The 54,434-nt window shown below is 53.1% G+C and carries 69 protein-coding genes, 3 pseudogenes and 1 other annotated feature (1 of these 73 running past the window's edge); of the genes and pseudogenes, 3 read left to right on the forward strand and 69 right to left on the reverse strand.

Going from position 1 to position 54,434, the window contains the following annotated elements; genetic code table 11:
* Positions 1 to 195 (forward strand): hypothetical protein (locus PT964_RS20315; RefSeq protein WP_274365187.1); only part of this gene is annotated, 195 nt, incomplete at its 5' end.
* Between the two features lie 81 nt (positions 196 to 276).
* On the opposite strand, the gene PT964_RS20320 is transcribed toward PT964_RS20315, so the two are convergent.
* Both PT964_RS20320 and PT964_RS20325 read right to left on the reverse strand, forming a co-directional pair.
* Complete coding sequence (locus PT964_RS20320) at positions 277 to 495, reverse strand: hypothetical protein (RefSeq protein ID WP_274365188.1); 219 nt, start codon at positions 493 to 495, stop codon at positions 277 to 279.
* Between the two features lie 188 nt (positions 496 to 683).
* Positions 684 to 1,298: a stage II sporulation protein M gene (locus tag PT964_RS20325; protein ID WP_274365189.1), complete on the reverse strand. Its 615-nt coding sequence runs from the start codon at positions 1,296 to 1,298 to the stop codon at positions 684 to 686.
* Between the two features lie 157 nt (positions 1,299 to 1,455).
* Between PT964_RS20325 and pdaB the strand changes: the two genes are divergently transcribed.
* A complete protein-coding gene (gene pdaB / locus PT964_RS20330; RefSeq protein ID WP_274365190.1) occupies positions 1,456 to 2,256 on the forward strand; it encodes a polysaccharide deacetylase family sporulation protein PdaB in 801 nt (266 codons plus the stop codon).
* Between the two features lie 64 nt (positions 2,257 to 2,320).
* Here pdaB and PT964_RS20335 read toward each other — a convergent pair whose 3' ends face one another.
* Positions 2,321 to 2,932, reverse strand: coding sequence for a KinB-signaling pathway activation protein (locus PT964_RS20335; protein ID WP_274365191.1), 612 nt, complete (start codon positions 2,930 to 2,932; stop codon positions 2,321 to 2,323).
* A gap of 165 nt (positions 2,933 to 3,097) precedes the next feature.
* Between PT964_RS20335 and gerD the strand changes: the two genes are divergently transcribed.
* Positions 3,098 to 3,715, forward strand: a complete 618-nt coding sequence (gene gerD / locus PT964_RS20340) for a spore germination lipoprotein GerD (RefSeq protein ID WP_274365192.1) — start codon at positions 3,098 to 3,100, stop codon at positions 3,713 to 3,715.
* A 71-nt stretch (positions 3,716 to 3,786) separates the two neighbouring features.
* Here the strand turns inward: gerD and PT964_RS20345 are convergent, their stop codons facing one another.
* From PT964_RS20345 to pssA, 66 genes and pseudogenes are all read right to left on the reverse strand, one after another.
* Positions 3,787 to 4,860: an Mrp/NBP35 family ATP-binding protein gene (locus PT964_RS20345; RefSeq protein ID WP_274365193.1), complete on the reverse strand. Its 1,074-nt coding sequence runs from the start codon at positions 4,858 to 4,860 to the stop codon at positions 3,787 to 3,789.
* Between the two features lie 82 nt (positions 4,861 to 4,942).
* On the reverse strand, positions 4,943 to 5,797 hold the full coding sequence (cwlD, locus tag PT964_RS20350) for an N-acetylmuramoyl-L-alanine amidase CwlD (RefSeq protein ID WP_274365194.1): 855 nt from the start codon (positions 5,795 to 5,797) through the stop codon (positions 4,943 to 4,945).
* Positions 5,798 to 5,860: 63 nt separating this feature from the next.
* The gene (gene sat / locus PT964_RS20355) at positions 5,861 to 7,042 is read right to left on the reverse strand and encodes a sulfate adenylyltransferase (RefSeq protein ID WP_274365195.1); all 1,182 of its coding nucleotides are present in this window, start codon (positions 7,040 to 7,042) and stop codon (positions 5,861 to 5,863) included.
* Between the two features lie 32 nt (positions 7,043 to 7,074).
* On the reverse strand, positions 7,075 to 7,767 hold the full coding sequence (locus PT964_RS20360; protein WP_274365254.1) for a phosphoadenylyl-sulfate reductase: 693 nt from the start codon (positions 7,765 to 7,767) through the stop codon (positions 7,075 to 7,077).
* Positions 7,768 to 8,263: 496 nt separating this feature from the next.
* Positions 8,264 to 8,656 carry a 30S ribosomal protein S9 gene (gene rpsI / locus PT964_RS20365; protein WP_274365196.1) on the reverse strand — a complete coding sequence of 131 codons (393 nt, stop codon included), beginning with the start codon at positions 8,654 to 8,656 and terminating at the stop codon, positions 8,264 to 8,266.
* A gap of 20 nt (positions 8,657 to 8,676) precedes the next feature.
* The gene (gene rplM, locus PT964_RS20370) at positions 8,677 to 9,114 is read right to left on the reverse strand and encodes a 50S ribosomal protein L13 (RefSeq protein ID WP_274365197.1); all 438 of its coding nucleotides are present in this window, start codon (positions 9,112 to 9,114) and stop codon (positions 8,677 to 8,679) included.
* Positions 9,115 to 9,330: 216 nt separating this feature from the next.
* Positions 9,331 to 10,101 carry a tRNA pseudouridine(38-40) synthase TruA gene (gene truA / locus PT964_RS20375; protein WP_274365255.1) on the reverse strand — a complete coding sequence of 257 codons (771 nt, stop codon included), beginning with the start codon at positions 10,099 to 10,101 and terminating at the stop codon, positions 9,331 to 9,333.
* Positions 10,102 to 10,302: 201 nt separating this feature from the next.
* Positions 10,303 to 10,677: a 50S ribosomal protein L17 gene (rplQ, locus tag PT964_RS20380; RefSeq protein ID WP_274365198.1), complete on the reverse strand. Its 375-nt coding sequence runs from the start codon at positions 10,675 to 10,677 to the stop codon at positions 10,303 to 10,305.
* A gap of 69 nt (positions 10,678 to 10,746) precedes the next feature.
* On the reverse strand, positions 10,747 to 11,691 hold the full coding sequence (locus tag PT964_RS20385; RefSeq protein ID WP_274365199.1) for a DNA-directed RNA polymerase subunit alpha: 945 nt from the start codon (positions 11,689 to 11,691) through the stop codon (positions 10,747 to 10,749).
* A 124-nt stretch (positions 11,692 to 11,815) separates the two neighbouring features.
* On the reverse strand, positions 11,816 to 12,214 hold the full coding sequence (gene rpsK / locus PT964_RS20390) for a 30S ribosomal protein S11 (RefSeq protein ID WP_274365200.1): 399 nt from the start codon (positions 12,212 to 12,214) through the stop codon (positions 11,816 to 11,818).
* A 19-nt stretch (positions 12,215 to 12,233) separates the two neighbouring features.
* Entirely contained in the window at positions 12,234 to 12,602 is a 369-nt protein-coding gene (gene rpsM / locus PT964_RS20395; RefSeq protein WP_274365201.1) for a 30S ribosomal protein S13, read from the reverse strand.
* Between the two features lie 19 nt (positions 12,603 to 12,621).
* Positions 12,622 to 12,735: a 50S ribosomal protein L36 gene (gene rpmJ, locus PT964_RS20400; protein ID WP_003333770.1), complete on the reverse strand. Its 114-nt coding sequence runs from the start codon at positions 12,733 to 12,735 to the stop codon at positions 12,622 to 12,624.
* A gap of 37 nt (positions 12,736 to 12,772) precedes the next feature.
* Positions 12,773 to 12,988, reverse strand: a complete 216-nt coding sequence (gene infA / locus PT964_RS20405; protein ID WP_015253312.1) for a translation initiation factor IF-1 — start codon at positions 12,986 to 12,988, stop codon at positions 12,773 to 12,775.
* Positions 12,981 to 13,286, reverse strand: coding sequence for a KOW domain-containing RNA-binding protein (locus PT964_RS20410; protein WP_274365202.1), 306 nt, complete (start codon positions 13,284 to 13,286; stop codon positions 12,981 to 12,983). The genes infA and PT964_RS20410 overlap by 8 nt, the downstream gene beginning before the upstream one ends.
* A 55-nt stretch (positions 13,287 to 13,341) precedes the next feature.
* A pseudogene (locus tag PT964_RS20415) lies at positions 13,342 to 13,596 on the reverse strand (type I methionyl aminopeptidase); the annotation flags it as partial.
* The gene (locus tag PT964_RS20420; RefSeq protein WP_274365203.1) at positions 13,597 to 14,247 is read right to left on the reverse strand and encodes an adenylate kinase; all 651 of its coding nucleotides are present in this window, start codon (positions 14,245 to 14,247) and stop codon (positions 13,597 to 13,599) included.
* 32 nt (positions 14,248 to 14,279) lie between these two features.
* Positions 14,280 to 15,584, reverse strand: a complete 1,305-nt coding sequence (gene secY, locus PT964_RS20425; protein ID WP_274365204.1) for a preprotein translocase subunit SecY — start codon at positions 15,582 to 15,584, stop codon at positions 14,280 to 14,282.
* Positions 15,584 to 16,027, reverse strand: a complete 444-nt coding sequence (rplO, locus tag PT964_RS20430) for a 50S ribosomal protein L15 (RefSeq protein WP_274365205.1) — start codon at positions 16,025 to 16,027, stop codon at positions 15,584 to 15,586. Before rplO ends, secY begins: the two co-directional genes overlap by 1 nt.
* Positions 16,028 to 16,074: 47 nt before the next feature.
* Entirely contained in the window at positions 16,075 to 16,257 is a 183-nt protein-coding gene (gene rpmD, locus PT964_RS20435) for a 50S ribosomal protein L30 (RefSeq protein ID WP_274365206.1), read from the reverse strand.
* A 16-nt stretch (positions 16,258 to 16,273) separates the two neighbouring features.
* Positions 16,274 to 16,774: a 30S ribosomal protein S5 gene (gene rpsE, locus PT964_RS20440; RefSeq protein ID WP_274365207.1), complete on the reverse strand. Its 501-nt coding sequence runs from the start codon at positions 16,772 to 16,774 to the stop codon at positions 16,274 to 16,276.
* 25 nt (positions 16,775 to 16,799) lie between these two features.
* Positions 16,800 to 17,165 carry a 50S ribosomal protein L18 gene (gene rplR / locus PT964_RS20445; RefSeq protein WP_274365208.1) on the reverse strand — a complete coding sequence of 122 codons (366 nt, stop codon included), beginning with the start codon at positions 17,163 to 17,165 and terminating at the stop codon, positions 16,800 to 16,802.
* Between the two features lie 77 nt (positions 17,166 to 17,242).
* Positions 17,243 to 17,788: a 50S ribosomal protein L6 gene (rplF, locus tag PT964_RS20450; RefSeq protein ID WP_274365209.1), complete on the reverse strand. Its 546-nt coding sequence runs from the start codon at positions 17,786 to 17,788 to the stop codon at positions 17,243 to 17,245.
* Positions 17,789 to 17,822: 34 nt separating this feature from the next.
* Positions 17,823 to 18,221: a 30S ribosomal protein S8 gene (gene rpsH, locus PT964_RS20455; protein ID WP_274365210.1), complete on the reverse strand. Its 399-nt coding sequence runs from the start codon at positions 18,219 to 18,221 to the stop codon at positions 17,823 to 17,825.
* A 33-nt stretch (positions 18,222 to 18,254) separates the two neighbouring features.
* A complete protein-coding gene (locus tag PT964_RS20460) occupies positions 18,255 to 18,440 on the reverse strand; it encodes a type Z 30S ribosomal protein S14 (RefSeq protein WP_199616546.1) in 186 nt (61 codons plus the stop codon).
* A 153-nt stretch (positions 18,441 to 18,593) separates the two neighbouring features.
* The gene (gene rplE / locus PT964_RS20465; RefSeq protein ID WP_274365211.1) at positions 18,594 to 19,136 is read right to left on the reverse strand and encodes a 50S ribosomal protein L5; all 543 of its coding nucleotides are present in this window, start codon (positions 19,134 to 19,136) and stop codon (positions 18,594 to 18,596) included.
* A 29-nt stretch (positions 19,137 to 19,165) separates the two neighbouring features.
* Positions 19,166 to 19,522, reverse strand: coding sequence for a 50S ribosomal protein L24 (gene rplX / locus PT964_RS20470; RefSeq protein WP_274365212.1), 357 nt, complete (start codon positions 19,520 to 19,522; stop codon positions 19,166 to 19,168).
* A gap of 48 nt (positions 19,523 to 19,570) precedes the next feature.
* The gene (gene rplN / locus PT964_RS20475) at positions 19,571 to 19,939 is read right to left on the reverse strand and encodes a 50S ribosomal protein L14 (RefSeq protein ID WP_274365213.1); all 369 of its coding nucleotides are present in this window, start codon (positions 19,937 to 19,939) and stop codon (positions 19,571 to 19,573) included.
* 50 nt (positions 19,940 to 19,989) lie between these two features.
* A complete protein-coding gene (gene rpsQ / locus PT964_RS20480) occupies positions 19,990 to 20,253 on the reverse strand; it encodes a 30S ribosomal protein S17 (protein WP_274365214.1) in 264 nt (87 codons plus the stop codon).
* Positions 20,254 to 20,274: 21 nt separating this feature from the next.
* The gene (gene rpmC, locus PT964_RS20485) at positions 20,275 to 20,475 is read right to left on the reverse strand and encodes a 50S ribosomal protein L29 (protein WP_274365215.1); all 201 of its coding nucleotides are present in this window, start codon (positions 20,473 to 20,475) and stop codon (positions 20,275 to 20,277) included.
* Positions 20,462 to 20,899 (reverse strand): 50S ribosomal protein L16, encoded by a 438-nt coding sequence (rplP, locus tag PT964_RS20490; RefSeq protein WP_274365216.1) that lies wholly within the window; start codon positions 20,897 to 20,899, stop codon positions 20,462 to 20,464. The genes rpmC and rplP overlap by 14 nt, the downstream gene beginning before the upstream one ends.
* Positions 20,900 to 20,902: 3 nt before the next feature.
* On the reverse strand, positions 20,903 to 21,559 hold the full coding sequence (rpsC, locus tag PT964_RS20495) for a 30S ribosomal protein S3 (RefSeq protein WP_274365217.1): 657 nt from the start codon (positions 21,557 to 21,559) through the stop codon (positions 20,903 to 20,905).
* Between the two features lie 24 nt (positions 21,560 to 21,583).
* Entirely contained in the window at positions 21,584 to 21,916 is a 333-nt protein-coding gene (gene rplV, locus PT964_RS20500; RefSeq protein WP_274365218.1) for a 50S ribosomal protein L22, read from the reverse strand.
* A 102-nt stretch (positions 21,917 to 22,018) separates the two neighbouring features.
* Positions 22,019 to 22,297, reverse strand: coding sequence for a 30S ribosomal protein S19 (gene rpsS / locus PT964_RS20505; protein ID WP_274365219.1), 279 nt, complete (start codon positions 22,295 to 22,297; stop codon positions 22,019 to 22,021).
* 139 nt (positions 22,298 to 22,436) lie between these two features.
* Positions 22,437 to 23,267, reverse strand: coding sequence for a 50S ribosomal protein L2 (gene rplB, locus PT964_RS20510; RefSeq protein WP_274365220.1), 831 nt, complete (start codon positions 23,265 to 23,267; stop codon positions 22,437 to 22,439).
* 38 nt (positions 23,268 to 23,305) lie between these two features.
* A complete protein-coding gene (rplW, locus tag PT964_RS20515) occupies positions 23,306 to 23,596 on the reverse strand; it encodes a 50S ribosomal protein L23 (protein WP_274365221.1) in 291 nt (96 codons plus the stop codon).
* Positions 23,596 to 24,219, reverse strand: a complete 624-nt coding sequence (gene rplD / locus PT964_RS20520) for a 50S ribosomal protein L4 (protein WP_274365222.1) — start codon at positions 24,217 to 24,219, stop codon at positions 23,596 to 23,598. The genes rplW and rplD overlap by 1 nt, the downstream gene beginning before the upstream one ends.
* Before the next feature lie 16 nt (positions 24,220 to 24,235).
* Positions 24,236 to 24,865 (reverse strand): 50S ribosomal protein L3, encoded by a 630-nt coding sequence (gene rplC / locus PT964_RS20525; protein ID WP_274365223.1) that lies wholly within the window; start codon positions 24,863 to 24,865, stop codon positions 24,236 to 24,238.
* Between the two features lie 67 nt (positions 24,866 to 24,932).
* Positions 24,933 to 25,241: a 30S ribosomal protein S10 gene (gene rpsJ, locus PT964_RS20530; RefSeq protein ID WP_274365224.1), complete on the reverse strand. Its 309-nt coding sequence runs from the start codon at positions 25,239 to 25,241 to the stop codon at positions 24,933 to 24,935.
* 194 nt (positions 25,242 to 25,435) lie between these two features.
* Positions 25,436 to 26,014 (reverse strand): hypothetical protein, encoded by a 579-nt coding sequence (locus tag PT964_RS20535; protein WP_274365225.1) that lies wholly within the window; start codon positions 26,012 to 26,014, stop codon positions 25,436 to 25,438.
* A 189-nt stretch (positions 26,015 to 26,203) separates the two neighbouring features.
* On the reverse strand, positions 26,204 to 27,394 hold the full coding sequence (gene tuf, locus PT964_RS20540; protein ID WP_274365226.1) for an elongation factor Tu: 1,191 nt from the start codon (positions 27,392 to 27,394) through the stop codon (positions 26,204 to 26,206).
* 33 nt (positions 27,395 to 27,427) lie between these two features.
* On the reverse strand, positions 27,428 to 29,497 hold the full coding sequence (gene fusA, locus PT964_RS20545) for an elongation factor G (protein WP_274365227.1): 2,070 nt from the start codon (positions 29,495 to 29,497) through the stop codon (positions 27,428 to 27,430).
* 38 nt (positions 29,498 to 29,535) lie between these two features.
* Positions 29,536 to 30,006, reverse strand: a complete 471-nt coding sequence (gene rpsG / locus PT964_RS20550; RefSeq protein ID WP_274365228.1) for a 30S ribosomal protein S7 — start codon at positions 30,004 to 30,006, stop codon at positions 29,536 to 29,538.
* Between the two features lie 62 nt (positions 30,007 to 30,068).
* Positions 30,069 to 30,488 (reverse strand): 30S ribosomal protein S12, encoded by a 420-nt coding sequence (gene rpsL, locus PT964_RS20555; protein ID WP_274365229.1) that lies wholly within the window; start codon positions 30,486 to 30,488, stop codon positions 30,069 to 30,071.
* Between the two features lie 121 nt (positions 30,489 to 30,609).
* A complete protein-coding gene (locus PT964_RS20560; protein WP_274365230.1) occupies positions 30,610 to 30,861 on the reverse strand; it encodes a ribosomal L7Ae/L30e/S12e/Gadd45 family protein in 252 nt (83 codons plus the stop codon).
* Between the two features lie 151 nt (positions 30,862 to 31,012).
* Entirely contained in the window at positions 31,013 to 34,633 is a 3,621-nt protein-coding gene (gene rpoC / locus PT964_RS20565) for a DNA-directed RNA polymerase subunit beta' (protein ID WP_274365231.1), read from the reverse strand.
* Positions 34,634 to 34,736: 103 nt separating this feature from the next.
* The gene (rpoB, locus tag PT964_RS20570) at positions 34,737 to 38,273 is read right to left on the reverse strand and encodes a DNA-directed RNA polymerase subunit beta (RefSeq protein ID WP_274365232.1); all 3,537 of its coding nucleotides are present in this window, start codon (positions 38,271 to 38,273) and stop codon (positions 34,737 to 34,739) included.
* Positions 38,274 to 38,650: 377 nt separating this feature from the next.
* Positions 38,651 to 39,259: a class I SAM-dependent methyltransferase gene (locus PT964_RS20575; RefSeq protein WP_274365233.1), complete on the reverse strand. Its 609-nt coding sequence runs from the start codon at positions 39,257 to 39,259 to the stop codon at positions 38,651 to 38,653.
* A gap of 215 nt (positions 39,260 to 39,474) precedes the next feature.
* Positions 39,475 to 39,837, reverse strand: a complete 363-nt coding sequence (gene rplL, locus PT964_RS20580) for a 50S ribosomal protein L7/L12 (RefSeq protein ID WP_274365234.1) — start codon at positions 39,835 to 39,837, stop codon at positions 39,475 to 39,477.
* Positions 39,838 to 39,869: 32 nt separating this feature from the next.
* Positions 39,870 to 40,370: a 50S ribosomal protein L10 gene (gene rplJ, locus PT964_RS20585; RefSeq protein WP_274365235.1), complete on the reverse strand. Its 501-nt coding sequence runs from the start codon at positions 40,368 to 40,370 to the stop codon at positions 39,870 to 39,872.
* 34 nt (positions 40,371 to 40,404) lie between these two features.
* Positions 40,405 to 40,567: a sequence feature (ribosomal protein L10 leader region), on the reverse strand.
* Positions 40,568 to 40,600: 33 nt separating this feature from the next.
* Positions 40,601 to 41,287, reverse strand: coding sequence for a 50S ribosomal protein L1 (gene rplA / locus PT964_RS20590; protein WP_274365236.1), 687 nt, complete (start codon positions 41,285 to 41,287; stop codon positions 40,601 to 40,603).
* A gap of 92 nt (positions 41,288 to 41,379) precedes the next feature.
* Entirely contained in the window at positions 41,380 to 41,805 is a 426-nt protein-coding gene (rplK, locus tag PT964_RS20595; protein ID WP_199616583.1) for a 50S ribosomal protein L11, read from the reverse strand.
* A gap of 94 nt (positions 41,806 to 41,899) precedes the next feature.
* Positions 41,900 to 42,436, reverse strand: coding sequence for a transcription termination/antitermination protein NusG (nusG, locus tag PT964_RS20600; RefSeq protein ID WP_274365256.1), 537 nt, complete (start codon positions 42,434 to 42,436; stop codon positions 41,900 to 41,902).
* A gap of 43 nt (positions 42,437 to 42,479) precedes the next feature.
* On the reverse strand, positions 42,480 to 42,692 hold the full coding sequence (gene secE / locus PT964_RS20605) for a preprotein translocase subunit SecE (RefSeq protein ID WP_274365237.1): 213 nt from the start codon (positions 42,690 to 42,692) through the stop codon (positions 42,480 to 42,482).
* Positions 42,693 to 42,709: 17 nt separating this feature from the next.
* A complete protein-coding gene (gene rpmG, locus PT964_RS20610) occupies positions 42,710 to 42,859 on the reverse strand; it encodes a 50S ribosomal protein L33 (RefSeq protein WP_274365238.1) in 150 nt (49 codons plus the stop codon).
* Between the two features lie 359 nt (positions 42,860 to 43,218).
* Positions 43,219 to 43,869 (reverse strand): RNA polymerase sporulation sigma factor SigH, encoded by a 651-nt coding sequence (sigH, locus tag PT964_RS20615; RefSeq protein WP_274365239.1) that lies wholly within the window; start codon positions 43,867 to 43,869, stop codon positions 43,219 to 43,221.
* 113 nt (positions 43,870 to 43,982) lie between these two features.
* A complete protein-coding gene (locus PT964_RS20620; RefSeq protein WP_274365240.1) occupies positions 43,983 to 44,495 on the reverse strand; it encodes an NYN domain-containing protein in 513 nt (170 codons plus the stop codon).
* Positions 44,496 to 44,519: 24 nt separating this feature from the next.
* Positions 44,520 to 45,281 (reverse strand): 23S rRNA (guanosine(2251)-2'-O)-methyltransferase RlmB, encoded by a 762-nt coding sequence (gene rlmB / locus PT964_RS20625; RefSeq protein ID WP_274365241.1) that lies wholly within the window; start codon positions 45,279 to 45,281, stop codon positions 44,520 to 44,522.
* Positions 45,278 to 45,724 carry a Mini-ribonuclease 3 gene (locus tag PT964_RS20630; protein ID WP_274365242.1) on the reverse strand — a complete coding sequence of 149 codons (447 nt, stop codon included), beginning with the start codon at positions 45,722 to 45,724 and terminating at the stop codon, positions 45,278 to 45,280. Before PT964_RS20630 ends, rlmB begins: the two co-directional genes overlap by 4 nt.
* The gene (gene cysS, locus PT964_RS20635; protein ID WP_274365243.1) at positions 45,709 to 47,154 is read right to left on the reverse strand and encodes a cysteine--tRNA ligase; all 1,446 of its coding nucleotides are present in this window, start codon (positions 47,152 to 47,154) and stop codon (positions 45,709 to 45,711) included. The genes PT964_RS20630 and cysS overlap by 16 nt, the downstream gene beginning before the upstream one ends.
* Positions 47,155 to 47,161: 7 nt before the next feature.
* On the reverse strand, positions 47,162 to 47,869 hold the full coding sequence (gene epsC, locus PT964_RS20640) for a serine O-acetyltransferase EpsC (RefSeq protein ID WP_274365244.1): 708 nt from the start codon (positions 47,867 to 47,869) through the stop codon (positions 47,162 to 47,164).
* Positions 47,870 to 47,986: 117 nt separating this feature from the next.
* Positions 47,987 to 48,235 (reverse strand): hypothetical protein, encoded by a 249-nt coding sequence (locus tag PT964_RS20645; RefSeq protein ID WP_274365245.1) that lies wholly within the window; start codon positions 48,233 to 48,235, stop codon positions 47,987 to 47,989.
* Positions 48,236 to 48,562: 327 nt separating this feature from the next.
* A complete protein-coding gene (gene gltX, locus PT964_RS20650) occupies positions 48,563 to 50,053 on the reverse strand; it encodes a glutamate--tRNA ligase (RefSeq protein ID WP_274365246.1) in 1,491 nt (496 codons plus the stop codon).
* A 101-nt stretch (positions 50,054 to 50,154) separates the two neighbouring features.
* Complete coding sequence (gene ispF / locus PT964_RS20655) at positions 50,155 to 50,640, reverse strand: 2-C-methyl-D-erythritol 2,4-cyclodiphosphate synthase (protein WP_274365257.1); 486 nt, start codon at positions 50,638 to 50,640, stop codon at positions 50,155 to 50,157.
* Positions 50,641 to 50,682: 42 nt separating this feature from the next.
* Positions 50,683 to 51,357 (reverse strand): annotated as a pseudogene (gene ispD / locus PT964_RS20660) (2-C-methyl-D-erythritol 4-phosphate cytidylyltransferase); the annotation flags it as partial.
* 69 nt (positions 51,358 to 51,426) lie between these two features.
* Entirely contained in the window at positions 51,427 to 52,524 is a 1,098-nt protein-coding gene (locus tag PT964_RS20665; RefSeq protein ID WP_274365247.1) for a PIN/TRAM domain-containing protein, read from the reverse strand.
* A gap of 1,572 nt (positions 52,525 to 54,096) precedes the next feature.
* Positions 54,097 to 54,434, reverse strand: a pseudogene (pssA, locus tag PT964_RS20670) (CDP-diacylglycerol--serine O-phosphatidyltransferase); its annotated part runs 337 nt beyond the window's last position; the annotation flags it as partial.

The raw sequence follows: 54,434 nt of genomic DNA on the forward strand, positions 1-54,434 counted from the left end.
CGTGCTCGTTGTTCAGTTTTCAAGGAGCAAGCTTTGTTGCTTTGCTTGTCGTCGTTTTTAGCGGCGACTTTTATATACTATCATATCCGCACCGCTTATTGCAAGATGTATATCTTGGAAAATTCCAACCTCTTGCGAAACGGTGCTGCCGCGCCGCTCGATTTCATCGATTCGTTTCGGAACAGCGAAAAATAATTTATCACACATTAAAGTTCAGGTCAACCTTTTTGCGGCTTGAAAAATTCCCCAAATGAAAAGCCCGGCCGAAACCGGGACTTATCTGCTTTTTCGGTTGAGTGCATACCTCGATAAATCTTTAGGCGATGCCAGACGGGCGTACATTCGGAAAATAACTTTATAACGGCTTTCTATTGCAGTTTTCATATCCGGATCGATCCGGCTGTCTTTTAAGTCCAATAGCATTTCGTCCAGTTCTTTGCGCAGCACGTAATCGAGCTCCCGGCATTCCCGATCCGAGAACAATATCCCTAGCATCTTCTGTTCCAGCCCCCTCAAAAAGCATATCCTAGATGTGCATAAGTTCAGGACCACGGCACGTTTGAGCATAATCGTTTTACTGTTATGCACAACTTTTGCCATTTTTATAATGTCCTTCCGAGGGGAAAATGAGCCCAAACAATGTTCTTACGAAAAAAAGCCCGGAGTCAACAAGGACTCCGAGCTTATCCGCGCACAAGCCAAAACGTGACGGTGCTTTCAATAAACGCAGCCGCAAGCAAAGCGAAAAACAGAAACGCGGTCAAGCGTCCGAGCGATTTATGAAACCTCTTCAGCTCCCCTGATTCGTCGCCGCTTCGGCCGCGTAACGCCCCAACGAGCTCCCGCAAAATCAAAGTCCCATACCGCATGCCGAAAGCGGCTGCTATGACGATCGCCGTTATTTCAAGCACGCCGTGCGGAAGAATTCCCCGCACGAATAACGATCCCACATGCAAGCCGTTATCGGCCGCTGCGGAAAATACATATCCGATCAACAGCCCGTTAATCGCCAGCATGATCACAGGAATGATTCCGAATAACGCTCCCAAAAACACGACGGCCAACGCCTTCAAAAAATTGTTGAAAAATATGAACAAGAACATCCACACCTGCGAATTGTTCATCCGATCCAGCCGTTCCACCAAGTCCCGCATCGAGTCGGCCTGCCCGACCAGATACGGATCCAGAACGTCCGTAGCGTATCCTACCGCCACCCCCGCCAAAAACAATGTCGCTGCAAAAAAGATGTAGCCTTTGATTTTTGCCATGTCGGCGATCAGCTCTCTTACACCGTTCATTTGGTTATTGCACCCCTTTTAGTAAAAAAATCAATCATTCATTCCGAGTCCTTGTACAAAAATCATACGCATAACTTGTCTCCCCCCGCATAAACATGTACAAGAAACAAGCCCGCGAGGCGGCGCCCGAACTGGGACGAAGAAGGAGGACGTAACAGTGAATTCATTCTATGTTTTCAACGGCAAAAGGCTAAAGCAATACTTCATCATGTTCCTTGCCGCATTGTTTACCGTCGGCGTCATTTATACGGAACGCGACAATATTACCGTGTTCCAGGAGGAGAAAGCAGACCCCTCAGCCATCTTTACCGTAAATACGAGCAAAAAAATGCTCGCTCTGACCTTCGATATCTCTTGGGGGGACAAGCGTGCCGAGCCGATCATTGAAGTGCTGCAGGAGAAAGGAGTCAAAAAAGCGACGTTCTTCCTTTCCGCCCCCTGGAGCGAAAGCCATCCGGAAATCGTAAAAAAAATTAAAGACGCAGGCTACGAAATCGGCAGCCACGGCTATAAGCATATGAATTACAGCGAGCTGAAGGATGATGAAATCCGCAAGCAAATCCGTATGGCGGACGGCATTTTAACCGAGGTGACGGGCCAGCGTCCGAAGCTGCTTCGCCTGCCGAACGGCGATTTCGACAAGCGAGTGCTCAAAATTGCGGATGAGCTTGGCTATCGAACCATTCAATGGGGAACGGACTCGCTTGATTGGGAAAACCCCGGCGTTGAAACGATCGTTAACCGGGTCTTGTCCGGAGCTCATCCGGGAGACATCGTTCTGCTGCACGCCAGCGACTCCGCAAAGGAAACGCATAAGGCGCTGCCGGAAATTATCGATAAGCTGCGTGCGAAGGGCTACGACTTTGCAACCGTTACCGAGCTGATCGAAGGCGCTGAAGCGAAAGGCGCCAAAGCGGAAGAAAAGAAGCCCGCCGCTCCCGCTTCGCCGAAAAAGTAACCGTTGCTTTCGGCGGCTAATCAGGCGGGGCGTTAATGAACCGGCAAGCCAAGGCGTACCGAAACTACGCTTGGTTTGCCGGTTCCTTCGTCGACGGGCCGAGCAGCTTATGCAGCTTCATAATTTGCCACACATTGGACGCATACAACGGAGCAATCATAAGCACTGTGCCGTAAGGATTATATTGCCGCAGCGCGGGTACGGACTCGAGCAGCGTAACCGCCGTAAGAAAAAACAGCGTCGGCACGAACGATTGCTTGTTCGTTTGCTTTACCTTTAAGCGGACGAACGGAAGCGATACGATTAAAATGATGACGGGCACCAGGATATAAGAAAGCAGCGATTCCCCTTCCCTTACCCGGAGAATGGCGGAATAATACGATACGACGACAATGAGAAACACTTGAATATAGCTCCACAGCAGCCTGGAGCGGATGATGCCTTGAGCAAAGTAATTCATCGTCAAATACGCAAAAAATCCGAGATGGCTGAATGCTCCCAGCAGCGCCCCGACGATTACGGTGCCGATCAGATTGTAACCGAAGCCCTCGAACCCGATCTGTACCGGATTATAGGACGGATCCGCGAATTGAACCGCCAATCCCACGATCAAAGAAACAACGATTCCTATTCCTACCGTCGTAGTAAATAAATAAGTCCATTTTGCCAAATTCATTTCTATGACCCCTTCGAATGAAAGCTCGCGCGGAACATTCGGGCGAATCGATCCATGCCTCCATCATTGTAACAACCCCCGTCAAAAAAAGCCAACGCCTCCGGTTCATAAAGCGACCTTCTCCCGCAAACACTAATGCCAAATTCCAAGCAAAGGGGCGTCGGCATGAAGCACATAAGATTGCAGATGCTTGCAACGGTCGCAGCGCTTACGTTTCTTACCTCTTGCTCAACATCGGAGCCGGTGCAGCAATTGGATTACAGCGCGGTAAAATCGATGGTCGTCGACATTCTGAAGACGGAGGACGGTCAAAAGGCGATTGGAGAAGCGACTCTGCGATCGTCCTCAGTGGACTCCACCCAACTGAGGATTTTGCAGACCGGCGAAGGCCAAAAGCTGCAGATGGCCGTTAAGGAGATCTTGTCGGACCCGGCCTACGCGCTTCCGTTGAAAGAAATGATGGTCGACCCGAAGTTTGCCGGGGACTTTGCCAAGGCACTGCGAACGGAAATGAAGGATATTAACAAGGCGCTGATCAAAGACCCGGAATATCAACAAGCACTAATTGATGTCATGAAGGATCCCCAGATTAAACAAATGATTCTCGAGACAATGAAAGGCAGCGAATATCGGAAGCAAATGATGACCGTCATGAAGGAATCGTTTGACAATCCGCTGTTCAAAGCCGACATACTCAAATTGATGGAGAAGGCGCTAGAGGAGCAGTCCAAGCCGAAGAAGGACAAGGAAAAGGCAACCGGAACCGAGACCGAGACGGAATAAAAAAAGAACGGCAAAGCCCGGCATGATTCTGCCGGGCTTTCGTATGCGGTAATACGGTACGAGACGCCTGTTTAAGCTTTCGCGATCACTTTATCGGCCAGCTCCAAGTAAAGCTTGCCGGTCGGGCTGTTTTCTTTGTAAATGGAAGGCGAATAGTCCGGCTCCGAAGGATGGTTGTCCGGCGCGCCCAGCGGAACCTGCAGCAGCAGCTCGGTATGCAGCTCTTCGGCGAGCTTCGCGCCGCCCCCGCGGCCGAAGACGTAATCCCGCTGCCCGTCTCCTCGCTCGTACCACGACATGTTCTCTACGATGCCGAGAATTTCGTGGTTCGTATGCAAGGCCATCGCCCCTGCGCGCGCAGCGACGAATGCTGCCGTGGCATGCGGCGTCGTCACAAGAATTTCCTTGCTGTGCGGAATCATCTGATGAACGTCAAGTGCAACATCGCCCGTGCCCGGCGGCAAGTCCAGAATAACGTAATCGAGCTCGCCCCATTCGATTTCGTTGAAGAAGTTCCGCAGCATCTTCCCGAGCATCGGCCCCCTCCAGATGACTGGCGCGTTATCCTCGACGAAGAAGCCCATCGAGATGACCTTCACGCCGTGTCTTTCAACGGGTTTGACAACGTTGTTCTCCACGGCGGGGCGATCCTCGATGCCCATCATATCGGGCACGCTGAAGCCGTAGATGTCGGCGTCGACAAGGCCGACACGCTTTCCTCGGCGGGCGATGGCTACGGCAAGGTTCACCGATACCGTCGATTTGCCGACGCCGCCTTTGCCGCTCGCAACGGCGATAATCGCCGGGCCGTTGTCGGCATCCAACAGCGATCGGACGCTCTTCTTCGGAGCGGCTTGTGCCTGTGCCGCCTGCAGCTTCTTCGTGATTTCGGCGCGGTCGAAATCGGACGCCTCTTTCGCGCGAATATGTATTTCGCCCGCACCCGCTTCGGTAAGCGCCTCGCGCACCGCTTGCTCCATCTCGCGTCTCGCCTCAGCGCTGTCGGTCATGAACAGCAGCGTCAGCGATACGCCGGTTTCCTTTGCCATTACGTCACGAATCAGACCTAAATCGAATAAACTCTGCCCCGTGCCCGGGTCTTGAATGGCGCGGAGAGCGTTGATTGCTTCATCTCTTGTTATCACAGCGGATCCACCTCACGAAAGTATGGTCATGCTTACATTAGCATAATTTCTTTCGCGACTCCAATCCTTACCGAACAAGAAATCACGGCGCGGGGTGCTCCCCGTCTCCGCCCTCGTCGATACCGATGGACGGCGTATCTTCTTTCTCTACCGGCATACCGCTGTTTTCCATGTCCTCCACCGTTTTTTGTCCGGAAATTTTTTCGCCCGACGCGTATCTTAGAAAGCCTCTGTAGATTGCTGCGGCCATTTTTTTCTGATAATCCGGGTTTCCGAGCTTTGCCGCTTCCTCCGGATTGGACAAAAAACCTACCTCAATAAGCGCCGATGGAACTTTCGATTGATCCATCAAATAAATGTTGCGTATTCGCTTGGCGCGGCGGTCCGTATTGATAACGTTGTTCTTGATTTCGTCTTGAATGAATAACGCGAGTCTTTTGTTATCTTCATGGTTGTTCGTGTAGAACGTCTGGGGTCCGTACCACCGGGAGGATGGAATCGCATTCAAGTGAATGGACAGAAACGAGCTGGCCCCCGATTCCGCGACCAGCTTCTCGCGCGCCTTCAAATCATAGGTCTTTCGCTTGCTGTATCCCTTTAAGCCCTCCGGAGCCAAATCCGTATCGGTCTCGCGCGTCATCACGACAACGGCGCCCGCCTGCTGCAGGTAATCGCGCAAATAAAGGCTTATGGCAAGCGTAATATCTTTCTCCACCAATCCGCTGCGTGAGTTGGCACCGCCGTCGGGACCGCCGTGGCCCGGGTCGAGCGCAATGATTTTGCCGGAGAGCGGCAGCGTCCAGTATGTCCAAGTTTTATCGGCCGGAAGCTGATTCGTAAACACGTACACAAGAAGCGCCGCCATTAGGGCGGTAGTAATAATTTTTGTTTTTGCCGCACCGGTTATCCATATGACGATCCGCTTTCGTTTCTTCATAACAAAAAACCACCCTGTCCATAGAATCGTTACCTCATCTATATGGGACAGGGTGGACAAATATTACTCGTTTGCGGTTGTAACGGCGTTCTCCGCCATACCTTCAATCAGCACGCGCGCAACCTCGGGACGAGTAAATTCCGGCGGCGGGCATTCGCCGTTTCGCAGCAGCGCCCGCACCTTCGTGCCGGACAGATGCAGATGGTCGCTCTTGTCGTGGGGGCACGTTTTGCTTGAGGCCATGTTGCCGCATTTCGTACAGAAGAAGCTATGCTCGAAGAACAGAGGCGTAATGCCGAGCTCCTCCGCGGTAAAGTTGCTGAAAATTTGCTGCGCTTCATAAGTTCCGTAATAATCGCCTACTCCCGCGTGATCGCGGCCGACGATAAAATGAGTGCAGCCGTAATTTTTACGCACCATGGCGTGGAAAATCGCTTCCCGCGGTCCCGCATAGCGCATCGCCGCCGGAAATACGCCGAGGTGAACGCGATCCTTCGGGTAATAGTTTTCCAGCAGCACGAGATAGCTGCGCATGCGCACTTCGGCCGAAATATCGTCCGACTTCGTCTCGCCTACGAGCGGGTTCAGGAACAAGCCGTCGACGATCTCCAGCGCGCTCTTCTGAATATATTCATGCGCACGGTGCACCGGATTTCGGGTTTGAAAGCCGACAATCGTACGCCAGCCCTTCTCTGCGAACAAGGCTCTCGTTTGCACCGGGTCGAAATAAAACTGCTGAAACTTATCGCGCTTCGGGCGGTTCAGCACCGTAACGGCTCCGCCGACATATGCGTTAGACCGCTCGAGCAGCTTTGCAACGCCCGGATGCGCGGGATCGTCGGTCTTAAACACGTTCACCGCCTCTTCCTTGCGGTCGATCCGGTATTTGTCCTCAACGTCGAGAATCGCATAGACGATGCCGTCGCCGGCGCCCGTTAAAGCCACCTTCTCTCCGATCAGCAGTTCCTCGAACGTCTTGTCTTCAACGGCCAGCGTTACCGGGATGCTCCAGACCGTTCCGTCCGAGAGGCGCATCCGATCGAGCACCGAACGGTAATCTTTCTCCTTCAGAAATCCGGTCAGCGGCGAGAAGGCGCCTACAGCAATGCAATCGATATCGGAGAGCGTCCAAGCGTTCACCGGCAGCTTCCGCAGCGATGCGGCCAGATTCAGCAGGTCTTCCCGCTCTTGGCCTTCGGCCAGCCTGTTAATCAACACGCCGCCGTGAGGTTGAATCGTCGACATACCCTTATCTCCTCTCCTATGTGTGCTTTCGTTTATTTGTGCAGTCCGCACTCGGTCTTATCCGTATTCGCCCAACGCCCTGCCCGCGGGTCTTCACCGGGAGCTACCGGACGCGTGCAATGCTCGCAGCCGATGCTTGGATAGTTCCGATCATGCAGCGGGTTATACGGAACATTATGTTCGCGAATGTAATTCCATACATCCTCCGATGTCCAGCTGGCCAGCGGATTGAATTTTACAAGACCGAACTTTGTATCGTATTCGACTTTCTTTGCGTTTGCCCGTGTGGGAGCCTGGTCACGCCGAATTCCCGTGATCCATGCGTCATATTTGCCGAGAATTTCAACAAGCGGCTCCACCTTCCGGATGTTGCAGCACTTGTTCGGATCCGACTTCCACAGCTCATCTCCATGCTGGGCGGCTTGCTGCTCCGGCGTAAGCTTCGGCTTCACTTGCACGAACGTAATGTTATACTTTTCGCTCAGCTTGTCTCTTGTCTCGTAAGTTTCTTTGAAGTGGAAGTCCGTGTCCAAATAAAAAATGTCCGTCCTCGGGCTCACCTTTTGGAGCAGATCAACGAGTACGACATCCTCCGCGCCGAAGCTGCATGCAAGCGTAATGGACGGGAACGTTTCGGTCGCCCACTTCAACAAAGCTTCAGGACTTTCGTTCTCGAATCGCTCCGCCGCTTCCGTAATGATGCGCTCTTTCTCAATCAAGTTCATCATGTATACCTCCTCAATCTTAATTCCTAGTATTTCGCTATGTTTTTACGGATAACTTTATTATAGGTGGTTCCCGATTTTTGTCAATCGGCGTTTGGGCTACTAACTATAACTATTCGTATAACTTTGTTCGGGTGCACGATTATCACTTTCAATCTGCAGAACCGACTTACATTAAGGTGGACCTATCAAATTCGGATAGCTGGCGAATCGCCAACGGACATGGATGCAGTTATTCGGCGTTTTACATGAAGTTCGCAGTTTTAACGGACACCATCGCAGCTATTGCCTCGAAATTACAGGGATAAGCTTCAAAAATCGAGGTTTAGCGTCCGTGGTGTCCGTTAGCGGTATTACAGCGGGCAAATTGGGGATATAACGTTTGTGGTGTCCGATAGCGCCGCGGGGGCAGCGAGAAGGAGTATCCCCGCACACAAGCAAACCCTTGCGGCCGAATGGCCCACAAGGGTTTGCTTGTTCGTTGATAAGCGTTCGATTAGCGCTTCGAGAATTGCGGAGCGCGACGAGCAGCTTTCAAGCCGTATTTCTTACGTTCCTTCATGCGCGGATCGCGTGTAAGGAATCCTGCGCGCTTCAGCGGGGAACGGAATTCCGGATCTGCTTTCAGCAATGCGCGGGAAATGCCGTGGCGGATTGCGCCGGCTTGACCGGAGATGCCGCCGCCGGAAGCGATGACGATAACGTCGTACTTGCCGAGCGTATCGGTCAAATCAAGCGGTTGCTTTACGATCAGCTTGAGTGTTTCCAAGCCGAAATATTCGTCAATACCGCGGTGGTTGATGACAATTTTGCCTTCGCCCGGAACAAGACGTACGCGGGCTACGGAATGTTTACGACGACCTGTGCCATAATATTGGAATTGTGCCATTTGTCGAATCTCCTCCTACCTTAACCGCGCAACTCGTACACTTGCGGGTTTTGTGCGGCATGCGGATGTTCGCTGCCGGCGTACACTTTCAACTTCGTCTTCAAACGATCGCCGAGCTTATTCTTCGGAAGCATGCCGTGAACGGCAATCTCGATCATACGCTCCGGCTTTGTCTGCAGCATTACGTGAGCAGGCGTTACTTTCAAGCCGCCCATGTAACCGGAATGACGGTAGTAATTCTTTTGTTGCATCTTCTTGCCTGTCAACACAATCTTCTCAGCGTTGATTACAACGACGAAATCCCCGGTGTCAACGTGCGGAGTGAACTCCGGCTTATTTTTGCCGCGAATCAATGCCGCGACTTCGCTCGCTAAACGTCCAAGCGTCTTGCCGTCAGCGTCAACAAGGTGCCACTTGCGCTCAACCTCGTTCGGCTTGGCCATATACGTAGTACGCATCGAGAATCCTCCTTAATCAATGACCATCTATATGTTCGTGTCAATTTGCCGATTCGCTACAAATCGGCAAAGCCATGTTCTGTGATTGGATATTGCGGTTCATCTTTCGGCTTCTATGGAAGTGCTTTGCCGGGGCTGTGGGAGAGCTGACAAAAGCGAAGCCATAGACCATAATACAACATATCCTGGCGTATAGCAAGTAAAGTTTTTCGTATTTCAGGGCTCATAGCCCACTTCCCAAAGCGTAAGCCCATGCGCTTTAGCGGTCGGTCCCGCTTGCGTTCTGTCCCGTGCATCCAGTATGCGTCGCACATCGGATGCATCCAGCTTGCCTTCCCCGACGGCAATCAGCGTGCCGGCAATAATTCTCACCATATTGTAAAGAAAGCCGTTCCCTGTCAAGAAAATTCGGATGATACCGGCTCCGGGCGCATTCTTCATGCCCGGGACGTCCTCACGAACGATACGCGCTTCATATATGGTTCGAACCCGCGATTCCGATTCGCTTCGAATGTTGCAGAACGATGTGAAGTCGTGCTCTCCGATCAAAGCGGGAAGCGCCTTCTCCATCGCGGCTACATCCAATGGACCCGGATGGTGAAACTGCGTAAACCGCTGAAATACGTCCATGTAGCGATTTCCGTTAATCGTGTAGCAGTAAGTTTTGCGCTTGGCCGATTTGCGTGCATGAAAATCCGGCGGCGCTTCCACAGCGTCCCAGACGATGATATCTCCCGGAAGATGAGCGTTAAGCGCTTGACACCAGCGTTCAATAGGAATAGCCGATTCGGTCAAAAAGTTCACTGTTTGACCGGCCGCATGGACACCTGCGTCCGTTCTTCCGGAGCCGATGACCGTCGTCTGTACGCCCGTAACGGCTTGAACGGCCGCCTCCAGCCTGCTCTGGATCGTATCCTTATCCGGTTGGACTTGAAACCCGCTATAGGCGGTACCGTCATAGCTGACGGTCAGACGAACGTTGCGCATCATCCACTTCTTCCCATACTTTAGCCTACAAAAAAAGGGCTCGGTGGAATCCGGCAGATTCCGTCCGCCCTTCTCTCGTAAAGCTTTGGTCAAACGGGAGGTTACCGCCCGGAACGGACGGCGCCCGTTTGCCGAATGAACAGTTCAGGCGATAACCCGCTGGATGAACCGGGGGTATTCGTGCCTGAACCGTCCAAGAAATTACGCTTCCGCGCGGTCAACAAGCTCCAAGAACACCATCGGTGCGGAATCGCCGCGGCGGGGACCCAATTTCAAGATCCGTGTGTAACCGCCCGGACGTTCAGCATAGCGAGGCGCCAATTCGGAGAACAGCTTCTGAATCGCGTCTTTGCCGTCTTGTGCTTCCTCACGGCGCACAAATGCAGCTACTTGACGACGAGCGTGAAGATCGCCGCGCTTTGCAAGCGTGATGAGCTTCTCAGCAATGGAGCGTACTTCCTTCGCTTTCGCTTCCGTCGTTTGGATGCGCTCATAAATGAACAAATCCGTCACCAAGTCGCGGAACAACGCTTTACGGGAGCTGGAGTCGCGGCTCAACTTAGAATATGCCGTCATGGAAAGTTCCCTCCTTCATTCTAGATTGTTAAAACGGTTATTCTAGCCGGAGGGCCGGAAAAGGTTCGATCAGTCTTCTTTACGGAGACCGAGTCCAAGCTCTTCAAGCTTCTCCTGCACTTCTTCAAGCGATTTGCGTCCGAGATTCCGAACTTTCATCATATCTTCTTCCGATTTCGTAATGAGCTCTTGAACCGTATTGATGCCGGCACGCTTCAAGCAGTTGTACGAGCGGACGGAAAGATCGAGTTCTTCGATCGTCATCTCGAGCACTTTTTCTTTCTTGTCTTCTTCTTTTTCGACCATGATCTCGGCATCCTTCGCCTCATCGGTCAAACCGACGAAGAGATAAAGATGTTCGGTCAATATTTTTGCGCCCAAGCTTACGGCTTCTTCAGGTCGGATACTGCCATCAGTCCAGACTTCGAGTGTCAGCTTGTCATAGTTGGTCACTTGACCGACGCGTGTATTCTCTACACTGTAGTTAACGCGGGTAATGGGCGTATAGATCGAATCTACCGGGATGACGCCGATCGGTTGGTCATCGTTTTTGTTCTTATCTGCAGGCACGTACCCGCGGCCGCGCTGCGCTTGAATGCGCATATGCAGCCGGGCGTCAGAGGACAACGTAGCGATATGCAAATCAGGATTCAGAATTTCTACGTCACTGTCGGCGCGAATGTCGCCTGCAGTAACAACTCCTTCACCTTCAGCGTCGATTTCGAGTATCTTTTCTTCGTCCGAGTGGATTTTAAGCGAAAGACCCTTCAAGTTCAAAATGATCTCCGTTACATCCTCTATTACGCCAGGGACGGTAGAAAACTCGTGAAGAACGCCGTCGATTTGCACACTCGTCACAGCAGCGCCTGGGAGCGACGAAAGCAGGATCCGGCGCAGCGAATTACCGAGCGTCGTTCCGTATCCTCGTTCAAGCGGCTCTACGACGAATTTGCCGTAGGTTCCGTCCTCTTTTACTTGTACGGTTTCGATCTTCGGCTTTTCGATTTCGATCATCGATCAATACCCTCCTTAAACGTCGCATAAGCTCAAATTAAAAAAGTGAAAAACCGTAGTATGCCTATCCTACACAACCATTATTCACATGTGCGGGATAATTATACCACTCCATGAGCCTTACTTACACGCGACGACGCTTAGGCGGGCGGCAACCGTTGTGCGGGATCGGCGTCACGTCTTTGATCAGGTTTACTTCAAGCCCTGCAGCTTGCAGCGAACGGATTGCAGCTTCGCGACCCGCGCCCGGACCTTTAACCATGACTTCCACACTCTTCAGACCGTGTTCCATAGCTGCTTTAGCAGCAGTTTCGGCTGCCATCTGAGCTGCGAACGGCGTGCTCTTACGCGAGCCGCGGAAGCCGAGGCCGCCGGAGCTTGCCCAAGAAAGTGCGTTCCCATGCGGGTCAGTAATCGTAACGATCGTATTGTTGAACGTAGAGCGAATGTGCGCTACGCCGGATTCGATATTTTTCCGATCGCGGCGTTTCGTACGAACCGCTTTCTTAGCGGGTTTAGCCATTGTACGTTATCCCCCCTTATTATTTCTTCTTATTAGCTACAGTCCGACGAGGACCTTTACGTGTACGAGCATTCGTTTTCGTCCGTTGACCGCGAACAGGTAATCCGCGGCGGTGACGAAGACCGCGATACGAACCGATCTCGATCAAGCGCTTGATGTTGAGGGAGATCTCTCTGCGAAGATCGCCTTCCACCTTAACGTTCTTGTCGATTTGGTCGCGAAGACGGCTTACTTCATCCTCGGTCAAGTCTCTAACGCGAGTGTTAGGGTTGACGTCGGTTGCAGCCAGAATCTTCTGAGCGGTAGTTTTGCCGATACCATAAATGTACTGCAACGCGATCTCGACGCGCTTATCGCGAGGTAAGTCTACACCAGCAATACGTGCCATAGGTTAGCGGAGCACCTCCTTAGCCTTGTTTTTGTTTGTGTTTCGGGTTTTCGCAAATGACCATCACGTTGCCTTTGCGGCGGATGACTTTGCATTTTTCACAAATCGGTTTAACCGAAGGTCTTACTTTCATTGGGATTACCTCCTCAAAAACGTGTTACGGAGGCGAATCATTTGCGGTACGTAATTCGCCCTCTCGTCAAATCGTACGGGGAAAGTTGAATCACGACCTTGTCTCCCGTCAAGATCCGAATAAAGTGCATACGCAGCTTACCCGAGACGTGGGCGAGAATTTGGTGCCCGTTCTCCAACTCGACGCGAAACATGGCGTTCGGCAACGGCTCGATAACCGTGCCTTCGACTTCAATTACATCTTCCTTAGCCATTCCTTGTCTCCTTTCCAATAGCTTCGGCAGGATAGCTTTCCAGAAATTTTAGAAGCGCAAACCGGAGCTTGCCGTTAGTGACCTTACCGGTTTCCTGCAAACTGCTTGCAACCTCGGAGCTGACGAATTCCGTAAGTTCGAGGTGCATGACGTTTTTCTTCTTGGGATGGTCGAACTTTCGCTTGTCGCCGTCTGCGATCAGGACGAACCTTTCGTCAATGACGCCGACGATGACGGCAAAGCTTTCTTGGTCTTTGCCGCGAAGCGTTCTGACTACTTGCCCCAGCTTCGGTTCCATAGGAGAAACCACGCGCATCACCTGAACGTTAACTTATCGTCGAGATCTCGAACGTCGAGAAGCCTGCAGCTTCCGCAACTTTCTGTTTGGCATGAGAAATGGTATACAACCTGGCGCCCGGCTTCGCCGAATCGCCGTGAAAACCTTCGAGCTGCAATTCCTCGTTAACCGAAGTGCATATACTGGAAGGAAAGCCGTTATAGCCAGTAAAAGATGGCACAGCCCCTCGGCTGCGGATATAAGAATCGGCAATCGAATCGAGTTCCGCCGTCTTCACGCCGAGCTCCGTTCGAGACTTGCAAATGATCATCTACGCACGGCCTCGCAGCACGTTAAAGAGTTCTGCGGTCACTTCGTCGATCTCCCGCTCGCCGTTCAATTCTCGCAGCAAACCTTTTTGCCGGTAATAATCGAGGAGCGGAGCCGTCTTGTTGATATATTCGTCCAGTCGGGTGCCGACTTTCTCTTCCGTGTCGTCGGATCGCTGATACAGCTCTCCTCCGTCTTTATCGCAGACGCCTTCTTTCGCCGGCGGGTTGAAGAGGACGTGGTACGTCGCTCCGCAAGTCCGGCAAATGCGGCGGCCCGTCAACCGGGCAAGCAATAAATCACGGTCTACCTTCAAATCCACAACGTGGTCGATCGTTCTCCCCATCGAAGCGAGGATGTCGTCCAGCGCCTCCGCTTGGGAGATCGTGCGCGGAAAGCCGTCGAGCATGAAGCCCTTCTTGCAATCCTCCTGCTGAAGCCGCTCGCGCACAATGCCGATCGTAATGTCGTCAGGCACCAGCAATCCGGCGTCGACGAATTTTTTCGCTTCCACGCCCAGCGGAGTGCCTTCCTTCATTGCGGCGCGAAACGCGTCTCCCGTGGAGATGTGCGGAATCTTGAATTCCGTCACGATGCGTTCCGCTTGCGTTCCTTTGCCTGCCCCCGGGGGGCCTATGAGAATCAAGTTCAAGTGCGCTTGCCTCCCTTTGGCGTTCGGTGCGATTAGCGATTGATGAACCCTTTGTAGTGCCTCTTGATCAAATGGCTCTCAATCTGCTTCATCGTTTCCAATCCAACGCCGACTACGATGAGCAAGCTCGTACCGCCGACCGTAACAGTGTTGGGCAATCCTGCCATTTTACCGAAAAATACCGGCATGATGGAGATGATCGCCAAGAAGAATGCACCGAACAATGTGATGCGAGAAATGACTTTCGTCAAATACTTCGTTGTCGTTTGTCCCGGACGAATGCCCGGAATGTATCCGCCGTTCTTCTTCATGTTATCCGCCATTTGGACCGGGTTAATCTGCACGAACGTGTAGAAGAACGTAAACCCGATAATGAGCAAAACGTACAATACCATGCCGAGCGGCGCGGTGTAGTACGTGTTATCGATGATCCAACGAGCTACCGGATGGGTGCTGAAGAAGCTGGCGATCGTGTACGGGAACAAGAGCAGCGACAAGGCAAAGATGACCGGGATAACCCCTGCAGCGTTGACCTTGAGCGGAATATGCGTCGATTGTCCGCCGTACATCTTTCTTCCGACAACACGCTTAGCGTATTGAACCGGAATTTTGCGAACACCTTGCTGAACAAAAATGACGCCGACCACAATCGCAATGACAACAAGCGCGATGAGGAGGATCTTCAGAATGTTCAAGAACAAGGCGCTTTCGGACGTGTCCGTAAAGAGCGTTTGGTTGATTTGCTGCATAGCCGTAGGGATGTTGGCGACAATACCGGCGAAGATCAGGATCGAAATCCCGTTGCCGATTCCCTTCTCGGTGATTTGCTCGCCGAGCCACATCAGGAACGCCGTACCTGCGGTCAACACAATCGCGATCAAAGTAAACGTCGTAAAGCTCGTATCAAGAACAAGTCCCGGGAACAAATTGTTAAACCCGATGGACAATCCGTATGCTTGAACGAGACCGAGGACGACGGTACCGTAGCGAGTGATTTGCGCCAGCTTACGCTTGCCGACCTCGCCTTCCTTTGCCCACTGCGTAAATCTCGGAACTACGTCCATGGACAAGAGCTGCACAATGATCGATGCCGTAATGTAAGGCATAATCCCCATCGCGAAGATGGAGAACTGGAACAAAGCACCGCCGGAAAACGTGTTGATTAGCCCGAACACGCCTTGCGAATTTTGAACGTCCGCCGCTTTGAGCGCGTCGATGTTAATGTTCGGGACCGGAATGAATGCGCCGAGACGATAAATAATAAGGATCCCAAGCGTAAACAATATCCGGTTCCGGAGCTCGCTAATCTTCCAGATGTTCTGAACGGTCTTTATCATTAGATCACCTCGGCGGTACCGCCTGCAGCACTAATTTTCTCGGCCGCGGATTTGGAGAATTTGTGAGCCTTAATCGTGAGCTTCACTTTCAACTCGCCTTCGCCAAGCACTTTAACGCCGGCAAGCGGGTTGCCAATGATTCCGGACTCCAGAAGAAGCTCAGGAGTAACCTCCGTACCGTCGGCAAAAGCGTTCAACTTGTCAAGGTTCACAATTGCATACTCTTTGCGGAACGGGTTATTGAAACCGCGTTTCGGCAAACGGCGATACAACGGGTTTTGACCGCCTTCGAATCCGGGACGTACACCGCCACCGGAGCGTGCGTTTTGACCCTTGTGACCTTTTCCTGACGTTTTACCCAAGCCGCTTCCGGTACCGCGTCCTACACGCTTTCTTGCCTTTTGGCGCGCACCAGGTGCCGGTTGCAATTCGTGGATTTTCATCGTCGCACCTCCTTTGAATTGTTCCGAACAAACATCATATTTGTAAATTACTCGACTTCTTTAACATCTACCAAGTGTATCACTTTGTTGACCATTCCGCGAATGGCCGGATTGTCTTGTTGCACAACCGTCTGGTGCAGCTTGCGCAAGCCAAGCGTCCGGACCGTAACGCGTTGGTCTTCCGGGCGACCGATCAAGCTGCGCTTGAGGGTGATTTGCAGTTTCGCCACGAACGTCCCCTCCTCGTTATCGTAGTAATTCTTCTACTGTTTTGCCGCGAAGCTTAGCGACGTCTTCCGCACGCTTCAAGCGGGACAAGCCCTCTAACGTTGCGTTAACCATGTTGATGGAGTTCGAAGAGCCGAGAGACTTCGTCAAAATATCGCCAACACCCGCGAGTTCCAATACTGCGCGAACCGGGCCGCCGGCGATAACGCCCGTACCTTCGGAAGCCGGCTTCAGAAGCACTTGGCCTGCGCCGAACTTGCCTACGACAAGGTGCGGAATCGATGTTCCGACGAGCGGTACTTTAACAAGATTTTTCTTCGCATCTTCGATGCCTTTGCGAATCGCTTCCGGAACTTCGGCCGCTTTGCCGATGCCCGCGCCGACGTGTCCTTGTCCGTCGCCTACGACTACAAGCGCGCTGAAGCTGAAGCGGCGTCCGCCTTTAACGACCTTAGCGACACGATTGATGTTGACGACCTTCTCTGTCAACTCGCCTACTTGGGATAAATCTATGCGCAAGTGGTAACCCTCCTTGTTTGTAAGATTAGAAATCTAAACCGGCTTCGCGTGCTGCGTCCGCGAGCGCTTGAATGCGTCCGTGGTACAAATAGCCGCCGCGGTCGAATACGACATTCTTCAAGCCGTTCTCTTGTGCGCGCTTTGCGATCAACTCGCCGACTTTACGAGCCGCTTCCACATTGCCGCCGTTCCCGATTCCGTCCAATTCTTTGTCGAGAGTCGATGCGGATGCAAGCGTTACGCCTTTCACGTCGTCGATAATTTGCGCGTAAATATGCTTGGAAGAACGGAACACGTTCAAACGGGGACGCTCAGCTGTACCCGTAATTTTCTTACGCACGCGAAAATGGCGCACTTTACGTGTTTTATTCTTATCGCTTTTTGTAATCATGGGCTGTAATCCTCCCCTCCAGCGTGATCGATGCCGATTAAGCGGCATCCTTATTCAACAAGCCTGCTGGCTTAAGATTACTTCTTCTTACCGCCGGCTTTACCTTCTTTACGAATAATGCGCTCGTTTTCGTACTTGATGCCTTTGCCTTTGTACGGCTCCGGCTCGCGAACGGCGCGGATTTTGGCTGCATATGCGCCAACGAGTTCTTTATCGATGCCTTTCACAACAATTCTATTGTTGGCAGGAACTTCGAACTCGACGCCTTTTTCCGGAACGATTTCTACCGGGTGAGAGTAACCTACGTTCAAAACAAGCTTATCGCCGGTTTTGTTCGCACGGTAACCTACGCCCACAAGCTCAAGGTTTTTAGCATAACCTTCCGTTACGCCGACAACCATGTTTGCGATGACGCTGCGAGTCGTTCCGTGAAGGGAACGGTGGAGCTTGTGTTCGGAAGGACGTTCAACCGTCACTTCGTTCTCCGCAACGTTAATTTTCATATCTTTGTGCAATTCGCGAGTAAGCGTTCCTTTCGGGCCTTTAACCGTAATCGTACGGTCGTCAAGCGTTACGTTTACTCCGCCTGGAATTGCAATCGGTTTGCGTCCAATACGAGACATTGTTCGTTACACCTCCGTTTCTTGTCCTGATGAATTACCAAACGTATGCAATTACTTCGCCGCCGGACTTGGACTGGCGAGCTTCTTTATCGGTCATGACGCCTTTGGACGTCGAGATGATCGCGATACCCAAACCGCCCAATACGCGGGGCAATTCGGTGGACTTCGCATATACGCGCAAGCCGGGCTTGCTGATGCGCTTGAGTCCCGTGATAACGCGCTCGTTGTTCGCACCGTATTTTAAGAACAAGCGGATGATCCCCTGCTTGTTGTCCTCAACATATTCAGCATCACGAACGAAGCCTTCGCGCTTCAAGATTTCCGCGATTTCGCGCTTCATCTTGGAAGCCGGAATTTCCACTGTCTCGTGGCGAACCGTGTTTGCGTTACGGATGCGTGTAAGCATATCTGCAATCGGATCGGACATAACCATGAAAAACGTACCTCCTTCCCTAGATCGGGTATATTACCAGCTAGCTTTTTTCACGCCGGGAATTTGTCCTTTATAAGCCAACTCGCGGAAGCAAATACGGCAAATATGGAATTTCCGCAATACTGAGTGCGGGCGTCCGCAGCGTTCACAACGCGTATATGCCTGTACTTTAAACTTCGGTTTCCGCTGTTGCTTGATTTTCATCGAAGTTTTTGCCACGTGTGTGGGTCACCTCCGTCAAATTTGTGTTTCACGTGCTATTGGATTTAGAAATCAGATTGAGTTACTTCTTAGCATCTCTTCCTGATTTCGCAACAGAACCTTCCGCTAATCGCGGTCTGTCTTCCTCGAATTGCTTCGATGAAGGTTCTGTTACTTCGTAAACGGCATTCCCATTTGACCGAGCAATTCGCGCGCTTCTTCGTCCGTATTGGCCGTCGTTACGATAACGATGTCCATACCGCGAACTTTGTCGACTTTGTCGTACTCGACTTCCGGGAAGATCAATTGTTCTTTCAAACCGAGCGTATAGTTGCCGCGGCCGTCGAACGCCTTCGTCGATACGCCGTGGAAGTCACGAACGCGCGGAAGAGCGATGTTGAACAATTTATCGAGGAAATAGAACATGCGCTCGCCGCGAAGCGTTACTTTCACGCCGATCGGCATGCCTTCGCGAAGCTTAAAGCCCGCGATCGATTTTTTCGCCCGAGTGATGACCGGCTTCTGACCTGCGATCAGCTGCATGTCTTCTACCGCTGCGTCAAGCACCTTGGAGTTGCCTACCGCATCGCCGACACCCATGTTGATGACGACTTTCTCGATTCTCGGAACCTGCATTACGGATTTATAGTTGAACTTCTGCATCAGAGCAGGAGTAACTTCGTTCTGGAACCGTTCTTTCAATCTTGCTGCCATGTAAGGATTGCCCTCCTTCCTGCGGGAAATTATTTGTCGATCGCTTCGCCGGAGCGCTTCGCGATACGAACTTTTTTGCCGTTATCAAGCACTTTGTAACCGATACGAGTCGGCTTTCCGCTCTTCGGATCGATGTGCATGACGTTCGATACGTGGATCGGAGCCTCTTGCTCGATAATTCCGCCTTGCGGATTATTTTGGTTCGGCTTCGTATGCTTCTTCACCATATTAACGCCTTCCACAAGCACGCGGTTTTCACGCGGGTAGGCGGCGATAATGCGGCCCTTCTTGCCTTTATCTTTGCCCGTGATGACAAGCACCGTATCGTCTTTCTTCACGTGCAGCTTGTTGTTGTGGTCTTCTTTAACCTTTTTCAATCTTGGCATGTTACCTCTTACACCTCCGTCTGACCGAAGTGAGTGTGTTTCGATCTATTAGATTACCTCTGGAGCCAAGGATACGATCTTCATGAAGTCGCGGTCGCGAAGCTCGCGAGCTACCGGTCCGAAGATACGCGTTCCGCGCGGGCTCTTATCTTCCTTAACGATAACGGCTGCGTTCTCGTCGAACGAGATGTACGAACCGTCTTTACGGCGTGCGCCGCGGCGCGTACGAACGATTACCGCTTTAACAACGTCACCCTTTTTGACAACGCCGCCTGGTGTTGCTTCTTTCACGGAGCAAACGATCAGGTCGCCGATGTTAGCCGAACGACGGCCGGTGCCTCCCAATACGCGGATGCACATCAGTTCTTTCGCGCCGGAGTTGTCGGCAACTCTCAATCGTGTAAACGGTTGGATCATGGTTGTGGCCTCCTTTCGCTACCTATAAACCGCACTTAACGGAAAAATGGTTAAACGATAACCGCTTTTTCAACAATTTCAACGAGTCTCCAACGCTTGTCTTTAGACAACGGGCGAGTTTCCATAATGCGGACCGTATCGCCGATTTTCGCTTCGTTGTTCTCGTCGTGCGCCTTAAATTTCTTCGTGTATTTAATGCGCTTATGGTACAGCTCGTGTTTTTTATACGTTTCGACCGCAACTACGATCGTTTTGTCCATTTTGTCGCTGACTACCTTGCCGATTTGCTCCTTGCGAAGGTTACGTTCAGTCATCGAATGGCTGCCTCCTCTCGATTAAGATCCAATCCCGAGTTCACGCTCACGCAGTACCGTTTTGGCACGCGCGATCTCTTTACGCACTTCACGAATCCGGGTGGGGTTATCCAATTGGCCGGTCGCCAGTTGAAAGCGGAGGTTGAATAGCTCTTCTTTGAAACCAGCTACTTTTTGTTCGATTTCGGCAGTGGTCAAATTACGAAGTTCAATTGCTTTCATTTGCTTCACCACCCATTTCTTCGCGCTTCACAAACTTCGTCTTGATCGGGAGCTTGTGAGCAGCGAGTCTCATTGCTTCGCGGGCAACTTCTTCGCTTACGCCGGCGAGTTCGAACAGGATTTTGCCCGGCTTAACAACGGATACCCACTTCTCTACGTTACCTTTACCGCTACCCATCCGCACTTCCAAAGGCTTCTGAGTGATCGGCTTAGAAGGGAAAATTTTGATCCAAACTTTACCGCCCCGCTTAATGTAACGGGTCATGGCGATACGAGCAGCTTCGATTTGGCGGTTGGTTACCCATGCCGGCTCAAGAGCCTGCAGACCGTATTCGCCGAATGCGACTTCCGTGCCGCCTTTTGCGTTGCCTTTCATTTTGCCGCGATGCTCTTTGCGGTGTTTTACGCGTTTAGGCAATAACATGGGTTATTCCACTCCTTCCTTCTTCGCTTTCCGCGTCGGAAGAACTTCACCGCGGTAGATCCACACTTTAACGCCGATGCGGCCGTAAGTCGTGTGTGCTTCCGCTGTGCCGTAGTCGATGTCCGCACGCAATGTGTGCAGAGGAACCGTTCCTTCGCTGTAGCCTTCGGAGCGTGCGATTTCCGCGCCGCCGAGACGTCCGCTGACAGCAGTCTTGATTCCTTTCGCACCCGAACGCATTGTACGTTGAATGGCTTGCTTCAACGCACGACGGAACGATACGCGGCGCTCAAGCTGTTGAGCGATCGATTCTGCAACAAGCGTTGCATCGAGTTCCGGGTTCTTCACTTCGGAAATGTTGATGTGTACTTTCTTATCCGTCATCTTCGCGATGTAACCGCGAAGCACTTCTACTTCTGCGCCGCCTTTACCGATTACCATACCAGGCTTCGCTGTATGGATCGTTACGTTCACGCGGTTTGCCGCGCGCTCGATATCGATTCGGGATACTGCGCTGTCTTTCAATTTATTTTTCAGATATTCGCGGATTTTAACGTCTTCCATCAGTAATTTGCCGAAGTCCTTGTCGGCATACCATTTGGATTCCCAATCGCGAATGATGCCTACTCGAAGTCCTACCGGGCTAACCTTTTGACCCACACGTGTCCCTCCTTATAGTCAAAATTATTTCTCAGCTACCGCCAGCGTAATGTGGCTCGTGCGCTTGAAGATCGAGAATGCGCGGCCTTGCGCGTGCGGCTGGAATCGCTTCATGGTCGGACCCTCGTTCACGTACAGCTGGGTAATGACCAATTTATCCGGGTCCATGGAATAGTTGTGCTCTGCATTGGCAATCGCCGAGTTCAGCAATTTCTCCAAGATCGGAGATGCCGAGCGCGGAGTGTGACGAAGAATCGAGATCGCTTCGCCGACCTTCTTGCCGCGAATCAAATCCGCTACGAGACGCGCTTTACGAGGCGCAATGCGCACATAGGAAAGATGAGCTTTCGCTTCCACGGGTAATACCTCCCCTCGGGTTAACGTCTTGTGTGCTTCTAATCGAGCCGCCAATCATAGGGAAAACGATCCGCATGGCGCATCCTTTTCCCGCTTTCTGGATTAGCGCTTCGTCTTCTTGTCGTCGTCCGTATGACCTTTATACGTACGAGTCGGCGCGAATTCGCCAAGCTTGTGGCCTACCATATCTTCCGTTACATAAACCGGAACATGCTTGCGGCCGTCGTAGACGCCGAACGTGTGTCCGATGAACTGCGGGAAGATGGTAGAACGGCGAGACCAGGTTTTTACTACAACCTTCTTGTTCGTCGCGTTCAGTTCTTCAACTTTCTTCATCAGGTGACCGTCTACAAACGGTCCCTTCTTTAAGCTGCGGCCCATGGATTATCCTCCCTTCGCTGCTTGCGTGCATGAGTGTGTCCACTCTTCGCCGGCAAACTGCGGTTGCCTCTTGCCTTCGCCGAAATCGGCTCACGCGGACAACCTGCGGCTGCCTCGGAAAAACCGCATACCGCGTAAATTACTTCGTGCGGCGGCGGACGATATATTTATCGGACGCTTTGTTCTTCTTGCGCGTCTTCGCGCCGAGCGTCTTCTTGCCCCACGGAGACATCGGGGATTTACGGCCGATCGGAGCGCGGCCCTCACCACCGCCGTGCGGGTGATCGTTCGGGTTCATGACGACACCGCGGACAGTCGGGCGATTGCGCATCCAACGGTTGCGGCCTGCTTTACCTACGTTGATAAGCTCGTGGTCTTCGTTGCCTACGGTGCCGACCGTTGCGCGGCACACTTTGAGCACGCGGCGCATTTCGCCGGAAGACAAACGTATAATAACGTAGACGTCTTCTTTACCGAGCAATTGAGCTTCCGTACCGGCTGCGCGAACCAATTGGCCGCCCTTGCCCGGCTTCAGCTCGATGTTGTGGATTACGGTACCTACCGGAATGTTCTCAAGCGGCAAAGCGTTGCCGATTTTGATATCCGAATCAGGACCGGAAGTGATAACGTCGCCTACTTTCAAACCTTTCGGCGCGAGAATGTAACGCTTCTCGCCGTCCGCATAGTTGATCAAAGCGATGTTAGCGGTACGGTTCGGGTCGTATTCGATCGTCGCTACGCGTCCCGGAATGCCGTCCTTGTTGCGTTTGAAGTCGATAATGCGGTATTTCCGCTTATGACCGCCGCCATGATGGCGAGTCGTAATTTTACCTTGGTTGTTGCGGCCTGCGTAGTTCTTGAGCGGCGCTAACAACGATTTCTCCGGCTTATCCGTGGTGATCTCTTCGAATGTAGAGACCGTCATCTGGCGTCGAGACGGAGACGTCGGTTTAAAACTTTTAACTGGCATCGCTTATTTTCCCTCCTTGCGCCTTGCAGATTTTGTAATTATACGGACTCGAAGAACTCGAGCTCTTTGCTGTCCGGGCTGAGTGTCACGATCGCTTTCTTCCACTCGGAAGTGTAGCCGGAGTAACGGCCGTAACGCTTCGGCTTCGCCGCTACGATCATCGTGTTCACGTCGGTTACTTTCACTTTGAAGATTTGCTCGACCGCTTGTTTGATTTCCGTCTTGTTCACGCGGCGGTCCACTTCGAAAACATATTTCTTGTCGTTCATCATTTCGCTCGTACGCTCGGTGATGATCGGACGCTTAATTATGTCGTATGCATTCTTCATTACGCGAACACCTCCTCGACTTTCTTGGCGGCATCCTTCGTAATGATAAGCTTGTCGTAACCGAGTACGTCAAGCACGTTGATGCCTTCGGCCGACACAAACTTTGCATTCGGAAGATTGCGTACGGAAAGTGCGACGTTAGCGTCGAAATCGGACGTAACGATCAGCGCTTTGCGCTCAACCTTCAAGTTGTTAAGAATCGCTGCGAATTCTTTCGTCTTCGGAGCTGCGAACGCAAGCTCGTCAAGGACGATGATTTCGTTATCGATTACTTTGGAAGAAAGTGCGGATTTAATTGCCAAACGGCGAACCTTCTTAGGCAATTTGTACGCGTAGCTGCGCGGAGTCGGGCCAAACACGATGCCGCCGCCCTTCCATTGCGGTGCACGGATCGAGCCTTGACGCGCGCGACCTGTACCCTTTTGTTTCCACGGCTTGCGACCGCCGCCGCGAACTTCACTGCGGCCTTTCGTCTTGTGAGTACCGGCACGAAGGGAAGCCTGCTGCATTACAACAGCGTCATGCAGTACATGCGTATTCGGCTCAATTCCGAACACTGCGTCTGCAAGCTCAACTTCTCCAACCTGTGTGCCGCTTACGTTATATAAAGCTACTTTAGGCATGGATGCTCCTCCTTTCTTATTTCTTCACTGCGGAGCTGATTTTGACGTAGCTGTTCTTAGGTCCCGGAATGGAGCCTTTGACCAGGATTACGTTACGCTCCGTATCAACTTTAACGACTTGCAGATTTTGCAAAGTTACCGTGTCGTTACCTGTGCGGCCGGCCATCTTCTTACCCTTCGGTACGCGGTTCGCGTCGCGGTGAATCGCCAAGGAACCTTGACCTCTGTGGTATTTGGAGCCGTGCGCCATCGGTCCGCGGCTCATGTTCCAGCGCTGAATCGCGCCGAGCGTTCCGCGGCCTTTCGAAGTGCCCGTTACGTCAACATACTCGCCTTCCGCGAACAGGTCGGCCGAGACCACCTGGCCAACTTCATATTGAGACAAGTCGACATCGCGGAATTCTTTAATGTAGCGCTTAGGCGTAGTGCCGGCTTTCTTTACGTGGCCGAGCGCTGGCTTCGTTGTGTTCTTTTCTTTCTTTTCGTCGAATCCGAGCTGAATCGCGCCGTATCCGTCGTTCTCTTGGTCTTTCTTCTGAAGGACGACGCACGGACCTGCTTGGATAACCGTTACAGGAATCACGATTCCGTCTTCAGCGAACACTTGGGTCATGCCAAGTTTCTTTCCTAAGATACCTTTTGTCATGTTGACACCTCTTTTCCCATTGGAAGAAATATTCGTTGATCCGACAGACTTACGCTATCGGATGTTCTTAAAGTTTGATTTCGATATCTACACCGGACGGCAAGTCCAAGCGCATCAAAGCGTCGACGGTTTGCGGCGTCGGGTTGACAATGTCGATCAAACGCTTATGAGTGCGCATTTCGAACTGCTCCCGAGAATCCTTGTACTTGTGTACCGCACGCAAGATCGTAATGACTTGCTTCTCCGTCGGCAACGGAATCGGACCGGAAACATCTGCTCCGGAACGCTTCGCCGTGTCGACGATTTTCTCCGCGGACTGGTCAAGAACTCTGTGATCGTACGCCTTCAAACGGATACGAATCTTTTGCTTTGCCATGTAGTAGTCCCTCCTTCTATCGCCCAATTTAGTAATCGGACATACTCCGTGAAAATTCTCCGACTGATGGTGACACCCTTATGCCCACTTCATGGCAAAGGAGCCGGGTGTGTCGGCAACCTCTCACATCATCGCACAGTCACAGACCAACGCTCACTATGATAACAAATCATATAGGCCAAAGTCAAGGATTGTTATACATTCGGTTGAATGTTATTTTGTTCCTCTATCCGCTGCGCCAAATCCGACAAATTCGCCAAAGCAACAGAGGTAACGAGCCGGTTGAATCGGTCCATCGTCATGTTCTTGTCTTCCTGTTTCGCCGCATCGGAATACATGCCCTCCGTGATTTGTTTTAAATCGTTCATAACGAGCTTCAAAATTTGCTCTTCTTCCGCAGAAAGATTTCCATCCAGCCCAAAATGGTCCGCCATTTTCACTCCGTTATGCGTCCACCCTTCCAGCACTTCCGCGACACTATTGTAAAAGCGGCCGTAATGCGGGCCGTTCTTTACATAAAGCTCGGTTGCCGATAAGGTGTGATCCAACCTTCTTAGATCGTCTTGAAGATCCTGTACCTGATCCCGATTTATTTTCCTGTCTTTTATGATTTTTTCCATGTGTGAAGAAGCTTGAGTCGCCGCAAAATAAAACTGGTTCAAAAACTGCTCGCGGCGCCGGTCTTCTTCACGGCGATTTTGCATCAACAAATAAATCGTAAAAACGAGGGCCAAAACCAACACAATTATAATGTAGGTTTTCATTTTTTCCATGTTGTTTTCTCCTTATATCGATACGGGAAGCTCTTTGGTTCAGATGAAATAAGGAAGTTTTACCTCACTATTTCATCTAAGCTGCTCATTTACCGACAAATAGCGCGGTGAAACTTCACTATTCCTGACAAACCAAAAACACCCCCGATCCATAAGGACCGAGGGTGTTGTCGCCGAGCGAGCCGGCAATTACTTCGTGATCGTAGCAACCGCGCCTGCGCCTACCGTACGGCCGCCTTCGCGGATAGCGAAGCGAGTACCTTCTTCGATAGCGATCGGAGCGATCAGTTCAACCGTTACGGTGATGTTGTCGCCAGGCATAACCATCTCTGTTCCTTCCGGAAGGTTGATGATACCCGTTACGTCAGTTGTACGGAAGTAGAACTGCGGACGGTAGCCAGTGAAGAAAGGCTTATGACGGCCGCCTTCTTCTTTAGTCAAGACGTAAATTTGAGCCGTGAAGTTCGTGTGCGGCTTAACGGAACCCGTCTTCGCCAATACTTGACCGCGCTCGATGTCTTTACGGTCAACACCGCGGAGCAATGCGCCGATGTTGTCGCCCGCTTGTGCGGAGTCGAGCAACTTACGGAACATCTCAACGCCTGTAACAACCGTCTTGCGAGTTTCTTCGGCAAGACCGATGATTTCAACTTCGTCGCCGACTTTAACTGCACCACGCTCAACGCGGCCTGTAGCAACGGTACCACGACCAGTGATCGTGAACACGTCCTCAACCGGCATCAAGAAAGGCTTGTCAATGTCGCGCTCCGGAGTCGGGATGTAGGTGTCGATTTGCTCGAAGAGCTCAACGATTTTGTTAGCCCACTCGCCGTCCGGATTTTGAAGAGCTTCACGAGCGGAACCGCGGACGATCGGAGTGTCGTCGCCCGGGAACTCGTATTCGTTAAGAAGGTCACGAATTTCCATCTCAACGAGTTCAAGCAACTCTTCGTCTTCAACCATGTCGCATTTGTTCATGAATACGACGATGTAAGGAACGCCTACTTGGCGGGAGAGCAAGATGTGCTCGCGCGTTTGCGGCATTGGGCCGTCAGCAGCGGATACTACGAGAATCGCGCCGTCCATTTGAGCTGCGCCGGTGATCATGTTTTTAACATAGTCGGCGTGCCCTGGGCAGTCAACGTGTGCGTAGTGGCGGTTCGGAGTCTCATACTCAACGTGAGCAGTGGAGATCGTGATCCCGCGCTCGCGCTCTTCCGGAGCTTTGTCGATTTGGTCGAATGCTACTGCTGCGCCACCGTATTTTTTGGACAATACCGTAGTGATTGCTGCAGTCAAAGTTGTTTTACCGTGGTCAACGTGACCGATTGTGCCGATATTTACGTGCGGCTTGTTACGTTCAAATTTTGCCTTTGCCATGTGAGAGATTTCCTCCTTAGAGAAAAATTATAATTAAGAGCCCTTCTTCGCGATGATTTCATCAGCGATAGATTTAGGCACTTCTTCATAGTGGGAGATTTCCATTGCGAACACGCCGCGTCCTTGTGTACGGGAGCGAAGCGTCGTCGAGTAACCGAACATTTCGGAGAGCGGTACTTTGGAACGGATGATTTGCGCGCCTCCGCGAGCGTCCATACCTTCGATACGGCCGCGGCGGGAGTTCAAGTCGCCCATTACGTCGCCCATGTACTCTTCCGGAACTGTTACTTCAACCTTCATGATCGGCTCGAGAAGAACCGGCTTACACTTGTCTTTCGCAGCTTTAAGCGCCATGGAGCCCGCGATCTTAAACGCCATCTCCGAGGAGTCGACGTCGTGGTAGGATCCATCGACGATCGTTGCTTTGATGTCAACAAGCGGGAAGCCTGCAAGAACGCCGCTCTTCATCGATTCTTCGATACCGTTCTGAACTGCCGGGATGTATTCGCGTGGAACGACACCGCCGACGATCTTGTTCTCGAACTTGAAGCCTGCGCCCGGCTCTTGCGGTTCGAACTCGATCCAAACGTGACCGTATTGACCACGGCCGCCGGATTGGCGAACGAACTTGCCTTCGACCTTCGCAGGTACGCGGAACGTTTCGCGATAAGCAACCTGAGGCTTACCGACGTTCGTCTCCACTTTGAATTCACGCTTCATACGGTCGACGATGATCTCCAGGTGAAGCTCACCCATACCGGAGATAATCGTTTGGCCCGTTTCTTCGTCCGTATAGTAACGGAACGTCGGATCTTCTTCGGCAAGCTTCGCGAGTGCGGCGCCCATCTTGTCTTGATCCGCTTTGGATTTCGGTTCAACGGCAATGTCGATAACCGGATCCGGGAAGTTCATCGATTCGAGAATAACCGGATTCTTTTCGTCGCAAAGCGTGTCGCCTGTGATCGTATCCTTCAGGCCTACTGCGGCCGCGATATCGCCAGCGTAAAGCTCGCTGATTTCTTCGCGGGAGTTCGCATGCATCTGAAGAATACGGCCGATCCGTTCGCGCTTGCCTTTCGTTGCGTTCAATACGTAAGAGCCGGAGCTCAATACGCCGGAGTATACGCGAATGAACGTCAACTTACCGACATAAGGGTCAGTCATGATCTTGAACGCAAGTGCCGAGAACGGCTCGGAGTCGGAAGAATGGCGGACAACCTCTGTACCGTCTTCAAGAACACCCTTGATATCCGGAACATCAGTCGGAGCCGGCAAATATTCGACTACAGCGTCAAGCATCGGTTGTACACCCTTGTTCTTGTAAGAAGAACCGCACACAACCGGGAAAACTTTAACTTCGATCGTACCTTTGCGGAGAGCGGCTTTCAGTTCTTCAACCGAAATTTCTTCTCCTTCAAGATACTTCATCGTGAGGTCTTCATCAAGCTCGGCGATTTTTTCAACCATTTGGTTGCGAAGCTCTTCGAGTTGCTGTTTGTACTGCTCCGGAACTTCAATCTGTTCCAAAGAGCCCAAATCATCGGCAAAACGGAACGCTTCTTTCGTCATCAGGTCGATATAACCGACGAAGTCGGCCTCAGCGCCCATCGGCAGCTGAATCGGCACCGCATTGGCACCCAAACGGTCTTTCATCATATCGACAACGTTCAGGAAATCCGCTCCGATGATGTCCATCTTGTTTACGTATGCGATCCGCGGAACACCGTAACGGTCCGCTTGGCGCCATACGGTTTCGGATTGAGGCTGCACGCCTTCTTTCGCGGAAAATACCCCAACCGCGCCATCGAGTACCCGCAAGGAACGTTCAACTTCTACCGTGAAGTCTACGTGCCCGGGAGTATCGATGATGTTTACGCGATGGCCCTTCCATTGTGCGGTCGTCGCGGCAGACGTGATCGTGATTCCACGCTCTTGCTCTTGCTCCATCCAGTCCATCGTCGCTGCGCCTTCATGCACTTCGCCGATTTTGTGTACACGGCCTGTAAAGAACAAGATGCGTTCCGTCGTCGTCGTCTTACCCGCGTCGATGTGGGCCATGATGCCGATATTACGCGTATTCTGCAAGGAGAACGCTCTTGGCATTCGTTTGTCTCCCTTCTATCCTTCTTGTGTATGGTAGATTACCAACGGTAGTGGGCAAACGCTTTGTTCGCTTCGGCCATCTTGTGCGTATCTTCGCGTTTCTTAACGGATGCACCGGTGTTGTTGCTAGCGTCAATGATCTCGGCTGCCAAACGCTCCACCATCGTCTTCTCGCCGCGGTTGCGCGAGTAGTTCACCAACCAGCGGAGTCCGAGCGTCGTGCGGCGTTCCGGCTTAACCTCGATCGGTACTTGGTAGTTCGCACCGCCTACACGGCGAGCTTTCACCTCAAGAACCGGCATGATGTTTTTGATTGCGGCTTCGAACACTTCCATCGGCTCTTTACCCGTACGCTCGCGAATCAACTCGAACGCATCGTAAAGCAATGTTTGAGCGACACCGCGCTTGCCGTCGATCATAATACGGTTGATCAAACGGGTAACGAGCTTGCTGTTGTAAATCGGATCCGGCAATACGTCTCTCTTCGGCACTGCACCTTTACGTGGCATAGTTATCCCCCTTTCGTATCCTTATCATTCCTGTATTTTTCATAAGATTTCATTTGTGCGAATTATTTTTTCGCTTTCGGACGCTTCGTACCGTATTTGGAACGAGCTTGCATCCGGTTGTTCACGCCCGCTGTATCAAGCGCGCCGCGAACGATGTGATAACGCACACCCGGAAGGTCCTTAACACGACCGCCGCGCACAAGAACAACGCTGTGCTCTTGCAGGTTGTGGCCGATACCGCCGATGTAGGCAGTGACCTCAACGCGGTTCGTCAAGCGAACACGGGCATATTTACGAAGCGCAGAGTTAGGCTTCTTCGGAGTCATGGTGCCTACACGAGTGCAGACGCCGCGCTTCTGAGGCGCGCTGATCCCCGTCTCTTCGCGGCGAAGCGCGTTAAAGCCCTTCTGCAACGCAGGAGATTTGGATTTTACCACCTTCGCTTTGCGACCTTTACGTACGAGCTGGTTAATTGTTGGCATTTGTTGCACCCCCTTCTAATAAGTCGTTCGTTAACGCAATGTTAAGTCCACAGATCCAGGCGAATCATAAGCGAACAAAGGAAATGTTTTTGTCGAGTTTCCTCAACAAAAACACGTGTTTTCACTTATTCTCTATTGCGGCCATCGCAGTACCGACATCGATTCCGCATGCTTTGCCAAGCTGCTTCATCGTATCGACGTACGCTACTTCGACGCCCGTCTTCTTCGCAAGATTTATAATCTTAGCGGTAAGTTTCGGATCTGCGTCCCTTGCGACAAACACTTTGGCAGCCCTGCCTTGCTCTACCGCCTTGGTCGTTTGCTTCGTGCCGATTCGAAGTACGCCTTCGCTTAGTTCTTTTTCATAAGACATTGAATCAATATCCTCCAAAGAACATGTAACGTTCAAGACACCAAATCATTTTGGCACACTCAAACATATTATCACCAGGCTTGTGCCTCTGTCAAGAAGCTATTATTGAAATCGAGAGGCAGACCGTGAGTCCGGCCTGCCTCCCGTTCTCTTATTCCACTGCGATCGGCTCGGACGCTGCGTCCGCCGCTTGGACTTCCTCTTCCAAAGGATCGACAAGGCGAATGCCGCGGTATCGCTGCATGCCCGTTCCCGCAGGAATGAGCTTGCCGATGATGACGTTCTCCTTCAGACCGAGAAGCTGGTCGACTTTCCCTTTGATCGCCGCATCCGTAAGGACGCGAGTCGTCTCTTGGAAGGAAGCTGCGGACAAGAACGAATCCGTCTCAAGCGACGCTTTCGTAATGCCGAGGAGCACCGGACGCGCAACGGCAGGCTCTTTGCCTTCCATAAGCGCCGCGCGGTTCGCCGCTTCATACTCATGAAGATCGACGAACGAGCCCGGAAGCAGAGAAGTGTCTCCGTTGTCTACGATGCGGATTTTGCGAAGCATTTGGCGAATCATAACCTCAACGTGCTTATCGTTGATTTCTACGCCTTGGTTACGATATACGCGCTGTACTTCCTGCAGAATGTAGTTTTGCACGCCGCGAATACCTTTAATGCGGAGCATTTCTTTCGGATCGATCGAGCCTTCCGTCAGCTCGTCGCCCGCCTCGACCTCTTGGCCCGGCGTAACGCGAATACGGGAACCGTACGTTACGTTGTATACCTTGGATTCCGCTTCGCCGACAACCTCGATTTCGCGGCGGTCCTTCGCTTCGCGGATTTCTTTCACGACGCCGTCGATCTCGGTAATGATCGCTTGACCCTTCGGATTGCGGGCTTCGAACAATTCCTGGATACGCGGCAAACCTTGCGTAATGTCGTCGCCGGCAACGCCGCCGGTATGGAACGTACGCATGGTGAGCTGCGTACCCGGCTCGCCGATGGACTGAGCGGCGATAATGCCGACAGCTTCGCCGATTTCCACGTGCGCGCCTGTTGCCAGGTTGCGCCCGTAGCACTTCTTACAAACGCCGTGGCGCGTACGGCAAGACAATACGGAGCGGATTTGGAACCGCTCGATGCCGGCTTCGATGATTTCGGTCGCGATATCCGCGGAAATCAACTCGTTGCGCGACACGATCACTTTGCCTGTCTCCGGATGGCGGAGCGTCTCGAACGCGTACCGGCCTTCAATACGGTCGAACAAATCTTCGATGACTTCTTTGCCGTCTTGAATTTTGCTGACGATGAAGCCCTTGTCGGTCCCGCAGTCCTCTTCGCGGACAATGACGTCCTGTGCAACGTCTACAAGGCGGCGCGTCAAATAACCGGAGTCGGCCGTACGAAGCGCCGTATCCGCAAGACCTTTCCGCGCGCCGTGCGTCGAGATAAAGTACTCGAGAACGGTCAAGCCTTCGCGGAAGTTCGATTTAATCGGGAGCTCGATAATGCGTCCGGACGGGTTGGCCATCAAACCGCGCATACCGCCGAGCTGGGTAATTTGCGATTTGTTACCGCGCGCCTTGGACTCGACCATCATATTGATGGAGTTGAACTTATCGAGCGATTTCATCAAGATATTCGTAATTTCGTCCTTCGCGCCCGACCAAATGTTGATGACGCGGTCATAGCGCTCTTCATCCGTAATCAAACCGCGGCGGTACTGGTTCGTAACCACGCGCACCTTCTCTTCGCTCTCGGCGAGAATTTTGGCTTTCTCCGGCGGAACGATAACGTCCGCAACGGCAACCGTAATTCCTGCCCGAGTCGAGTAAGTGAAGCCGAGCTGTTTGATTTTATCGAGGATGACCGAAGTCTCCATCGTGTGATACTTGCGGAAGCATTCGGCAATGATGCTGCCCAAATAATCTTTGCCTACGGCGCCTTTGAAATCGGCGGCAAGGATCCGTTCACGGACGTTCTCGCCTTTATTGTAGATGAAGTATTTTTCGTCTACGCCGTTCATCAAGTTCGCTTTCGTCGCTTCATTGATGTAATAAAAATCGGTCGGGAAAATTTCATTGAAAATAATTTTACCGACGTTCGTAATCAACAATGCATTTTGCTGCTCTTCCGTGAAAGACGTCTTGTTCAGCGCCTTAACCGGTATCGCAACGCGGGCGTGCAGAGCCGCCGCGCCGCGCTGATAAGCGGACACCGCTTCATGCACGTTGCGGAAAATGGTGCCCGTTCCGATCAATTCTTTATTATCCGATGTCAAATAGAAGCTTCCCAGAACCATGTCCTGAGACGGAGTAACGACAGGCTTGCCGTCCTTCGGGTTCAGGATGTTTCCGGCTGCAAGCATCAAGATGCGCGCTTCGGCTTGCGCTTCCGCGGAAAGCGGAACGTGCACGGCCATCTGGTCGCCGTCGAAGTCGGCGTTGTAAGCCGTACATACGAGCGGGTGCAGCTTAATGGCGCGGCCTTCCACAAGGATCGGCTCGAACGCTTGAATGCCGAGACGGTGAAGCGTAGGCGCTCGGTTCAGCAGAACCGGGTGCTCCTTGATAACTTCCTCCAACACGTCCCAAACCTCAGGCGATACGCGCTCAACCTTGCGCTTCGCGCTCTTAATGTTATGAGCAAGACCTTTATTGACAAGCTCTTTCATAACGAAAGGCTTAAACAGCTCAAGAGCCATTTCTTTCGGCAGACCGCACTGATACATCTTCAGCGAAGGGCCTACTACGATAACCGAACGGCCGGAGTAGTCCACGCGCTTCCCGAGCAGGTTTTGACGGAAGCGCCCTTGCTTGCCCTTCAGCATGTGGCTGAGCGATTTCAGCGGGCGGTTCCCCGGTCCGGTTACCGGACGGCCGCGGCGGCCGTTATCGATCAACGCGTCGACGGCTTCCTGCAGCATGCGCTTCTCGTTCTGAACGATGATGTCCGGCGCGCCCAAATCAAGAAGACGCTTCAAGCGGTTGTTCCGGTTAATGACGCGGCGGTACAGATCGTTCAAGTCGGACGTTGCGAAACGTCCGCCGTCAAGCTGCACCATCGGACGCAATTCCGGCGGAATAACCGGAAGCACGTCCATGACCATCCACTCCGGCAAATTGCCGGAATGACGGAACGCTTCAAGCACTTCCAGACGCTTGATCGCGCGGTTGCGGCGCTGGCCTTGCGCGGTCTTAAGCTCTTCCTTCAGCACATTGACTTCTTTCTCGATGTCAATGTCTTGAAGCAGCTTCTTCACCGCTTCGGCGCCCATGCCGGCTTGGAATGCGTAGCCGTATTTCTCGCGATAGCTGCGATATTCCTTCTCGGACAGCAGCTGCTTCTTCTCAAGCGGCGTATCGCCCGGGTCGGTTACGACATAGGATGCGAAATAGATGATCTCCTCCAGGGAGCGCGGAGACATATCGAGCGCAAGGCCCATACGGCTCGGGATCCCCTTGAAGTACCAGATGTGGGACACGGGAGCGGCGAGCTCGATATGCCCCATCCGCTCGCGGCGAACCTTCTGGCGGGTAACTTCGACGCCGCAGCGATCGCAGACGACGCCTTTGTAACGGACTCTCTTATATTTACCGCAATGGCATTCCCAGTCCTTCGTCGGACCGAAAATCTTTTCGCAGAAAAGTCCTTCCTTCTCAGGCTTCAACGTACGGTAGTTGATCGTTTCCGGCTTCTTTACTTCCCCGCGGGACCAAGAGCGAATCTTATCCGGCGATGCGAGCCCGATCTTCATGTACTCAAAGTTGTTTACATCTATCAAGAAGCAACCCTCCTTGCTTGTATAAAGAGCTCTTTCGGATAACCAAAGGTTACCTCTTTTGCGCGTCGGCCTTCACGGAGGTCAACGTGATTCGAAATAACCGTTATTCCACTCCGACCTCTGCGCCTTCGAGATTCAGGTTCAACTTGTCGCTCGTCGTATCGTCGTCGTCGTCGAATTCCTTCATCTCGATCTCTTCCTCGTTCTCGGACAAAATCTTAACGTCCATACCCAAGCTTTGGAGCTCCTTAATCAATACCTTAAACGACTCCGGAACGCCCGGCTCCGGAACGTTCTCGCCCTTGACGATCGACTCGTACGTCTTCACCCGGCCGACCACGTCGTCGGATTTGACCGTAAGAATTTCTTGGAGCGTATATGCGGCGCCGTATGCCTCCAGCGCCCAAACTTCCATCTCGCCGAAGCGCTGGCCGCCGAACTGGGCCTTACCGCCGAGCGGCTGCTGCGTGACGAGCGAGTACGGGCCTGTGGAACGCGCGTGAATTTTATCGTCAACCATGTGCGCCAGCTTGATCATGTACATGACGCCGACCGTTACTTCGCGCTCGAACGGTTCGCCCGTCCGGCCGTCGTAAAGAATCGTCTTGCCGTTGCGCTGCATGCCCGCTTCTTCCATCGTATCGAATACGTCGTCCTCGCGGGCGCCGTCGAATACCGGTGTAGCGGTGTGAATGCCAAGGCGAAGCGCGGCCATGCCGAGGTGAACCTCGAGCACCTGACCGATGTTCATCCGGGAAGGAACGCCCAGCGGGTTCAATACAACCTGAACCGGCGTGCCGTCCGGCAGGAACGGCATATCCTCTTCCGGCAAAATGCGCGCGATAACCCCTTTGTTACCGTGGCGTCCGGCCATTTTGTCCCCTTCGGAGATCTTACGCTTCTGAGCGATGTACACACGCACCAATTGATTTACGCCCGGCGGCAATTCGTCGCCGTTCTCGCGCGTAAACACTTTGACATCGACAACGATTCCGTCGGTACCGTGCGGCACGCGGAGCGACGTGTCGCGAACTTCGCGCGCCTTCTCGCCGAAGATCGCGTGAAGGAGACGCTCTTCCGCCGTCAGCTCGGTTACCCCTTTCGGCGTTACTTTGCCGACGAGAATGTCGCCTGCGCCGATTTCCGCGCCGACGCGAATGATGCCGCGCTCGTCGAGGTTTTTCAGCGCTTCTTCGCCGACGTTCGGGATGTCGCGCGTAATTTCTTCCGGTCCGAGCTTCGTGTCGCGGGCTTCGGACTCATATTCTTCAATGTGAATCGACGTATACACGTCTTCCTTCACAAGCTTCTCGCTAAGCAAGATCGCATCCTCGTAGTTGTAGCCTTCCCACGTCATGAACGCAACGACGACGTTGCGGCCGAGCGCGAGTTCGCCCATCTCCGTAGAAGGACCGTCAGCCAAAATATCGCCTGCTTTGACGATGTCGCCTTTGCGTGCGAGCGGACGCTGGTTGATGCATGTGCCTTGGTTGGAGCGCATAAACTTATGAAGCTTATACTTCACGATGTCGCCGTTAACCAGCTTGCCGTCAACCGTCTCCTGGCGTCGCAGCCAAATTTCGTTCGCCGAAACCTTCTCGATGACCCCGTCGTATTTCGAAACGATGCATACTCCGGAATCCTTCGCCGCTTTATGCTCCATGCCGGTGCCGACAAGCGGCGCCTTCGGTACAAGCAACGGAACAGCCTGCCGCTGCATGTTCGATCCCATGAGCGCACGGTTGGAGTCGTCGTTCTCCAAGAACGGAATCATCGCCGTAGCGACGGACACGACCTGCTTCGGAGAGACGTCCATGTAGTCGACGCGGTCCCTCGGAAGGATTAAGTTTTCGTCTTTGTAACGGACGATCAAGGAATCTTCCTTAAACGTCTCGTCGTCGTTAAGCTCCGCGTTCGCTTGCGCGATAACGTAATTATCTTCCTCGTCCGCGGTCATATATCTGATTTTGTCGGTTACTTTCCCCGTGTTCGGATCGACCCAACGGTACGGCGTCTCCATGAAGCCATACTCGTTAATCCGGGCGAACGTCGAAAGCGAGTTGATCAAGCCGATGTTCGGACCTTCCGGCGTCTCGATCGGACACATCCGGCCGTAGTGAGAGTGGTGAACGTCGCGGACTTCGAAGCCTGCGCGCTCACGCGTCAACCCGCCGGGGCCGAGAGCGGACAAACGGCGCTTATGCGTCAATTCCGCAAGCGGGTTCGTTTGGTCCATAAATTGCGACAGCTGGGAGCTTCCGAAAAACTCCTTAATCGACGCGATGACCGGACGAATGTTAATGAGCGCCTGAGGCGTAATGACATTCGCGTCCTGGATGGACATCCGTTCGCGCACGACGCGCTCCATACGGGAGAGCCCGATACGGAACTGGTTCTGCAGCAACTCGCCCACAGAACGGAGACGACGGTTGCCGAGATGGTCGATGTCGTCCGTATCGCCTACGCCATGAAGCAGGTTGATGAAATAGTTAATGGACGAAATGATGTCCGCCGGTGTAATATGTTTCACGTTCTTATCGATGTGCGCGTTGCCGATCACTTTAACGACCTTCGCATCCTCTGTCGGAGAGAAGATGTTAACGATCTGCAGCGGCACACCGTCGCTTTCCGTCAAGTCGGAAGCGACGCGGTAATCCTTAACGCCCACACCCTTCTCGAGGTAAGGAGTGATTTGGTCAAGTAGACGGCGGTCCAGCATCTGGCCCGCTTCCGCGAGAATTTCCCCGGTTTCCGCGTCTACCAACGTCTCGGCGAGACGCTGATTGAACAGCCGGTTCGTTATGTTCAACTTCTTATTAATCTTGTAGCGGCCAACGTTCGCAAGGTCGTAACGCTTCGGATCGAAAAAGCGTGCGATCAGCAAGTTGCGCGCGTTATCGAGCGTCGGCGGTTCGCCCGGACGAAGCCGTTCGTATATTTCAATCAATGCCTTCTCTGTAGAATCCGTGTTGTCTTTCTCAAGCGTGTTGCGGATGTATTCGTCATCGCCGAGAAGGTCGATGATTTCCGCGTCCGTGCCGAAGCCGAGCGCACGCAAAAGAACCGTTACCGGAATTTTACGAGTACGGTCAATCCGGACATAAATAATGTCTTTCATGTCCGTCTCGAGCTCCAGCCATGCACCGCGGTTCGGGATGACCGTCGCCGTATATGCTTTCTTACCGTTCTTGTCGATTTTAGTGCTGAAATAGACGCTGGGAGAACGGACAAGCTGGGAAACAATGACACGCTCGGCGCCGTTAATAATGAACGTGCCGGTTTCCGTCATCAACGGGAAATCGCCCATGAACACTTCTTGTTCCTTAACCTCTCCCGTTTCCTTGTTGATCAGGCGCACCTTCACCCGAAGCGGAGCGGCATACGTGACGTCGCGTTCCTTCGACTCGTCCACCGAATATTTCGGTTCGCCAATGCTGTAATCGATAAACTCAAGCGAAAGATTACCGGTGAAATCCTGGATCGGGGAAATATCTTGAAGAAGCTCCCGCAACCCGGTTTCTAAAAAGCTCTGGTAAGACTTCTGCTGAATCTCGATCAAATTCGGAATTTCCAGCACCTCTCTGATGCGCGAGTAGGTTCTGCGTTCACGACGACCAAATTGCACCACATGTCCTGCCAACTTTCCTTCACCCCTCATGTCTACTGGACTTCCGTAATGCTGTAAAGCCTGCATGATGCAAAAAAAGAAACAAAAGATAAACAAGAGGCGCCTAACAGTAGCGTCTCTCGGTGACCGAATGGAACGTGGACAAAATGCGTAAGCACCCAAAATTCCATATCTATTATGGTAGTCGGAAAATCCTGCCAATATACGTACATCCGAAAGCAAAATGCACGAGGTCCAAAAAGATTTCCCAAATAAATCAGCTTTGACCCTTGACATTTTATTGCGCTAAAGACAATTCAGGCATCTTAATGCTGACATTTTCTAATCCTACCATAATCGACAATCGAAGTCAACAAAAAACCATTGACTTCGCCGCTGTTGCATTTCTTTTATCGCTTTACGGCGCGGAATATTCTGTACCCCTTATCCTTCGTCATTTCCTCAACCGAATCGAACAACGATTCGAGTTTATCGAATGCGGAAGGCGCGCCCTGCTTTTTCTGAATGACGACCCATAGCGAACCGCCCGGATTCAGTCTTTGGACCGCCCCTTCAAAAATATCGTGAACGACGGACTTGCCCGCGCGTATGGGAGGATTGGTTAGAATCACATCAAACTTTTCTTCGCCAACCGCTTCATATTTGTCGCTTTGCAGCACCTTCGCATTGCGGATGCCGTTGCGCTCCGCATTCTCTTTCGCAAGCCGAACCGCTCGCTCGTTAATATCGATCATCGTTACCGAGCCCCGATTCGCCAGCATGGCCGCGCAAATTCCGATCGGTCCGTAGCCGCAGCCGACGTCGAGCACCTTCGCGGCCTCGGGAATATGCATCGTCTCGATCAGCAGACGGCTGCCGAAGTCGATGCCGTGCTTTGAAAAGACGCCGGCATCCGTAATAAAGGTTAACGGGAACCCTCTCAAATTGATTTGCACCTTATCCCGGTCCGATGCGACGGTCGGATTTTTGGAATAGTAATGGTTTTGGCCGTTCCCCATATAGTTAGACAAACCTCCCTGGCTCGGAAGCAAAGTAATGAAAAACGAAGAAACGACAAACACCTAACTTTCAAGCCTTAGGGCTATAAGAACGATTAAGAATTCGTAGTTTCTTTATTTTTGCACTGTAATCGATAAACGATAAGCTTAGAGAGAAAACCCCTCGCGTGAACATGAATGCCGTTCACACAAGGGGTTCTTGGTATTGAAGGAAATTACTTCACTTCTACAGCTGCGCCAGCTTCTTCAAGCTGAGCTTTGATCTTGTCTGCGTCTTCTTTGGAGATCTTCTCTTTAAGCGGCTTCGGTGCGTTGTCAACCAAGTCTTTCGCTTCTTTCAAGCCGAGGCCCGTAATTTCGCGAACAACTTTGATAACGTTGATTTTGGACGCGCCAGCGCTCGTAAGGATTACGTCGAACTCTGTTTGCTCAGCTGCCGCTTCAACTGCGCCGCCAGCTACCATAGCTACCGGTGCTGCTGCAGTTACGCCGAACTCTTCTTCGATTGCTTTTACAAGGTCGTTCAATTCAAGAACGGTCATGCCTTTAATGGCTTCAATGATTTGCTCTTTGCTCATTGGGTAAACCTCCGTTAATTTAAATTATTATTTTATGCTTGCGCTTCTTGTTTCTCTCCAACGGCTTTAACCGCAAGGGCGAAGTTGCGAACCGGAGCTTGCAACACGCTGAGGAGCATGGACAGCAAACCTTCGCGGGACGGAAGTTCCGCAAGCGCCTTGATTTGCGCAGCGTCGACAACCTTACCTTCAACGACACCTGCTTTTACTTTCAAGTGCTCGTTCTTTTTCGCGAAATCGTTAAGAATTTTGGCCGGAGCAACCGCATCTGCGGAGAACGCGATTACGCTCGGTCCTGTCAAATGCGCGTCAAGCTCGGTCAAACCTACTTCCGCAGTAGCGCGGCGAGTAAGGGTGTTCTTGATGACACGGAATTCAACGCCCGCTTCGCGAAGCTGCTTGCGAAGCTCGGTTACTTGCGCAACCGTCAAACCGCGATAATCGGCAACGACGGTCGTCGCGCTTTCGCGAAGCTTGGATGCAACGTCGGTTACGAGTTGTTGTTTTTCCGCTAATACTTTTGCGTTTGGCATAAAGACACCTCCTGTTTCAATTGAATAGGGGCCGTAGAACACGAGAAAAGCCTCCGTAGACACGAAGGCTGCATGAATGCGCTTGTTGGCGGCCGATGTCCATACGGGGCACATCGTCCATAAGCAATATCATAACACCTCGGCAGGAAATTAAGCTCTAAGGCACCTGCTGTCTACGGTTAGAATATTCGATTCGGATGTAAGTTCACACGCAAAGTATGCGTTAAAAATTAACGATATACTTGAGTGTTAACGCGAGCGCTCGGTCCCATCGTGGAGGATACTGTGATCCCCTTCAGGTACACGCCTTTCGCAGCAGCCGGCTTCGCACGGTTCAACGCATCGATGAGAGCCTTAAGGTTCTCAACAAGCTTCTCGGCATCGAACGATACTTTGCCGATCGGCGCGTGGATTTGGCCTGCTCTGTCCAGACGGTACTCGATTTTACCGGCTTTGATCTCTTGAACGGCTTTCGTTACGTCGAACGTAACGGTGCCCGCTTTCGGGTTCGGCATCAAGCCTTTACCGCCGAGAATCCGACCGAGTTTACCTACTTCGCTCATCATGTCAGGGGTAGCTACGCAGACATCAAAGTCAAACCAGCCTTGTTGAATGCGGTTGATCATGTCTTGATCGCCGACATAGTCAGCGCCTGCAGCTTCCGCTTCCTTCGCTTTGTCGCCTTTAGCAAAGACGAGTACGCGCTTTGTTTTACCTGTGCCGTGCGGCAATACGACTACGCCGCGAACGTTCTGGTCTTGCTTCTTCGGGTCGATGCCCAAACGAACTGCAACTTCGACGGTTTCGTCGAATTTCGCTTTCGCCGCTTGCTTAACAAGCGCGATCGCTTGGTCCGGCTCATAAACTGCTTCTTTGTCGAACAGCTTGGCCGCTTCTTGATACTTTTTGCCTGCCATGAAAATTTTCCTCCTAATGTGGTTTTAGCGGAATATCCTCCCACCGAACGGCGCAATCCCGAACGGACCGCTGCCTTCGCAAGCCTGGACGATTAGTCTTGAATGACGATGCCCATGCTGCGAGCCGTACCTTCGACCATCCGCATTGCTGCTTCTACGGATGCTGCGTTAAGGTCGGGCATTTTTTGTTCTGCGATTTGGCGAACTTTGTCGCGCTTAACAGTAGCCACTTTCTTCTTGTTCGGTTCGCCGGAGCCCTTCTCGATGCCTGCAGCGACGCGAAGCAATACTGCAGCCGGAGGAGTCTTCGTCTCGAACGTGAAGGAACGGTCTTCGAATACCGTGATCACTACCGGAATAATCAAGCCTGCTTGATCCGCTGTGCGAGCATTGAATTCTTTACAGAATGCCATGATGTTCACACCCGCTTGACCGAGCGCAGGACCGATTGGCGGTGCCGGATTCGCTTTACCTGCAGGAACCTGCAATTTGACCAATTTGATAACCTTTTTTGCCATGTGTTACACCTCCTTGCTAGGGTATACACTACCCTTGCGGACAACCTTACGGCTGCCTCCTTGCCAGGGTCTACAACACACCCAGGAACGGCTACTATATCTTCTCCACTTGAACGTAGTCAAGCTCAAGCGGCGTTTCTCTACCGAACATATTGACGTGAACCTTCAGCTTGCCTTTGTCCGTGAGGATCTCCTCGATCGTCCCGACAAAGCCGGCGAAAGGTCCGACTTTCACGCGAACGGATTCCTTCAATTCGAAGTCGTGCGTCTCGCGCGGCGGTTCATCCATGCCCATATGCTTCAATATCGCTTCTGCCTCTTCCGGCATTAACGGAATCGGCTTGGAACCGGAACCGGTAGAGCCGACAAAGCCCGTTACTCCAGGGGTGTTCCGTACCACGTACCACGAGTCGTCCGTCTGGATCATCTCCACAAGAACGTATCCCGGATACACTTTCCGCGTTACAGTCTTACGCTTGCCGTCCTTCGTCACAACTTCTTCTTCCGTAGGAACGAGCACGCGAAAAATTTTGTCCTGCATCTCCATCGATTCTACACGCTTCTCCAGGTTCGTCTTAACCTTGTTCTCGTAACCGGAGTACGTGTGAACGACGTACCATCTTTTCTCCATGCTCGGAGCGGTTTTCTCCATCAGCGGGTCACCTTCCGAATCATTATTCGAAAATCGCACGGATGACGTTGGAAATTCCGAGGTCCAGGACGATAAAATAAAGCGTCACAAAAACCACGGTGAACAGGACGACAAGTGTGTAACTGGTCAGTTCTTTCCGCGTCGGCCATTTCACTTTCTTCAGCTCGGCATAAGATTCGCTGAAATAAGAAAAAGTCGAACCGAAGCTTTGCTTTAAACGAGCCAAAAACGCCACAAAAGCACCTCCAGATGTTACCGCGTTTCGCGATGAGCCGTGTGGGAATTGCAGAAACGGCAGAACTTCTTCAACTCGATGCGGTCCGGATGAGAACGTTTGTTCTTGCTCGTCGTGTAATTCCGCTGCTTGCAATCGGTGCAAGCCAACGTAACGATTACCCGCATGTCGCCACCTCCTGAACTAGCCTTCTAAACAGAAGCTTGATATTCTTGCAATGTCAGGGCGTTATCCGCTTTCTGACATTAAAAAAAACGCAGCATATTTTTGGGCTACTCGCAATACTTTATCACAACGGGTATTGCGTGTCAATGAAAAGGTGTTGACGGACCGGGCTCGTTTTCCGCGGTAATCCGTGTTCCCTTCATTATCGGCAAAAGGAAGCGCGAGTAAACAAGTCTCCGCGAGAACTCAGCCGTAACATTGACAACTGTGCCAAGTGTACACCGCCTCATCCGACAATTCAACTGACAAAACCTGTGCGTTGACACAAAAAAGGCACCCTCGCAAGGATGCCTTCTATATTTCAATAGCTTATGTCCCGCACTTCCAAATAACGTTCAAGCTTCCGCTTGACCCGTTGCAGCGCGTTATCGATGGATTTGACGTGACGATCCAAATCGACCGCAATCTCCTGATAGGAGCGTCCGTCGAGGTAAAGCATCAGCACCCGGCGTTCCAAATCGCTTAAAATTTCGCTCATCTTGTCTTCCAGGCCGCTGAATTCCTCTTGATTGATGATCAGCTCTTCCGGATCCGAAACCTTAGAGCCGCAAATCACGTCTAGCAGCGTTCGGTCCGAGTCTTCGTCATAAATAGGCTTGTCCAATGAAACGTATGAGTTCAAAGGAATGTGCTTTTGGCGGGTAGCCGTCTTGATTGCGGTAATAATTTGGCGAGTGATGCACAGCTCGGCGAAAGCTTTGAACGAGGCCAGCTTGTCACCGCGAAAATCGCGGATGGACTTGTACAACCCGATCATGCCTTCTTGCACGATATCTTCCCGATCGGCGCCGATCAAGAAGTAGGAACGAGCCTTCGCCCGAACGAAATTGCGGTACTTGTGGATCAGGTACTCCAATGCCTCGCTGCTGCCCGACCGGACTGCTTCGACCACATCTTCGTCTGGCAATGATTCGTACTCGGACTTTATTGAAGCCTTGTAGTCGACGCTCACTAGTATCCCTCCGGCCTGCATTGGAGCTTACGATAACCGTTCAAAAGTTAAGACAAGTATACATGAAGCCATTTTGAACCGTCAACGGGGCAAATCCCAAAAAAGCCTTTATTTTACTGGCCTTTCCGCCATTGCTCAAACACGGAGCGGAGCTCGCTGCTTAAAAATTTATCAAACGTATTGCGCTGTGACGCAGGTTTTTCGCTTATTGTTTCGGTTACCTGTTTTTTACTTTCTTGTATCCTTAACAACAATTCCCTAGCGGACAAACGCAATGCACCGCTTCCGAAGGCTACGTTCTGCTCGGTCAAATCCGAAGTCGCTACATAGATTTGCCTGCGCCGGCGGGACATTTCCTTCACGAGCCGTTCGATGCACTCGTCGGCCGTCTCTTTCTCTTTCGTGTAGATCACGTCGATGTTGCGTATTTTATACTGCCTTCCGAGACCCGGCACATTATAAGCGTCGAATACGACAATGCACCGGGTTCCCGAAAAGCCCTGGTATTCGGCAATGGATTCGATCAACAGGCTGCGGGCCTCATCCAAATCCTTATCCCGCAAACCGCGAAGATGCGGCCATGCCCCGATAACGTTGTACCCGTCTATGATTAACAGCTCATCCATCGAAAAAAGAAACGCCGTTTCCCGCTATTTTCCGCCCGCGGCGGATCCGGCCCCGAAGCCGCGTCGCTGGCGGACCGCTTCATACATGAGAAGCGATGCGGCGACGGAGGCGTTCAGCGAGTTGATGCGGCCGTACATCGGCAGCTTGACGAGGAAGTCGCAGCGCTCCCGGATGAGCCGGCCGATGCCCTTGCCCTCGTTGCCGATCACCAGTCCGAGCGGCAGCTTCAAGTCGGTGTCGTACACGTCCCGGTCGGCGGAGGCGTCGGCTCCGGCGATCCAGACGCCGCGCTCCTTCAGCTCCTCGATCGTCTGGGCGAGGTTCGTGACGCGAGCGACCGGCACGTGTTCGCTGGCGCCCGCCGACGTCTTCGAGACGGTGGCGGTCAGTCCGGCAGAGCGGCGCTTCGGCACGATCACTCCATGGGCGCCGGCACAATCGGCGGTCCGAAGTATCGAGCCCAAGTTGTGCGGATCCTCAATCTCGTCCAAGAGGATGAACAACGGGGGCTGCCCGGAAGCTTCGGCGGCGGCGAACAGATCGTCGAGCTCGGCGTAAGCGCGTTCCGCCGCTAAAGCGATGACGCCTTGATGGCGGACGCCCGGCGCCATCTGGTCGAGCTTGCGCTTATCGGCCTGCTGAACGACGACTCCCGACTGCCTCGCCTCCGCGAGTATGCCGCCGATGCCTTGCGCGCCTTCGGCAAAATATAGTTTATGTATCGTCCGCCCCGAGCGGAGCGCTTCCTCCACCGGGTGACGTCCGGCAATCACTTCATCGTTCATGGGCTTGTCCCTTCTTCCTGTTTGCTGTCCACCGTAAGCCTCATCAGCTGCTCCATCCGCTCATGCCGCTTCGTCAAATACAAGTAGCCGAGCAAGCACTCGAAGCCCGTGCTGTGCCGGTATTCCTGAACGCTCGTATTTTTCGGAGCGGCGTGCGACTTGGCGTTGCGCCCCCGCCGCATGACGTCCCGCTCCTCCTCGGTTAGATGCTCCTCCCACAGCCGTACGGCCGCCGCCTGCGCCCTCGCGGATACGTACCGCGTCGCGTCCCGGTGAAGCGTGTTGACGCGATGATTCGGCTGCGACAGCACATATTGCCGGATGAACAAATCGTACAAGGCGTCTCCCAAATAAGCGAGCGCCAGCGGGTTCATCTGCTGCGGCGGCTGCGCCGGAGGAAAAAACTGCAATCCTTCTTCCATGCCCGTTATTTGCGCCGCCAACGGATCCCCTGCGGCGTATCCTCCAATATGATCCCCTGCGCGGCAAGCAAATCGCGGATTTCGTCGGCCCGGGCGAAGTTTTTCGCCTTGCGCGCTTCGGTCCGCTCAACGATCAGCCGGTCGATTTCCTCGTCAAGCAGATCGTCGGCTTCTGCGGGTAGTATGCCCAAAACCGCATCCATTTGCTTGAACAGATCGTCCATGCGCCGCAATACGTCGGCATTCGGATTGCCCCCCGCGGCCGCGATATACGTGTTTGCCTCGGATACCAGCTCGAATACGGCCGTAATCGCATCCGGCGTATTGAAGTCGTCGCTCATCTTCGCATGGAACATATCGGCAATCCGGTCCAGCTTGCCCATGTCGTAGCCTTCTGCGGTATTTGCGTTGTCAGGGGCTGCGGGAACATTTTTCAGAAGATGATTCAAATTGGCCCGGCAGTTGGCGATCCGGTCGATGCCGTTCTGCGCCTGTACCAGTCCTTCTTCGCCGAAATTAAGCGGATTGCGGTAATGCGTCGAAAGCATGAGCATCCGTATCGCCTCCGGCTTATGCTGCTTCGCCAGCTCTCTTGCGTTCACGACATTGCCGAGCGACTTGGACATCTTCTCATTATTGAAGTTCAGGAACGCGTTGTGCATCCAATAGTTTGCAAAAGGCTTCCCCGAGATCGATTCCGTCTGAGCGATTTCGCACTCATGGTGCGGGAACACAAGGTCCATGCCGCCGCCGTGAATGTCGATCGTCTCTCCCAAATATTTGCGCGCCATCGCCGAGCATTCGATATGCCAGCCCGGACGCCCTTCGCCCCATGGGGACGGCCAGTGAATTTCGCCCGGCTTCGCGGCCTTCCAGAGAACGAAATCCTGCGGGCGCTCCTTGCGCTCGTCGACATCAACGCGGATGCCGAACTGCAGCTCTTCGAGGTTTTGGTGCGACAGCTTGCCGTAATCCGGAAACTCGGACGTGCGGAAGTAGACGTCGCCGCCGCTCTCGTATGCAAAGCCGCGGTCAACGAGCTCCTTGATGAACGCGATTATTTCGCTCATATTTTCCGTAACGCGCGGATGAAGCGTCGCCGGCTCCACCTTCAGCGCTTCCGTATCCTGCAGGAAGTCGGCGATATTGCGCTCCGCCAGCTCCGGCACCGTGCCGCCGACCTCTTCCGCTCTGCGAATGAGCTTATCGTCGACGTCGGTGAAGTTGACGACGTAGTTTACGTCATAGAAAAGAGCCAAATACCGGCGCACGACGTCGAAAAAGATGAGCGGGCGCGCATTGCCGATATGAATCAAATCGTATACGGTCGGTCCGCACACGTACATCGTAACTTTGCCCGGCGTCAGAGGCACGAATCTCTCCTTCGCGCGTGTCATCGTATTGTAAATATGAATTTCGGGCTGTTTGCCGAAGGCAGAAACATTGGACATAGTGACATTACTCCTTTCGCTCGCTGTAAATCAGCTCGGTTTCTTTCATTTGATCTTGCTCTTTCGCGGCGATCTGCCGTCTGCACGACTCTAATTCGGCCTTTAAAGCCTCGATCTGCTGCATCATCTGCCGCTGCTGCTCGAGCACCGGATCGATGATATTGCTGTGGTCGAGCTTGTCGACCTTTTTGCCGTTCAGTCTGACGATGCGCCCCGGGTTGCCGACAACCGTGCTGTTCTCGGGCACCTCCTGCAAGACGACGGCGTTCGCCCCGACTCGGGAAAAGTCGCCCACGGTAAATGAACCGAGCACCTTCGCCCCGGACCCGATGACTACGTTGCTGCCGATCGTCGGATGGCGCTTGCCCTTCTCCTTGCCGGTGCCGCCGAGAGTTACGCCTTGATACAGCACTACATCGTCACCGATCTCGCACGTTTCCCCGATGACTACGCCCATGCCGTGGTCGATGAACAGCCGTTTGCCGATGCGGGCCCCGGGGTGAATTTCAATGCCGGTGAAAAACCGGCTCGCTTGAGACACGATTCTCGCAAGAAAAAAGAGACGTTTCCGGTAGAGCGCGTGCGCAATCCGGTGCGCCCATATGGCGTGAAGACCGGAGTATGTCAATACGATTTCCAGAACGCTCCTGGCGGCCGGATCGTTGTCGATTACGGCATCGATGTCGGAACGAACGGTTTGTATGAAGCGTCTCATATTGTCTTCGCGCCTCCTTTCAACCAAGGATAAACGGCCTTGCCGTCCTTAACGACTTCATCCGTTTTCCAATGACGGCTTCGGGTGTTATATCCGCAGGATATACTTACTGAACCGTCAAAAAGCGCCCCCGCAGCCGAAGATTGATTTCGGCTGCAGAGGCGCCAGATACGCTAACGCGGTTCCACTCTGCTTGGGTCCGTTGCGGCGCCTACCGGCAGCCGGATTGTTCCGCTTCCGGCTCCGCTTGTTCGGACGGGTTCCCTTCTCGATCGGTTCGGTAACGGGAACCAGTCGGACGTGGCCTACGGCGCAAGCGGCCATGCTTTCAATCGGCTGCGTTGCGTTGTCGGCCGGTCGGCTCACAGGCGCATTTCGGTTCGGCGCGAGACGGACGGCTTGCAGCCGAGGCTTCCAAAGCGCCCGGCCATCCTCTCTGGGGAATCGCGTTATCGAACGTACTTCTCCTGATCACTGCCTTGGTTATGTGCTTACAGTATAAGAAAACCTCCTTCGAAGCCAAGCAAAGGAGCGAGACCGCAAATAGAGAAGGTTTTCTTGAAACGGCAAATAGGTATTGCGGTTGGTTAAAAGCGCTATTCTTTCTGCCATTATAGTAGAGGCGGAAGGTTTTTACAAGGCAAGGATTATGCGGCGAGTTTATGCAGCAACCTTGCCCTTGCCGCCCTTTCCTTATTCACCCAGTCTTGCTGACAGCCGTGCCAACACTTTCTCGCGTCCGAGCAGCCACAGCGTTTGGTTCAAGTCGCGGCCGTGGGTTTGCCCCGTCAGCGCCGCGCGGATCGGCATGAACAGCTGCTTGCCCTTGAAGCCCGTCTCCGTCTGCACCGTCTTCAGCATCGACTTGATGCCGTCGGCGGTGAAGTCCGCTGCAGGCGAGGTCTCGATCGCCGACTTGAATGCGCGAAGCACCGCCGGAACTTGCTCTTCCGCAAGCACGGCTTTCGATTCTTCGTCGTCCGCCGGCTCATCCGCGAAGAAGAGCGAGGTTACGTCTACGATTTCTGCGCCGTACGACAGCTGCTCCTGATACAGGGCGATCAGCGCTTCCGCCCAAGCCTTCTGCTCCGCAGTCATCTCGGCCGGGAGACGGCCCGCATTGATCAGGTGCGGCAGCGCAATTTCAACGACGCGCGAAAGCTCCGCTTTCTTAATATAATGATTGTTCATCCACGCGAGCTTTTCCGTATCGAATACGGCGCCGCTCTTCGAAATCCGGTTCAAACCGAACTGCTCGATCAGCTCTTCTTTGCTGAAGATTTCCTGCTCGCCGCCCGGGGACCAGCCCAGCAGCACGATGAAGTTCAGCACCGCCTCCGGCAAATAGCCGAGCTCGCGGTACTGCTCGATAAATTGAATGATCGACTCGTCGCGTTTGCTCATCTTTTTGCGGTCTTGATTGAGGATGAGCGGAAGATGCGCGAACGAAGGCGGCTGCACGCCGAGCGCCTCGTACACCATCAGCTGGCGCGGCGTGTTGGACAAATGCTCTTCGCCCCGGATGACGTGCGTGATTTTCATTTCATGGTCGTCGAGCACGACCGCGTAGTTGTACGTCGGGATGCCGTCCGGACGAACCATGATCCAATCGCCGACATCGCTCGATTGGAACTCGACGCGACCGCGGATATGATCGTCGAACGCGTACGTCTTGTCCGCCGGCACCTTGAACCGGATCGACGGCTTGCGTCCTTCGGCGCGGAACGCCTCCGCCTGCTCCGGCGTAAGATTCCGGCACCGTCCGCTGTAGTGCGGCATCTCGCCTCTTGCTTCCTGCGCCTCGCGCTCGGCCTCCAGCTCCGCTTCCGTGCAGAAGCAGTAATAAGCGTGACCCGATGCCACGAGTTTTTCCGTGTAGGATCGATATATGTCCAGACGTTCCATTTGCCGGTAAGGGCCGTAAGGTCCCCCGGTATCGACGCTTTCGTCCCAGTCGAGTCCAAGCCACTTGAGCCCGTTCAGCTGGCTGTCGATGCCGGTTTCCACGTGACGCGATTGGTCCGTGTCCTCGATCCTTATCACGAATTGGCCGCCTTGATTTCTTGCCCATAAATAATCGAATAATGCCGTTCTCGCACCGCCGATATGCAGATGCCCCGTCGGAGAAGGCGCGTAACGAACCCGAACCTTCCCATTGCCATTGTTGTTGCCATTGCCGGTCATACTCCGAACCGCCTCTCAAAAAATTGATAAACCCTATTATACAAAAAGTACGCGTACTTACGGAAGTGAGTTTCTCGCGTTGCAGCGGCAGTTGGTTGCCGCTACACGTTCGTCCGGCGCACCAAACAAACGACCGCCTGCGCGGCGATTCCTTCTTCCCGCCCGGGGAAACCGAGCTGCTCGGTCGTCGTCGCCTTCACATTGATTTGATCCGGCGCCGCTTCCAACGTGCGGGCAATGCCTTCCGCCATGGCCGGAATGTACGGCGCCATCTTCGGCCGCTGCGCAATAATCGTGCAGTCGAGGTTGCCGAGCACGTAGCCCCGCTCCCTAACGAGACCCCATACGTGCTCCAGCAGCTTCATGCTGTCCGCATCCTTAAACGCCGGGTCCGTATCCGGAAAATGCTTTCCGATATCCCCAAGCCCCAGCGCCCCGAGCACCGCATCCGCAACCGCGTGCAGCAGCACGTCGGCGTCGGAATGCCCGAGCAGCCCTTTCTCGAACGGAATGGTTACCCCGCCGATAATGCACGGACGCCCTTCGGCGAACCGGTGTACGTCAAACCCTTGACCGACACGAAACATTGTCTTCTCTCCCTTTTCCCCTTGTACTTCTTCAATAAATCGCTTCGCTACCTCTAAATCTTCCGGCGTCGTCACCTTAAGATTCCGGTAGTCGCCCTTCGAGATGCGGACCTTCCCTCCGATCCGCTCGACCAGCATCGCATCGTCCGTCCCGAGGAACGACTCCGCCTCCGCCGCTTCATGCGCCCGCAGCAGCAAATCAACGCGAAAAGCCTGCGGGGTTTGCACGGCCCACAAGCTTTGTCGCTCCGGCGTCGCCGCAACGATGCCGCTGCGGTCCGCCACCTTTATCGTATCCTTCACCGGCACGGCCGGAATCGCCGCCCCGGTTTCGTGCGCGGCCTCCAGGGCGCCGGCTATGACCTCCGGCGTCACGAGCGGCCTCGCTCCGTCGTGAACGAGCGCCCATTCGGCATTCGGCAGCGCGTCGCGCAGCGCATCCAATCCCGCTTTCACGGAATGCTGCCGTTCCGCGCCGCCGGCGGTCACCCGCACCGTCTTGGTCAGCCCGTATGTTTCAATCAATTGGCGGCCGTAATCCGCGTCGCCCTGTCCGACCACCAGCACTACCGCATCCACCGCCGGCGACGCCTCGAACGCCTCCAGCGCATGAACGACGATCGGCTTGCCGTACAGCGGCAAATACTGCTTGCTCACCGCCGAGCCCATCCGCTTGCCGGAGCCGGCGGCTACGACGACCGCTCCCGTTTGACCCATATGCGTCAGTCCCCTTGCTTGTCCGCTCTTTCTAGCTATGATACCACCTTAGGAACTGCCGCCTCAACTTTAGAGCGCTTTTTCGAGCAGCTTCGGCTTGGCGAAAATCATCCGTCCCGCCGACGTCTGCAGCACGCTCGTCACTAACACCTCAAGATGCATGCCGATAAAGTCGCGTCCGCCTTCGACGACGATCATCGTTCCGTCATCGAGGTATGCGACGCCTTGGCCGTGCTCTTTGCCGTCCTTGATGACCTGCACCATAATTTCTTCCCCGGGCAGCACCACCGGCTTCACCGCATTGGCCAAATCGTTGATGTTCAGCACCGCCACGCCCTGCAACTCGCACACTTTGTTCAGGTTGAAGTCGTTCGTTACGACTTTTCCTTGCAGCGCCTTCGCCAGCTTGACCAGCTTGCTGTCCACTTCCGATATTTCCTCGTAGTCGCCTTCGTAGATCAACACCTTCACGTCGAGCTCCTTCTGAATTTTGTTCAGAATGTCGAGCCCCCGGCGCCCGCGGTTCCTTTTGAGCAGATCGGAGGAATCCGCGATGTGCTGCAGCTCTTCGAGCACGAACTCAGGAATGACCAGGGTGCCTTCCAGAAAACCCGTCTTGCAAATATCCGCGATCCGCCCGTCGATGATGACGCTTGTGTCGAGAATTTTGTGCTCATGCTTGACCGGAGCGCCCGCTTCCGGCTCTACCGCCGCGGGGCGGCGCGTCAAGAACAGAGTCGTCAGCTCCGCTCTTCGGCGCATGCCGAACCGGAAGCCGGCCGCCGCCAGGAACAGCGTTGCCGCAATAATCAACCAAGCGCCGAATCGATCAAACTCGGAGAAAACCGGCGCTATTAACGCCGAAACGACAAGACCGACGATCATTCCCGCGATACCCGCAACAAAATCTCCCACCGGGACGTCGTCCAGCGACGCTTCCCCTCTTTTGAACAAACTTCCCAACATCGCAACGATCCAGGTTATGCCAAAATAGAACATCAATGCAAAAGCAGCCATCATGCCGTACTGTTGCCCTTGAACCGAACCGAACGGCACTCCGGGCACGATATACCCTATAGGATCATGTCCGAACGCCGCGCTCAGCTCGTATCCGACGAATGCGCCGAACGCGGCTGCCAGCCATCGAACCAGCTTGCTTCCTTTCACGTGCGATCACCTCCTTGTATGATTTCTGTTACAAGTATTGGCGAATTTTGGGCCGGATAATCTTGCGAAGGAAATTTTTCGGGAAAATGTTTCGCATGCTTCGGAAGGTACCGAGAGCGTGAGGTCAAACTTCCTTATTTCGGCGGGTCCATGCGCACATTCGTGGGGGGACGGGGGCAATAACGATGTTAAACTTCACTATTTTGCGAATATCGGAGTTGCGAGGTGAAATAGTGAGGTCAAACCTCCTTATTTCGGCGGATCCTTGCACATTCGTGGGGGGACGGGGGTAATAACGAGGTCAACCTTCACTATTTTGCTGAAATCGGTGCTGCGAAGTGAAATAGTGAGGTCAAACCTCCTTATTTCGGCGGATCCATGCACATTCGTGGGGGGACGGGGGTAATAACGAGGTCAAACTTAACTATTTTGCTGAAATCGGTGCTGCGAAGTGAAATAGTGAGGTCAAACCTCCTTATTTCGGCGGATCCATGCACCTTCGTGGGGGGACGGGGGCAATCACGCGGTGATACTTCACTATTGTGCGAATATCGGGGTTGCGAGGTGAACTCGTGAGGTCAAACCTCCTTATTTCGGCGGATCCTTGCACATTCGTGGGGGGACGGGGGTAATAACGAGGTCCAACTTAACTATTTTGCTGAAAGCGGGGCTGCGACGTGAAAGAGTGAGGTCAAACCTCCTTATTTCGGCGGATCCATGCACATTCGTGGGGGGACGGGGGCAATAACGCGGTGATACTTCACTATTTTGCGAATATCGGGGTTGCGAGGTGAAATAGTGAGGTCAAACCTCCTTATTTCGGCGGATCCATGCACATTCGTGGGGGGACGGGGGCAATACCGCGGTGATACTTCACTATTTTGCGAATATCGGGGTTGCGAGGTGAAATAGTGAGGTCAAACCTCCTTATTTCGGCGGATCCATGCACATTCGTGGGGGACGGGGGAAGCTCCTCCCTGCTCACTTCCAGAGCGTGCTGACCGTTAAGATCAAAAGGTGAGCCTATCCGAACGGATAAGTTTATTTTTTGATCTTATCTATTCGTGAATGACTAAACTTCTCCGCCTTTAAGTCACTTTATGAGCCTATCGCACGAAACAACCGTATCTTAATCCGTAAAACGGACAAGGTAAGCTCAAAATTTGAGTTAATCACAGCAAATAAGCTCAGTTTTTGACGGATGGGCAACCGGCACATAAAAAACGGCAAACCGCGCTCACATCGTGAAGCCGGGCCATACCTCACGCCGCCGCTTCAACCGCTGGATACTCGATTTACCGCTTCAAATTAACTGCTCTATTCGGCCCCTTTTCCCGCCTTCTCGGGATCCGGACTGTTCCCAGGTTTCCCAACCGCATCTTCCGAGCCGGCACCGGCATCAACGACGCGCTCAACCGCCGCTTTACCGCTATGCCCGGGTTTCGCCGGCTCCGCATCCGCGCCGTGCCCGGCGCCCGCTTTTGGCTTACGGCCGATCGCCTTCGGCCTGCGCAGCTTAATTCCGCCGCTCGGCAGCTTCGGCGTAAGCACCTTCACACGCCGGCCGGCGGCCCGGGCGATCACTTCGACATTTTTTCGAAGGCCGAAGAGCGCATAAAACAGCAGCGGAATAAACAGCAGCTTCGACAGCGGCCCCGGATACAGAACTGCGACGGAGGCGACGGCAATAATGATGATCGGCGTAATCCAAGCGGCTCGCTTAGACACCTTCATCTTCTTGAACGACGGATATTTCACCGACGACACCATCAGCCAAGACAGCGCAAGCGAAGCGATTACCAGCACATAAGGAGGAATCGTATAGCTGAACAACGCCAGCGTACAAAGCACGCCGCCCGCCGCCGGAATCGGCAGCCCCAGGAAGAAACCCGGTATCCCCTCGGTCACGT

This window comes from Paenibacillus thermotolerans (assembly GCF_028745515.1).
Lineage (GTDB): Bacteria > Bacillota > Bacilli > Paenibacillales > YIM-B00363 > Paenibacillus_AE > Paenibacillus_AE thermotolerans.

What these genes read in the sequence shown, in the direction of transcription:
- PT964_RS20320 (WP_274365188.1), bottom strand. Translation starts at nt 495, where the DNA reads ATGCTAGGGATATTGTTCTCGGATCGGGAATGCCGGGAGCTCGATTAC.
- PT964_RS20325 (WP_274365189.1), bottom strand. Translation starts at nt 1,298, where the DNA reads ATGAACGGTGTAAGAGAGCTGATCGCCGACATGGCAAAAATCAAAGGC.
- PT964_RS20335 (WP_274365191.1), bottom strand. Translation starts at nt 2,932, where the DNA reads ATGAATTTGGCAAAATGGACTTATTTATTTACTACGACGGTAGGAATA.
- gerD (WP_274365192.1), top strand. Translation starts at nt 3,098, where the DNA reads ATGAAGCACATAAGATTGCAGATGCTTGCAACGGTCGCAGCGCTTACG.
- cwlD (WP_274365194.1), bottom strand. Translation starts at nt 5,797, where the DNA reads ATGAAGAAACGAAAGCGGATCGTCATATGGATAACCGGTGCGGCAAAA.
- sat (WP_274365195.1), bottom strand. Translation starts at nt 7,042, where the DNA reads ATGTCGACGATTCAACCTCACGGCGGCGTGTTGATTAACAGGCTGGCC.
- PT964_RS20360 (WP_274365254.1), bottom strand. Translation starts at nt 7,767, where the DNA reads ATGAACTTGATTGAGAAAGAGCGCATCATTACGGAAGCGGCGGAGCGA.
- rpsI (WP_274365196.1), bottom strand. Translation starts at nt 8,656, where the DNA reads ATGGCACAATTCCAATATTATGGCACAGGTCGTCGTAAACATTCCGTA.
- rplM (WP_274365197.1), bottom strand. Translation starts at nt 9,114, where the DNA reads ATGCGTACTACGTATATGGCCAAGCCGAACGAGGTTGAGCGCAAGTGG.
- truA (WP_274365255.1), bottom strand. Translation starts at nt 10,101, where the DNA reads ATGCGCAACGTTCGTCTGACCGTCAGCTATGACGGTACCGCCTATAGC.
- rplQ (WP_274365198.1), bottom strand. Translation starts at nt 10,677, where the DNA reads ATGACGGCATATTCTAAGTTGAGCCGCGACTCCAGCTCCCGTAAAGCG.
- PT964_RS20385 (WP_274365199.1), bottom strand. Translation starts at nt 11,691, where the DNA reads ATGATCGAAATCGAAAAGCCGAAGATCGAAACCGTACAAGTAAAAGAG.
- rpsK (WP_274365200.1), bottom strand. Translation starts at nt 12,214, where the DNA reads ATGGCTAAACCCGCTAAGAAAGCGGTTCGTACGAAACGCCGCGATCGG.
- rpsM (WP_274365201.1), bottom strand. Translation starts at nt 12,602, where the DNA reads ATGGCACGTATTGCTGGTGTAGACTTACCTCGCGATAAGCGCGTCGAG.
- rpmJ (WP_003333770.1), bottom strand. Translation starts at nt 12,735, where the DNA reads ATGAAAGTAAGACCTTCGGTTAAACCGATTTGTGAAAAATGCAAAGTC.
- infA (WP_015253312.1), bottom strand. Translation starts at nt 12,988, where the DNA reads ATGGCTAAGGAAGATGTAATTGAAGTCGAAGGCACGGTTATCGAGCCG.
- PT964_RS20410 (WP_274365202.1), bottom strand. Translation starts at nt 13,286, where the DNA reads ATGGAACCGAAGCTGGGGCAAGTAGTCAGAACGCTTCGCGGCAAAGAC.
- secY (WP_274365204.1), bottom strand. Translation starts at nt 15,584, where the DNA reads ATGATAAAGACCGTTCAGAACATCTGGAAGATTAGCGAGCTCCGGAAC.
- rplO (WP_274365205.1), bottom strand. Translation starts at nt 16,027, where the DNA reads ATGAAAATCCACGAATTGCAACCGGCACCTGGTGCGCGCCAAAAGGCA.
- rplR (WP_274365208.1), bottom strand. Translation starts at nt 17,165, where the DNA reads ATGATTACAAAAAGCGATAAGAATAAAACACGTAAAGTGCGCCATTTT.
- rplF (WP_274365209.1), bottom strand. Translation starts at nt 17,788, where the DNA reads ATGTCTCGTATTGGACGCAAACCGATTGCAATTCCAGGCGGAGTAAAC.
- rpsH (WP_274365210.1), bottom strand. Translation starts at nt 18,221, where the DNA reads ATGGTTATGTCCGATCCGATTGCAGATATGCTTACACGCATCCGTAAC.
- rplE (WP_274365211.1), bottom strand. Translation starts at nt 19,136, where the DNA reads ATGGCAGCAAGATTGAAAGAACGGTTCCAGAACGAAGTTACTCCTGCT.
- rplX (WP_274365212.1), bottom strand. Translation starts at nt 19,522, where the DNA reads ATGCCAAGATTGAAAAAGGTTAAAGAAGACCACAACAACAAGCTGCAC.
- rplN (WP_274365213.1), bottom strand. Translation starts at nt 19,939, where the DNA reads ATGATCCAACCGTTTACACGATTGAGAGTTGCCGACAACTCCGGCGCG.
- rpsQ (WP_274365214.1), bottom strand. Translation starts at nt 20,253, where the DNA reads ATGACTGAACGTAACCTTCGCAAGGAGCAAATCGGCAAGGTAGTCAGC.
- rpmC (WP_274365215.1), bottom strand. Translation starts at nt 20,475, where the DNA reads ATGAAAGCAATTGAACTTCGTAATTTGACCACTGCCGAAATCGAACAA.
- rplP (WP_274365216.1), bottom strand. Translation starts at nt 20,899, where the DNA reads ATGTTATTGCCTAAACGCGTAAAACACCGCAAAGAGCATCGCGGCAAA.
- rpsS (WP_274365219.1), bottom strand. Translation starts at nt 22,297, where the DNA reads ATGGGCCGCAGCTTAAAGAAGGGACCGTTTGTAGACGGTCACCTGATG.
- rplB (WP_274365220.1), bottom strand. Translation starts at nt 23,267, where the DNA reads ATGCCAGTTAAAAGTTTTAAACCGACGTCTCCGTCTCGACGCCAGATG.
- rplW (WP_274365221.1), bottom strand. Translation starts at nt 23,596, where the DNA reads ATGAAGAATGCATACGACATAATTAAGCGTCCGATCATCACCGAGCGT.
- rplD (WP_274365222.1), bottom strand. Translation starts at nt 24,219, where the DNA reads ATGCCTAAAGTAGCTTTATATAACGTAAGCGGCACACAGGTTGGAGAA.
- rplC (WP_274365223.1), bottom strand. Translation starts at nt 24,865, where the DNA reads ATGACAAAAGGTATCTTAGGAAAGAAACTTGGCATGACCCAAGTGTTC.
- rpsJ (WP_274365224.1), bottom strand. Translation starts at nt 25,241, where the DNA reads ATGGCAAAGCAAAAGATTCGTATCCGTTTGAAGGCGTACGATCACAGA.
- PT964_RS20535 (WP_274365225.1), bottom strand. Translation starts at nt 26,014, where the DNA reads ATGGAAAAAATGAAAACCTACATTATAATTGTGTTGGTTTTGGCCCTC.
- tuf (WP_274365226.1), bottom strand. Translation starts at nt 27,394, where the DNA reads ATGGCAAAGGCAAAATTTGAACGTAACAAGCCGCACGTAAATATCGGC.
- fusA (WP_274365227.1), bottom strand. Translation starts at nt 29,497, where the DNA reads ATGCCAAGAGCGTTCTCCTTGCAGAATACGCGTAATATCGGCATCATG.
- rpsG (WP_274365228.1), bottom strand. Translation starts at nt 30,006, where the DNA reads ATGCCACGTAAAGGTGCAGTGCCGAAGAGAGACGTATTGCCGGATCCG.
- rpsL (WP_274365229.1), bottom strand. Translation starts at nt 30,488, where the DNA reads ATGCCAACAATTAACCAGCTCGTACGTAAAGGTCGCAAAGCGAAGGTG.
- PT964_RS20560 (WP_274365230.1), bottom strand. Translation starts at nt 30,861, where the DNA reads ATGTCTTATGAAAAAGAACTAAGCGAAGGCGTACTTCGAATCGGCACG.
- PT964_RS20575 (WP_274365233.1), bottom strand. Translation starts at nt 39,259, where the DNA reads ATGGGGAACGGCCAAAACCATTACTATTCCAAAAATCCGACCGTCGCA.
- rplL (WP_274365234.1), bottom strand. Translation starts at nt 39,837, where the DNA reads ATGAGCAAAGAGCAAATCATTGAAGCCATTAAAGGCATGACCGTTCTT.
- rplJ (WP_274365235.1), bottom strand. Translation starts at nt 40,370, where the DNA reads ATGCCAAACGCAAAAGTATTAGCGGAAAAACAACAACTCGTAACCGAC.
- rplA (WP_274365236.1), bottom strand. Translation starts at nt 41,287, where the DNA reads ATGGCAGGCAAAAAGTATCAAGAAGCGGCCAAGCTGTTCGACAAAGAA.
- rplK (WP_199616583.1), bottom strand. Translation starts at nt 41,805, where the DNA reads ATGGCAAAAAAGGTTATCAAATTGGTCAAATTGCAGGTTCCTGCAGGT.
- nusG (WP_274365256.1), bottom strand. Translation starts at nt 42,436, where the DNA reads ATGGAGAAAAGATGGTACGTCGTTCACACGTACTCCGGTTACGAGAAC.
- rpmG (WP_274365238.1), bottom strand. Translation starts at nt 42,859, where the DNA reads ATGCGGGTAATCGTTACGTTGGCTTGCACCGATTGCAAGCAGCGGAAT.
- PT964_RS20620 (WP_274365240.1), bottom strand. Translation starts at nt 44,495, where the DNA reads ATGGATGAGCTGTTAATCATAGACGGGTACAACGTTATCGGGGCATGG.
- rlmB (WP_274365241.1), bottom strand. Translation starts at nt 45,281, where the DNA reads ATGAACGATGAAGTGATTGCCGGACGTCACCCGGTGGAGGAAGCGCTC.
- cysS (WP_274365243.1), bottom strand. Translation starts at nt 47,154, where the DNA reads ATGTCCAATGTTTCTGCCTTCGGCAAACAGCCCGAAATTCATATTTAC.
- epsC (WP_274365244.1), bottom strand. Translation starts at nt 47,869, where the DNA reads ATGAGACGCTTCATACAAACCGTTCGTTCCGACATCGATGCCGTAATC.
- gltX (WP_274365246.1), bottom strand. Translation starts at nt 50,053, where the DNA reads ATGACCGGCAATGGCAACAACAATGGCAATGGGAAGGTTCGGGTTCGT.
- ispF (WP_274365257.1), bottom strand. Translation starts at nt 50,640, where the DNA reads ATGTTTCGTGTCGGTCAAGGGTTTGACGTACACCGGTTCGCCGAAGGG.